The organism is Streptomyces changchenzhani, from assembly GCF_039766235.1.
GTDB lineage: Bacteria > Actinomycetota > Actinomycetes > Streptomycetales > Streptomycetaceae > Streptomyces.
Map to the genome: position 1 here is coordinate 1 of NZ_JBDHNH010000015.1, position 55,917 is coordinate 55,917.

Consider the following 55,917-nt stretch of genomic DNA (forward strand, 5'->3'; position numbering starts at 1 on the left):
TTCGCGGGTCCCAAACGTGAGGCCGAGGAGATCAAGGCGCGGATTCAATCGTTCCTGCGTGAAGAACTCAGGCTAGAACTTTCACAATCCAAGACCCTGATCACTCACGCAGCCAGCCAGGCTGCGAGATTCCTCGGATACGAAATCAAGGTCCTGCACGCCGATACTAAAATTACCTCTGGAAAGAGGTCTGCCAACGGCAGGGTCGGCCTGTTCGTACCCGGGACCGTAATCCGGAATCGATGTACGAGCTACACGCGCAAAGGGAAGCCCACTCATCGCGGCCTGTTGATGCACGATCAGGACTACACGATCGTCGCACGATACGGAGCCGAGTATCGCGGGTTTATCCAGTATTATCTGCTGGCCCAGAATGTTCACCGCCTGGGACGACTGCGACGGGTTATGGAGGTCTCCTTACTCAAAACCCTGGCTGCAAAGCACAAGTCGACCGTCAACAAGATGGCTCGTAAGTATAAAACGGTCATCGAAACCCCTGACGGTCCTCGAACGTGCTGTGAGGCCGTCGTGCAGCGCGACAACGGCAGAAAGCCACTGGTAGCCCGTTTCGGCGGGATTCCTCTCAAGCGCAAACGTACTGCCATCATCGCCGACATCAAGCCGACTATGGCGGTCACTAAACGCAACGAGCTGATCCATCGGCTCTTGGCTGGACAGTGCGAGATGTGCGAGGGACTGGAAGGACTGCAAGTTCATCACGTCCGCAAGCTCGCGGATCTAAACCGCCCGGGTCAGTCGGAACGGCCCGTATGGGTACGGATGATGGCCATGCGGAAGCGTAAGACCCTTGTGGTCTGCGAGCGTTGTCATCAGGATATTCATGCGGGACGTGCCACGGTTATTGAGCCGAAACTGATTGGTTGCCTGGTCGTTGGTCGGGTGTGATCGAGGGTGGGGACATGCGGCGGCTGTCGCCTGGGGCGCAGGAGGATCTGCGGCTGCGGGTGGTGGCCGCGTTGGAGTCGGGGCGGGTGGCGACGTACGGCCAGGCCGCGGAGGTGTTCGGTGTTGCCGAGCGGTCGGTGGGCACCTGGTGGCGGGCGTTCAAGTCCGGCGGCAGGCAGGCGTTGCTGGCACCCGAGCGTGAATCCAGGGCGGGCAGGGGCGAGTTGATCGACGACTCCGCTCGCGGTGCGGTGTTGCAGGCGATGCGTGACTACACCCCGGCCGATCTGGGGCAGAGCGGGGTGATGTGGACCCGCGCCTCGGTCCGGGTCTTGATCCGGCTGGTATGCGGGGTCTCGATGACGGAACAGGGGGTGGGCAAGTGGCTGCGCCGGCACGGCTTCACGCCACAGCGTCCCGCACGCCGTTCCTACCGGCAGCAGGACGAACAGGTACGGGCCTGGCTGGAGGACGAGTACCCGGCGATCGCCGCGCGGACCCGGAAGGAGAAGGCCGAGCTGGTCTGGGCCGACCAGTGCGGACTGCGCTCGGACACCGCCCCGCCCGGACGCTCCTGGGCCCCGGCCGGACACACCCCGCTGGTGCGGGTCAACGGCCGCCGCTTCAAGGTCAACATCATGTCGGCGGTCGCCTCACGGGGCGCCCTGTGGTTCACCGTCTTCCCGGAGAAGTTCACCGCGAAGGTGTTCTGTGCCTTCCTCGACCGCCTCGCCACGCAGGCCCGGCGCAAGGTCCACGTCATCGTCGACCGGCACCCTGAGGTTCCCCCGAGATGCGGAGGGCGATGACAGCGGGTCAGATGGTTCTCATGAGAGGAACTCTGACCATGGCCGCTCCGAGGAAATATCCGCTGGAGTTGCGTGAGCGTGCGGTGCGGATGTATCGCACCGCCGAGCCGAAGCCCCAGATCAAGCGCCTGGCCATTGAGCTGGGGGTCCACCCGGAGGCACTGCGCGGCTGGATCCGCCAGGCCGAGGCCGACCGCGGCGAGCGCGACGACCGGCTGACCACCGAGGAGAAGGACGAGCTGGGCCAGCTGCGGCGGGAGGTGAAGGAACTGCGCCGGGCGAACGAGATCCTGCGCACGGCCTCGGCTTTTTTCGCCCAGGAACTCGACACGACCCGGCGCAGGTACTGACGTTCCTCAGCGAACGCAGTGACCTCGGTGTCGAGCCCGTACTCCGGGAACTGCACGTCCCCTCGTCCACCTACTACCGCTGGCGCCGGCAGGAGAAGGAGCCGTGTGAACGCCGCCGCCGTGACGCGGAGTTGACGACCAAGATCGAGGAGATCCATGCCGACTCCGGCGGGATCTACGGCTCGCCCCGCGTGCATGCCGTGCTCAAGCGCGAGGGCGTGGCCATCGGCCGCAAGCGGGTCGAGCGATTGATGCGCGAGGCCGATCTGGCGGGCCTCAGCCCACGCCGCACGGGCAAGGGCTTCACCCGCCGCGACCCGACGGCCACGCTCGCCCCGGACCTGGTGCAGCGGGACTTCACCGCTCCCGTGCCGAACCGGCTGTGGGTCACCGACCTCACCATGATCCCCACGGGTGAGGGACCGCTGTGGGCTCTCCGCGATCCGCGACGCCTTCTCCCGCCGGGTGGTGGCCTGGGAGACCTCCGCCCGCGCGGACGCCGACCTGGTCCTGTCCTGCCTCGAGTACGCCCTGGCCAGCCGCGAGCCCGTGCCCGGCACCTTGATCCATCACGCCGACCACGGCTGTCAATACACGTCCATCAAGCTCACAACACGGCTGGTACGTGCGGGTATTGAGGGGTCGATGGGGTCCGTGGGCGACAGCTACGACAACGCCCTCGCGGAGAATCTGTGGATGCTGATCAAGACCGAGTGCGTGCGCGGACGCGTCTTCGTCACCCGGGCCGAGGCCAACCTCGCGCTGTTCGAGTACATCGACGGCTTCTACAACAGCCGACGCATCCAGAAACGCCTCGGCTACCTCAGTCCCATCGAGTTCGAGGAGAAGCACTACGCCAACCAGGCGACGACCGAACAAGCGAACCTGAAACCACGTCAACCCATCCTGACCAGCTGATCAGCACCTCCCGCACACCGGGGGAACCTCAGAGTGCGGACTGCCGCTTTGGTCTGCGCCTGGCTCAGGGCGGCGGGAGCGAGATGGATGGTGTGTGTCCGAGGCCCTGATCCGCATAGGCGCCCGGCAACCGGGGTGCTGGGCCACCGCCAACTGGCAGCGCGTCATCACCTGCACGAGCTTCAGCGACTCGGTCATCAGCTCGTCGAAGCGGTCGTGCAGCACACTACCGATCGTCTGGGCCACAGCAATCACCCCCCGGCGCGGACCGAAGGCCCGGCACCTTACCGAGCGCTGCTGCGGCGCTGGAGCGAAGGCGACGGTGCCGTCTCGGACCTGGTCTCCCGTCGTTCCAGCGGGGGCGTGGCTGCGAGTATCTGTCCGACGAGGTCGAGGCGGTGATCCGTGATCTCCTGCGGACCCGGTGCCTGAACATGGTCACGTGTTACTCCCGGACAGCGGAATCCTTCCACCGCGATCGCCAGCAGCTCATCGACTTCGGCATCCTTGAGCCGTTCCTCTCCGCTGCCCGCGAGCTCGGCCGCTTCCTGCTGTCCGTCGACAGTGGGACATCACCGTGGGCAGCATCTCGCAACCTCCGCATCGGGCCATGCCCTTCGGTCCGGCTCTCCAGGGGAACAGCCAGGGGCCGGTGAATCGCAGGCGGGGGACGCACACAGTGCGGTCCTCCAGCCGGCGTGGGGCGTCCCCATATCGGTGAGCAGGTGCCGCAAGTGGAAACCGCTGAGGCGTATGAGGCTGAACCATGGGTGAGGTACCCGTAGGAGAGCCAGAGGCGGCTCATTCCTGCCTTCATGCCAGGGGCATGAGCCCACCACGATGGGGCCTGCGTCTCCAAGACCACCTTCAGGTGAGTGGCCCCCGGAGCGCCCAAATCAAAAGGGGAACAAGCGTGTTAGTGCGTAAGTTCATGGTGATGATGACCGCGATTGTGGCACTGGTCGCGGGCCCGGTCCTGACCGGCAGCGCGTCGGCCGCGCCCGAGTCCCAGCCGTCGCCCTACACGGCGCAGGCGCTCGACGCGGGGCTGACCAGCCCGCAGGCGGCCCAGCTTCAGCAGCAAGTCGACAGCTACCTGGCCAAGCATTCGGAAGCACGCCAGGTTTCCGCGAACAAGCTCGCGATCGGCGGCGGCTCTCTGACCCTCGCCGCCCCGGGCCAGCAGCCGGCCCGCGACCTGGCCGCACCCTCGAACAGCGCACTCCTGCCGTGCGCCTCTGGCCACCTGTGCATCAGGGACGGCTACGGCAACAACTACGACTACTACTACTGTGGTTACTACAGCTTCGGTGGTGCCGGCGACGGCACGTTCAACAACAACCAGAGCTGGGGCACCCGGGCACGGTTCTACAACTCGAACGGCACCGAGCGCTGGTCGCACGTCGCCAAGGGCTCCGGCACCGCGTCGTGGACACCCGTGTACTACATCCGGCCCTGCTGACCTCGTAGATCAGCAGTGAACGGCGGTGTTCCCAGCACGCACCCTGGCTGGGAACACCGCCCTTCCACCATCGAACGACCGCGCGGGCGCCCATTCGAGGGATACCGCCGCCGGGCCGGGGGAGGACCTGCGGCCGGCGCACGGGAGCTGCTCCAGGCCGTCCCGGGCGGTGGACAAGGAGCAGCGGAGGAACACGCCCCGGCAGCCCCGCGTCGGGCCGCTTGAGGCCGTCCGGAGCCAGATCGCGACAAGTGTTGCGCCATCTGTTGCGGCAACGGGTGTGCCATCTGTTGCGCCTACGGTTGCGCCGCCTTGCAGGCCGCTTCCGGGTTCGTGCAGGTCACCACGCGGTTTGGGTGTGGTCGGGCCGCTGACATCCCCGTTGCGGACGCTTGCTCCCAGGTTTTGGCTGGAGTTGAGGAGCGGGGCGGGCTGGGCGGTGCGGCGGCGGCCGGGGATCGAGGCGCCGCTCAACGGGCGGCGCGCCGGCCGGGGCCGCCGCGCAGCCCAGCCCGTGTCAGCGCTGCGGCGTCAGGCGGGGGACGTCGACGGGGGAGAGGTCGGGGCGGGGCCGGTGCCAGCGTGCGGGGTGGTGCCAGTGGCCGGAGGCGTCGCGGGCGACGTCGACGCCGACTTCCACCACCAGCTCGGGGTCCACCAGCGTGACGGCCAGCTTCTCCCGGCTGCCCCACCCCGCGGAGAACGACCATCCTGTCCACGGATGACCGTGCCGCCTCACAGAAAGCCGGTCGGCGACCGCCACACCTGCCGTCTGGGCGAGGGTGGTGGTGCGGCCCACGTACTGGAGGCGGCCTTCGGCGTCGTATCTGCCGAGCAGCAGCGTGCGGGGAGCGGCCAGGGAGCCGGTGAACGCGCCGACGATCGCCTCGCTCGTCTCTTCCACGGGCGGGTGTCGCCGGCCTTGGAGGAGTAGTGGACCTTGCGGTTGAGGCTCTCGCGGCCGGACTGCTCGCCGTCGCCCAGCGGCCGGTTCTCCTCGCAGACCTGGAGGGTCTTGTTGCGCGGGCGCTGCCACACGGTGTGCTTCTCGCTGCCTTGTTCCACCGTGACCTTGCCGTACACGTCCGCGCACAGGTCGGTGTCGATCTTGCCCTGGATGTCGAAGAGCGTCAGCGTGCTCAAGTCCATCGTCCAGTCCACCGACGGCGCTGCGGCCGCCTGTGCGGGCGCCTCCTGGGCTCCCGCCGGTGCGCCGGCCAGCAGGACCGGGGCCAGCAGACCACAGGCCGCCACCCCGCAGACCTTGCCCGTACGGGACATCAACATGCTCATACGCCGTTCCCTTGCAAGAGAGGAATGAAGGAGGGAACCGGCTATCGCTGGACGACCAGCAGTCAGTCCCCGGATGGTCGGGCGTTCTTCCGGGTGATGACGGCACGCACCGGTGCCGAGTTCGCGGCAGGAGCCCGAACATGCGAGCACATCCTGGAGAGTCGGCCCGGACGCCATAAGCCAATACTGGACCGCGGCCTCCACTGTGGCTGTCGGCGGCCTCGCGTACGCGCTCTGCACGCGCAGGCGGCGCGAGTTGATGCGTGAGTGGGTGGTGCCGCTGCACCAGGCGCTCGCCGTGCCGCTGGGCATCTCGGAGCTGACCGACCCGCGCCGCTACCTCCACGTCCCGCGCAACTTCTCCGACGACGACGCCCAGATACGCATCGATGTTCCGAGGCACCTGCGGTTCAGCGAGGACCTGGTGGCCGACCTCATCGCCAAGAAACTCGCCCTGGAAAACGTCTCCTTCACCTGGCGCCGCGCGGGCAGGGACACGCACGTCATCGTCAAAAAGCGCCAGGCACCGCCGAAGATGCTGCGTCTGTCCGACCCCGGGGTGCGCGAGATTCTGGCAAAGATGCCTGAGTCCGCGCCGCTGATCGGGCTCGGAGCCGCGAAGAAGAAGGTCTCCGTCGACCTGGACGCCGACTCGCCGCACGTCCTGATCGCCGCGGGCAGCGGCGGCGGCAAGTCGACCATCCTGCGCTGCATCACCTGCCGGTTCATCCACAACGGAGCGCTCGCGTTCGTTCTGGACTTCAAGCGGATCTCCCACTCCTGGGCACGCGGCGTGCCCGGCGTCACCTACTGCCGGGACATCGCCGAGATCCACGACGCCCTGGTCGGCCTCGCTCTGGAAGGCCGGCACCGGATCCGCCTTGCTGAGCAGCTGGACGACGACGTCCTCGACAGGGAGCCCTGGCGCGTCGGACCCAGGGTGGTGATCCTCCTCGAAGAGGTCAACGCCACCATGACGCAGCTCAAGCGGTACTGGGCGAAGACCCGGGAGAGCGGCGACCCCAAGGAGTCCCCGGCCATCGACGCGCTCGCCGAGATCCTGTTCATGGGCCGCCAGGTCCGCCTGCACGTGCTCCTGGTCGCGCAGTCCGGCACCGCCCGCGCCATCGGCGGCCCGGAGATGCGCGAGAACTTCGCCACCCGGATCCTGGTCCGCTACACCCTCAACGCCTGGCGGATGCTGGTCCCCGAAGTCAGTCCCATCCCGATGCCGTCCGAGCACGACGGCCGTGTCCAAGTCGTCACCCGCGGCCGCGCCCGCGAGACGCAGGTGCTGAACTTGTCGAACGCGGAAGCCCGCGAGTGGGCGATGTCCGGCGTCCACTCAGGCGGCAAGACCGGCACCACCCTGCAGAAGGCGACCGCACCCGCCACGCCGCCCGTCGACGTCCTCACCGAAGCCTGGAGCAACACCACTCCGGCCGTCGCCTCCACGGCAGCCCCCGATACGACACCGGCCGCCGACGTCGACTTGCTCGCCGACGCCTGGAGCCTCACGCCCCCGGCTGCCGACCCGGGTGACAGCGCGGCCCGCGCCACTACGGCGACGCCGCCGGCGAACCCGCCCGTGGACGACGACCAGGCGGTGGGGCTCCGCCAGGCCCACGAACACCACCTGCCGGACATCACCCTCGCCGCGCTGCGCTTCGCCCGCGCCAACGACCCGGAATTCCCCGGCTCCACCGACAAGCGCGGCGCCGAACTCCTCTACCGCGTCGGCGACCTCAAGCGCTGGGCACGCAACCGGCCCCGCGCCGCTTCCGGCACCACCGACCTGGGCTGACCGGACCGTGCCGAACCTGACCGACGCCGAAGCCGCCGACTGGCTCACCGCCACGGCGCCCGGGGAGACTGCCCTGGTGGACGTAGGCGATGAGGGGGCGGCACGGGGCTGGTCTTTCATGACGCCGATCCGACCAGTCCCTCGGCCGGGCCGCAGCCCGGCTTGCTCCACTCGGCTCTCCGAGATCCCTGTCACGGTGCCGGCAAGCCCCAGATGGGCAGCGGACGCACGACTGATCGATCTTGCCGAGCCGGCGTCAGAGCCAGCCCAGGACCTCTGCTACGGCGCACTCCCGGCAGGTGCCCTCGCCCGGCCGGGAGAGGGGCGGGCAGGGGCTCGTCGGGTGGCGCCAGTACTGCCGCCGGGCCTGCCCGCGAGGTCAAGAGGCACGCCCGTAGCGGATGTTCCCGCTCCAGATCTGTTCCAGCCGTACGCGGGCACCCGGGCGGGGGGCGTGCCAGATCTTGTCGTCGCCGGCGTAGATGCCTACGTGTGTCATGGTCGACCCTTTGGGGAAAAACACCAGATCGCCGGGCGTGCGGTTTCGCCGGGAAATGTGCGAGGTGTGCTCGTATTGCTGCTTGGCGGTACGGGGAAGCCTTCTGCCGGCTTTCCGGAAGGAATAGAGCGTCAGGCCCGAACAGTCGAACCGTTTGGGTCCTGTCGCGCCGCGGGCGTAGGGGGCGCCCTCCTTGGAAGCGGCCACGGCCAACGCCCGGACGCCGTATGGCGCGGCCGCGTCGGCGGGCGACACGGGGCCGGCCGACGTGCCTACGGTCAGGAGGAAGAGGAGCAGGAAGGCGCGGGAGAGCCGGAATCTGGCGGCGCGGCGAACATGGCGCTGAGCCTGTTGGGCCTTACGGGAGCCGGTCCTTGAGACGGACATCGAAAAACCTCCGCGTTCGGATGCAGAGAGCAGTCGGTCGGATACCTGCGAAGTCCTGTTTTCATTGCCGTTGTTCGTGGCACGTAACAGCCGACCATATTTCTCCGATGCCGCCCGCAATTCACTTTCGGACACGGGTTGGGCTGTAACCGTTCTGCAACAGATCCGCGAAATTATGGAAAACATATCCTGTAGGAGTACCCGACTCGCCGTATTGATCCGAAACGGTTGTGATTCTGGGTCGTTGAGCTGTCTGTGAGTGAACTGGTGGGGGATGCGCGGCATTTGTTGACGTCGGCGCAGGAGGCGTTGCGGCTGCGGGCGGCGGCCGCGCTGAGGGCGGGCCGGGACCGTGGGGACGTGGCGGCGGTGTTCGGGGTGTCGTTGAAGGCGGTGGACAAGTGGCGGGCGAAGAGGTGGGCCGGGGGCCGGGAGGCGTTGCTGGCCCGGACGAAGGGCCGCCCAGTGGGGGTGCACCAGATGCTGCCGGAGGCCGGGCAGGCGGCGGTGCGGCAGGCGGTTCTCGATCACCGGCCGTGCGAGGTGGGACTGGTGGGGCAGTTGTGGACGCGGCGGCTGGTGGGTGAGCTGATCGCGAACCTGTGTGAGCGGGGGCGGGGGAGGTGGCGCCGACATTGGTGATGGCTAACTACGGCGCCAAGGCCCGTCAGCGGTCCTGCGGTTGGTGGGGCGGGTGGTGGGGGTGCGAACGGCGATGCGGGTGATGTCGTCGCTACCGGGCCTATTGAGCCGAAACTGATTGGTTGCCTGGTCGTTGGTCGGGTGTGATCGAGGGTGGGGACATGCGGCGGCTGTCGCCTGGGGCGCAGGAGGATCTGCGGCTGCGGGTGGTGGCCGCGTTGGAGTCGGGGCGGGTGGCGACGTACGGCCAGGCCGCGGAGGTGTTCGGTGTTGCCGAGCGGTCGGTGGGCACCTGGTGGCGGGCGTTCAAGTCCGGCGGCAGGCAGGCGTTGCTGGCACCCGAGCGTGAATCCAGGGCGGGCAGGGGCGAGTTGATCGACGACTCCGCTCGCGGTGCGGTGTTGCAGGCGATGCGTGACTACACCCCGGCCGATCTGGGGCAGAGCGGGGTGATGTGGACCCGCGCCTCGGTCCGGGTCTTGATCCGGCTGGTATGCGGGGTCTCGATGACGGAACAGGGGGTGGGCAAGTGGCTGCGCCGGCACGGCTTCACGCCACAGCGTCCCGCACGCCGTTCCTACCGGCAGCAGGACGAACAGGTACGGGCCTGGCTGGAGGACGAGTACCCGGCGATCGCCGCGCGGACCCGGAAGGAGAAGGCCGAGCTGGTCTGGGCCGACCAGTGCGGACTGCGCTCGGACACCGCCCCGCCCGGACGCTCCTGGGCCCCGGCCGGACACACCCCGCTGGTGCGGGTCAACGGCCGCCGCTTCAAGGTCAACATCATGTCGGCGGTCGCCTCACGGGGCGCCCTGTGGTTCACCGTCTTCCCGGAGAAGTTCACCGCGAAGGTGTTCTGTGCCTTCCTCGACCGCCTCGCCACGCAGGCCCGGCGCAAGGTCCACGTCATCGTCGACCGGCACCCCGTACACCGCAGCAAGGCCGTCAAACGGTGGCTCGCGGCGAACACCGACCGGATCGAACTGCACCTCATGCCGGGTTACAGCCCCGAACTCAACCCCGACGAGCTGCTGAACGCCGACCTGAAACACCACGTCCACGCCGCCCGCACCACCTCGACCGACGATCTCGCCCGCGAGACACGACGCTTCCTGCACCGCCGACAGCACCAACCCCACATCGTCTCCGGCTACTTCCACGCCCGGCACGTCCGCTACACGATTCAGTAGGCAACCCACCAGTTTCGGCTCAATAGCAGGTCAGCTCCGCAAGCGACCGAAGCCGTAGTAGGGGACCGGATACTATTTCGGCTGCAGGTCTTCTGGCAGATTGGCGCGCATTTCCTGCTGGAAGCTGCGCAATCTACTTTCCTCCTCCGGGTAGGCCGTCAGGAGATCGTAGGCGTACCCGGCCGCAGGTTTCGACCGTCCCGAGGTGATCTCTTCGTAGAGGATCCACGTGCTGCCTCGGATGACGTTCTGGCACTCCTCTGCGATGCTTTCCTGATCCCCGTACGCAAGGTTGTTGAGCACACCGAGGAGGTGCCACCGCCACTCCAAGGGGACGTCGGGATCCGCGAGTGCAGCGGTGACTACCGAGGCTGTGGCCACGGCCGTTTCCATCAAGTTGGACTGAACGTAGGCGTGGTTATCTGCCCAGCCCATTCCTGTGCGCGATGGTGGCGCCTCTTCTAAGGCTGCCAAAAAATCGTGCGGAATGTGATCGGCGTTTTTGCCGCAACCACATTCCGTTGTCCGCCAGCTATGGCGCGAGATCTCGATCTGGACGAGTTCCATTACCATTCCGGCAGCATTTCCGATTCGGGCACTGGTCGCTTGGCTGGTGCGGACACTTGGCCGGGGCAGCCCATGGGCGGGTGTTGAACTTTCAGCGCAGGTAGGTAGGGAGGTTCTCGCGGGCTGCTCTCTGGACGCTCTTGAGACGGTCAGCCTCGTCTTCGAGGAGATCAAGCAGTTCATATGCGTATGCCGCTGCCACGATGGATCGGCCGGAGACGATCTCTTCGTAGAGGATCCAGGTTCCTCCCTGGACGACCTTCAGGCATTCGTCTGCAATATCGTCCTGCTCGCCAGTGGAAAGTACCTGCAGTACGGCCAAGAGATGATGCCGGTGCTCCACTGGTGCGCCATCGGCGAGCGCCGCCATAGCGATTGACGCCGTGGCTACGGCAGGTTGCATGAGATTCGACTGTACGTATGCGTGACTGTCGGCCCAGCCGGCACCTGCGTCTTCCGGTGGCGGGCCTGCAAGCGCCGCCAGGAAGTCGTGCGGAATGTGCTCTGCCGTTCTGCGGCAGCCGCACCACATGCTGGCCCAGTCGTGTCGGGAAATCTCAATCTGAACCATGTTCATGTGCGCCGCCCGCTAGTAGTTCTGTGCGTCCCAGGGGCCGGGGCTGTCATGTTGGACGCCCGGCTGGAACTGGAATGGGCTAGGGTAATCGGCCTGGCAGTTGACGCAAACTGGCTTTTTCTTGACGATCAGATTCGCGCCCTCCCCTTTTTTAACGGTGTAGGCGTTGGTGAATCTAATCTTCGTCGCGTCTCCGCCCAGGGCGTAGCAGACGTTGCCTTCGGCGCAGTAAGAGACGCCCGGGAACTTGCCGCCGGAAGAGCCGATTGCTATCTCGCCGGTTTGGGTATTGTAGCCGCCTACGTACGTGCGGCCGGAGTGCTTCGAGCTGTAGTTCTTCAGGGCGTAGCCCTCCAGCATGCTCTCCGCCTGCTTGAGCTGACCTGCATGCGTCCAACCGGGCGGTGCCGTGCTTGTCTCCAAGACATTCGGCCCCTTCTTGGCGCTCGCTGGCCCCCGGACTGAGGGGCCGTATGGGGGGAAGTCCAGGGTCAGTCCACCGGGCCTGGCTGCACCAGGAGCACCAGCGAATAGCCCCTTGAGTCCGTTCCAGGCGGGGCCGATGAGGGTGCCCAGGCCGCCTCCGAGTCCGCCGAGTAGGAGGTCGAAGGGGGTGGTGGGTTGGCATTGGACGGTGTTGACGCCCCAGGTGTAGCCCATGCCGATGCCGGCGTTGACAGTGGCGGCGGTGGCCAGGGCGCGGCCGCCGGAGAGGCCGAGGGAGGCGGCGAATCCGCCGCCTACGGGGGCGAGGAGGCCGGCGCCGACGCCGATGAGTGCGCCTTTGCCGGTGGAGGCGGCGAAGTCGCCCCATTGGAAGTCGCCTTCGTGGGTGAGGGCGTAGGTGGCTCCGCCAATGATCCCGCCGAGGACGCCGCCGACTGCGGCGCTGATGCACAGCGGGCACAGGCCGGAGGGGTCGGAGAGGTTGACCGGGTCGTTGTCGGCGTAGTTGTAGGGCGCCTGATTGAGGTTGCCGGCCCCGGCGGGAATGGGGTCGGTGCTGGTGAAGCGGCCTTGCGCGGTGTCGTAGCTGCGGGCGCGCAGGAGTAGCCGGTCGGGGAGGCTGGGGTCGGTGCTCTGGCCGGTGAAGCCGAAGGGGCTGGTCTGTTTGGTGCCGGTGCCTGCGGTGCCGGTGGCTTTGCCCCAGGGGCTGTAGCTGTAGCGGTAGTTCTCGGTGCCGGTGGTGTCGTAGACGCCCTGGACGGAGCTTTGCTGGTCGTGGGTGAAGTAGAAGTCGGCGGTGGCCGAGCGGCCCATGGACTGCGGTGCGCCGTCCGGGCCGTACTGGTACTGGCCCAGGAGGGTGCCGGCGCCGTTGCTGTCCGCGGCGATCAGGGGCAACTGGTTGTTGCTGTCCCAACGGGTGGTGCGGTCCAGAGCACCGTTCTTCTTGGTGGTGGTGCGGTTGCCGTCGGCGTCGTTGAGGAAGGTGTAGGCGTTGGCGCCGATGGTGGCCGACTTGACCCGTCCGGCCGGGTCAAAGACGTAGGTGTCGCTGCCGTCCTTGGTCTGGTTGCCATCCGCGTCGTAGCCGAAGGCGGTGGTGGTGGTGCCGGTGACGCTCTGCTTGAGCTGGTCGGCAGCGTCGTAGGTGTTCGTGGTGGTGGTGGCGCCGGTGGCAGAGGTCTTGATATTGCCGACCGGGTCGTACTTGTAGGTGCTGCCGGTGGTGCCGGTCAGGCAGGAGGTCGCCGTCGTGTCGGTGCAGTTGCGGGCGACACGTCCGGCGTCGTCGTAGGCGTAGCGGGTGGGAAAGCCGCTGCCCTTCTTGTCCGCGATCACGCGGCCGTCGGCATCCAGCGTCAGGGCGTTGGTGCCCGAGGGGGTGGTGACCGAGGCCAGGCGTCCGGCGGTGTCGTAGGTGCGGCTCTCGCTGCGGGCCGTGGTGGTCGGCAGGGTCGTGCCGGTCGGGTTGCCGGCCGCATCGTAGCCGTAGGCGACGGTCTTGGAGTTGAACCGCTGGCTCGAGACCCGGCCGTTCTTGTCGTACTTATAGAAGACCGAGCCGCCCTGCGGGTCGTAGCGGTATTCCAGGCTGCCGTCGGTGTTGTAGTTGTACTTGAACGGCTTGGTGGCACCGGGCGAAGTGACCGTGGCGAGCTGGTTGTCGTCGTGGTAGTTCAGGGTCCGGGTGCCGGTCGCGTCGGTGGCTTCGACGGGGCGTGAGGCGTCGTCGTACTTCACGCTGGTGGCCGGCGTGCCGTCCGAGTAGGCGACCTTGGTGGGCAGGCCGCGGGCGTCGGTGGTGAGCGTGACGCTCTGCCCGCGCGCGTTGGTGACCTTGCCCTGGTGCCCCTCGGGGTCGTACTGCGAGGTGACCGTGCGCGCCAGCGGGTCCTTGGTGGAGGTCACTCTGCCTTCGGCGTCGTTCCCGTAGGTGGTGACGTTCTTGTTCGCATCGGTCTTGGTCGTCAGGTATCCGGCCGTGTCGTAGCCGTAGGCCGTGACGGCCCCGTCCGGACCGGTGACCTTGTTGACGCGGTCCAGCTCGTCGTAGCCGTAGAGGGTCTTCTTGCCGCGTGCGTCGGTGGAGGTGTCGGCGTTGCCCGCGGCGTCGTAGCCGGTGGTGCGCTTGTTGCCCAGCGGGTCGGTGACCGAGGTGGCGTGGCCGGCCTCGTTGTAGCCGTAGGTCCAGGTGTACTTGGCCGCATCCGCACCGGTGACGTTGCCGCGCGGATCGACCATGGAGGTGCGCAGGCCGTCGCCGTCGTATCCGAAGGTGGTGCGCTCGGTGAGCGGGGAGACCTGTGCGGTCAGGTTGCCGTCGTCGTCGTACTCGTAGGTGGTCTTGTAATTGTTCTGGCTGGCCGAGGAGATCAGCCGGCCGTTCTTGTCGTAGACCAGCTGCGCTGTGATCTGGTTCAGGCCGTCGTTGGCCTGGGTGACGTTGCCGTTGTCGTCGTAGGCGACGGTGCGGGTGTGGCCGAGCGGATTGGTCGTGGAGGTGGGGCGGTTGTCCGCGTCATAGCCGAACTTGCTGGTCTTGCCCAGCGGGTCGGTGACCGTCTTGGGGCTGCCGACCTTGTCGGGGACGGTCTTCCAGGTGTAGGCAGCCTTGGTGGCGCCGGGAGCGTTGCCGCGGGCGGTCACCGTCTCCACGCGGTTGCCGGCCTTGTCGTAGCCGTAGGTGGTCTTGGCCCCGGTCCGGTCGGTGACCGATGCGGTCCGGCCGGCCTTGTCGTAGCCGGTGACCATGGTCTTGCCCGCCGGGTCCGTCACCACGCTCAGACGTCCGGCGTCGTCGTAGTCGTAGCGGGTGATGCGGGTCTTGGCGTCGGTGACCTGGGCCAGGTTGCCCGCCAGGTCGTAGTCGTAGGTGGTGCTGTTGCCCCGCGCGTCCTTGACCGTCTTGGGCCGGTCGGCCGCGTCGTAGGTGAAGGCGGTGGTGAATTTCGCCGGGTCCGCACCGGCGGCGTTGCCGCGCGGCTCGGTGGCGGTCTTCACCTGCCCGGCGGCGTAGTGGGTGAAGGTGGTCTTCTTGCCTTCCGCCGTGGTGATCGACGTCTGGTTCCCGGCGGTGTCGTACCCATAACGGGTGGTCTTGCCCCCCGCCGAGGTGGCGCTCTCCAGCAGTCCCGTGTCCGGGAAGTAGCTGAAGATCGATGTCTTGCCCAGCGGGTCCTTGACCGAGGTCAGCTGATTCTTGGCGTTGTACCCGAGAATGGTCTTGTCCGACTCGCCGCCGGTGTGCGTGGCGACATTGCCCGCCGCGTCATACGTCCACGACTCGTCGGACGCACCGGTCTTGCGAGCGGTCAGCTGCCCGACAGCGTTGTAGTCCCACGTCGTCAGCCGCTTCTCCGCATCGAGCGCACCGGTGCGGTTGAACCGCTGGTCGTAGCGGTACGAGCTCGGGTTGCCGAACGGGTCGAGCTGGCTGAACTGAGGTTCCCCCGAGATGCGGAGGGCGATGACAGCGGGTCAGATGGTTCTCATGAGAGGAACTCTGACCATGGCCGCTCCGAGGAAATATCCGCTGGAGTTGCGTGAGCGTGCGGTGCGGATGTATCGCACCGCCGAGCCGAAGCCCCAGATCAAGCGCCTGGCCATTGAGCTGGGGGTCCACCCGGAGGCACTGCGCGGCTGGATCCGCCAGGCCGAGGCCGACCGCGGCGAGCGCGACGACCGGCTGACCACCGAGGAGAAGGACGAGCTGGGCCAGCTGCGGCGGGAGGTGAAGGAACTGCGCCGGGCGAACGAGATCCTGCGCACGGCCTCGGCTTTTTTCGCCCAGGAACTCGACACGACCCGGCGCAGGTACTGACGTTCCTCAGCGAACGCAGTGACCTCGGTGTCGAGCCCGTACTCCGGGAACTGCACGTCCCCTCGTCCACCTACTACCGCTGGCGCCGGCAGGAGAAGGAGCCGTGTGAACGCCGCCGCCGTGACGCGGAGTTGACGACCAAGATCGAGGAGATCCATGCCGACTCCGGCGGGATCTACGGCTCGCCCCGCGTGCATGCCGTGCTCAAGCGCGAGGGCGTGGCCATCGGCCGCAAGCGGGTCGAGCGATTGATGCGCGAGGCCGATCTGGCGGGCCTCAGCCCACGCCGCACGGGCAAGGGCTTCACCCGCCGCGACCCGACGGCCACGCTCGCCCCGGACCTGGTGCAGCGGGACTTCACCGCTCCCGTGCCGAACCGGCTGTGGGTCACCGACCTCACCATGATCCCCACGGGTGAGGGACCGCTGTGGCTCTCCGCGATCCGCGACGCCTTCTCCCGCCGGGTGGTGGCCTGGGAGACCTCCGCCCGCGCGGACGCCGACCTGGTCCTGTCCTGCCTCGAGTACGCCCTGGCCAGCCGCGAGCCCGTGCCCGGCACCTTGATCCATCACGCCGACCACGGCTGTCAATACACGTCCATCAAGCTCACAACACGGCTGGTACGTGCGGGTATTGAGGGGTCGATGGGGTCCGTGGGCGACAGCTACGACAACGCCCTCGCGGAGAATCTGTGGATGCTGATCAAGACCGAGTGCGTGCGCGGACGCGTCTTCGTCACCCGGGCCGAGGCCAACCTCGCGCTGTTCGAGTACATCGACGGCTTCTACAACAGCCGACGCATCCAGAAACGCCTCGGCTACCTCAGTCCCATCGAGTTCGAGGAGAAGCACTACGCCAACCAGGCGACGACCGAACAAGCGAACCTGAAACCACGTCAACCCATCCTGACCAGCTGATCAGCACCTCCCGCACACCGGGGGAACCTCAGAACAGGACATTCTTGTAATAGAGGTCCGTCCACACCCCACCGTCCGGAGCGGTGGCGTCAACCTGGTCGAACAGCCCGGTCGTGGTGTACGCGAACGTGGTCGTGTTGCCCAGCGCGTCGCTCTGGGACGTCACCCGCCCCTGGGCGTCGTACCCATTGGTCGCCTTGGGCTTGTCCCGGGCGTCGGTGACCTTCTCCAGCCGCCCGGCGGCATCGTACCCGTACTTCTCCTTGGCCCCGTCCACCGCGGTGACGGTGGTGAGCCGCCCGTCGGTGTAGTCGTAGCCGATGAACCGGCCGTCGGCCAGCGTCAGCTTGTCCAGCCGCTCCCCGGTGTAGGAGAGCGAGGCAGCACGCCCGGCGGCATCGGTGATCCCAGTGGGCCTGGAGTCGGTATAGGTGAAGGCCAGGCCCTGTCCCGTACGGTCCTTCAGCGACGTCAGCCGCCCCGAACCGTTGAACGCGTACACCCGGTGATCGGCCGTCGTGACGCGATACCCCGAGCCGTCGGCGGCCAGCTTCGAACGCGCCCAACCCGGCGTGACGAAGGAGCCGTCGCTCTTCTTCGTATAGGCGTGCTGCGCGCCCCCTTCACCGTGCAGCACCACATTGCCGCCCGGCTGGACAGCCAGGGCAACCTCCCACGGCAGGCGCCATCCCTTGCCCAGTGCCCCACTCTCCGCCAGGCCGGAGCTGTAGGTGCGCTTGACGTCCAAAGGCACGCCGGGGGCGGGCACCTGGGTGTCGGTGAAGCACTCGGTGAACGCCCCGGTAGCGGTGTTGACCGGATCGGCACGCATCACATCCGTACGCGGCGCCCCGCTCGCATCCCCGCAGTAGCCACCACCGGCCGGCCCCTCGGGCAGGCTCGGCACGATGACAAACGCGTTGTACGAACCGCACTTGCGGGTATCGGCCGGGTCGTCCACCACCTGCGTACAGGCGTAAACGAAGTACTTCGGCTCCGCCGCGGTGCACGTGGTGCTCGGCAGTGTGATCGTGGCATTGACGACCGGGAACTCACGGTTCGTGTTCAGCGTCGGAGCCGACACGGTCTGGCCGAAGTCCAAATCCTTGTCCGGCGCCCCGGCACAGTAATCATCAATCTGCCAGGTGACCTTGACCGGATGCACCTCATCATCGGCGCCCCCCGTCTGCCAGATCGCAGCCGACACCTGCAGCGGCTCACCCGGAACAGCAGGGCCGATGTAATTGCCCAACGTCTCCAGGAACCCGCCCTGCTGTGCCGCGACGCCGCCGAACGGGTCGTGCGTGACCTGCCACAGCGCGCCACTGGTATACGAGGCGGCAGCGCCCGCCGCCGCGCTCTTCAGCCCCGGACCGATCGCAAGTTTCTGCAGCCGGTTCTTCTCCAGCGCATCCAACTGCGCCCGCGTAGCCGGAGGGCTCGTCGTCGCGGGCAGACCGCGCGAGCGTGTCGCACCGGAGCCGGGCTTGGTCTGCTCCCGCCGCTCCTTGAGTGACATCGGGTCCTGGCGGGGCGCCGGCTGCGGTCCGTGGCCCCCTACGGCCTCGGCTGCTGTGGCTGTCTGAATGACCGGTACATCGGTCAACCAGCCACTGCCCGCGATTACGGACAACACCAGCAGGACAACCAGCACACGCACGCGCGCAGACACAGCCGACAGCACAATTCCCCCCACGCCGTGGTCACGGCACCCGCACAGCTCTCCCCGAGCATGAACACGATCATGATGACCGCGCTGAGGAATATATGTAGGCAGCGCGCAAGGAATCAAGAGGCTCTGTGAAGTGGCCGGCACAGAACGTGATCACATATCTGGGCAGTCCGCCCAAAGCGGCGGTTGGGAAGGTCTTTGCCCACCACCCGTATGCCGCAAAACACCGGCATACCGCAGGGATCACCAGACGTCACCACCCGAAGCCAACCCGAAAAGGTCAGTAGGCGGCCAGGGCGGCGCGGCCGGCCTCGGTGGGTTCGACCATGTCGCCGCGTTCCCCGTTGGCCGGGACGACGACGCGGACGAGGTCCCGCTGCCACAGCTCGACAGAGACGCTGTGCCATTCGATTTGGCGCAGGAGCCACTCTTCGTGGCTGGGATGGTGTTCGTTCATGCCGGGAGCCGGCGACTCAGCTCGTGGAAAAAGTCGGACATCACCTACCGGCTCGGGGGACTTGGTGATCAGTGTCAGCAGGGAGCGTTCATCGGTGCTCAAGGCCATGCGCTCAGGCTAGAGGCGGTCGCCGGTTACGCAGGACATGGCACGTAAACGACATAACCCCGCATAGCGGCGGGCCCGGGAGGCCGCCCGCCGGACTGCGGCCGCCGAGCGGATCGGTCCGCGTCCCAAGCGCACCCCGCGCAAGCCGGCGACGCTGTCGACCTCAACCCGCCCGGTACCTTCTACCGTGACTGGGCCCGGCCGACTGCGCCCCCAGGGTATGAACGGTGCCAGCCCGCTCGACTTGGTTGTGGCCTATCTCGGTCCCGAGTCCGGTGAGGCCGACATGATGAGGACTCTCCTCGCGTACGCAGAGATCTACGGCCAGCAGATCCCCGTGGGTGCGCCCGGCATCGGGAGTCGCTGGCGCGTCTGTCCGGCACGGCCGTCGAGGCGGCCGCTGCCCAGGAAATCAGCGAGGACGAAGCCGTTGAATCGCTGCACTCCCTGCACGCCCAGGGGCTGTTGCTCGTTGCTGATGACGGCTCGGTGTGGCTGACGGTCCCACCCGGCACCCTGTACTCAGCGCCCGACGGCGGGTGGGCTTTCGTGGAGAAGCGCATGGATGCGCCGAAGGAGGCTGTTGCCGCCCTGGACTCCCCCTGACGCTCACGTCACCGCAGTGGTGCCCGGCTCGAACCCGTGCTGACCTCGTCAGGACTGGGACGTGGCGGGCACCGCAACAGGTGGTCCCGGCATCGGGGCTCCCTCCGAGGAGGCTTTGTCCGCGTTCCACTGCATGAGGAAACGGGCGGGCAGCTCGCGGCGCTCAATGACGCATGCCGCCAAGGAGTTGACGCGCACGCCCCTGTCGCCGACCCATTCGACGAAGCCTCGGGCGGCCAGCCGGTCGACAGTCTCCAGCACTTCACCAGGCGCCAGGTAGTCGAGCACCCCGTCGTCGAGTTCATCGGGCTCGTGGCCGCCGCTGTCGCCGCGGCGGATCCGGGGTACCTCAACTCCATACAACGTTCCCGTCACACTGGCGTTGCTGAAACTTCCGACCGGCGCGCTCACTGCCCCGCTCGGGCTGCTCCTCATGCGCGGGGAGTTCATTCCCGGCCTGAGTGCTCTCGACTCGTCGGCCCAGATCATCGCCTGGGCTGTCATTTTCGGCTATGCCCAGCCACTCTTCACCAGATTCGTCGACAATCAGGCTCAGGCCGTACTGAATTCTGTTGGAGGGCCGAAATGCCGCGCCGGGTAGAACCAGCCGCGATCCACAAGCCCCGGCCGCGTGACACATGCACACGGCTCGACCAGCCGGAGCGTGGCACACCCCGGCCACACCCCCGACGGAACACCTTGCCGTGCGGCGTGTGCGGTCCTGTGCTTCTCTGAGAGGGCCAGAACGAGTGCCCGCGGCAACATGCCTTCGTCAACAGGCTCATGACCTGCCGCCGGGCGCTTCATTGCCATGCCGCGATCAAGTCCATCGTTGCATGACTGCGTTCACACAGGAAAGGAGCCTCGTGATGACCACCACGGGAAGTCAACAACCGTGCAACTTCACCACCAGCCGCCCGACGCTCAAACGTGGTTCGTCGGGGGAGGCGGTCAAGCAGGCGCAGTGCTACCTCAACCTGTCGATGCAAGGGGACAGGCTGCTCGAGGACGGATCCTTCGGTCCGGTCACCGACGCCGCGACTAAGAGATTCCAGAAGTGCGCCGCGATTACGGTCGACGGCATTGTCGGCGCGCAGACCTGGTCGTTCCTTACCTTCTGGGCAAACTCGCCTGACTTTGTCTGCTGAGAGCTTCTACGCGCCATGAAAGCGTGAGCAGACGGCGGCGATTGGGCCGCAACCGCCGCCGAAACTCTCGTCAGGCCGCCATCGGCGCCGACTTGGCGACGATCAGCTGCTGCCCGACCTTGATGGTGGTCAGATCGCGGTTGTGTCGGCGGAGCTTGAGCGTTTTGACCCTGTTCACGTGGCCTTCGACGACGCCTGAGCTCCAGGAGAGGGTGAGTCCGGCGGTGACGGCGTCGAGGTCGCGTCGGAGGAACCCGGCGAAGCCGCTCATGGGCTTGGGGGCGTCTTGTTCGGCCTGGCGGATCCAGTCGTGCAGCAGGTGCCCACGCTGGTTGCGGACCAGATCGGCGAAGGAACGCGCGAGGTCACAGGCCCGCGTGATGTCCGGGCAGGCGAGCCGGACTTCGAGCAGCCGCTCGTCCTGGCTGTCGGTGAGGGACTCGCGGGGCCGCATGATCCACGAGGTGATCTTGCGGGGGCTGGGGATGTCGGCCCGGATCGGTTCGGCGGTGCCCGCGCGCAAGGCGGTGAGATGCTTGCGGACTACCTGGCGGCTTCCCCGGTAGCCGCGTTCGTGAATCTCCAGGAACAGACGGCTCCCGCTGACCTGGCCCGATGCCTCGGTGAAGCGGGCGTTGAGATACGGCTTGAACGGCTCCAGCACGCCGGCCGGGCACCGTTCGCGGGCGGAAGCGAGCATCACGTCGAGGTCGGTATCGCGGAGCCGGCGCATGGTTCTGCGGTCCAGGTTCAGTCGCCGGCCGATGGCGCTGATGGTCCAGCCGGCATCGACGAGTCGGCGGACGTCTTCGTGCCGGTGACGGGTGCGTTCGATGATTTGGGTCGGGGGAAGGCTCGGTGGTGGCAGGTCCATCGGTGGTGGCTCCGGTGGCGCGGGCGCCTCATCTTCGATGTGTTTGCGCAGGCAGTCGCGGTGCTGGTGGCACGTCTTCTCGACCGCACGGACAGGTTCTGCAGCAGGTGCCAGCGATCGGCGATTTCCAGGGCGTGCGGGGCGGCCTCCTTGACCGCACGGGTGTAAGCGGTGGCCCGGTCGCGGCAGACGATCTCGACGCCGGGATGGGCACGGAGCCAGTCGGCGAACGTCTTTGACGTCCGGTCGGGCAGTACGTCTACGACTCGCCCGGCCTCGACGTCGACCAGGACCGTTCCGTAGGTGCAGCCCTTGCGGAAGGCGAACTCGTCGACGCCCAACACCCGCGGCGACCTGTCGGGCACGAGCGGTGCTTCGAGGAGTTCGAGCAGCTTGCTGCGGCCTGCCGGCAGAGACGTTCGCCGACCCGGCTTCCCAGTTCGACGGCGACCGCCCGCAGCCACTCCTTCGTGCCGAGACTGGATCGCCGATACCGTTCGCTCAGCCCGCTGACCTGCTCGACGAACGTCTTCCGCTCGCAGGAGGACTGGTCGCAGAAGAAACGTCGCACTCGGAGTCTGACCTGCAACTTAGTCCCGGTAAGGGGGCGTTCGGCCAGACCACGCTCATACGAGGAATGCACTCGACGGGCTCTTGACCGGCAGCCCGGACAACGAGGCGCGGGGCTGCACGCGGAGGCCGACACCACCAGCGCCTCCGCGGTGAACGCGACCCGCTCCAACCGCACATCGATCTTCGGGAACAGCACATCTTCCAGCGAGCAGACCCCCATGACCGACAGATCCCCTGCCGAATCGTTCCCGCAGTCCCTCGCTGACCTGGCGATTCACGGAACTCCGGTCAGAGCCCGAAATTTCCTCAATTTCGCTCTTCGTCCCAGTTGGTCCACGAAGTGGACCAACTGGGGAATGTGGGGAGCGGAAAGCAGAAGGACTCACCGATCACCTGTCGGTGAGTCCTTGAGTGCGGGGTGCGTCAGTGGGACGAGACGAACCCCGCTGACTGGTCGAGGTGGAAGGGCGAGCAGGGGCTCTCGGGCGTCCAGCCCTGGGTGAGAGCGGTGCGGATGGTGTCAGCCACCTGGGATGGCAGGGCTGGGCTGCTTCTGGGCGCCGCTCTATTCGCTCACAGGGACTGCGCTGTGGTGGTTCAAGCGGCGCGGCGCTACCGGACTCCTCCTGCGCCTGACCGGCTGGCCGCCCCGGCCCTGCAGGCTGGCTCCACACCGCCGGGCCAGCTGCCGCTCTCCTCACCGCGTCAGCTTCGCGCACCAGCCGCCGGATACCGGCTGCCGTCGCGTTGCCGACCTCAGCGTGGCTTCACGCTCCGTGGGGCTGGATGCCCTTACGGTGACGTTAAGTGATGTCTTCTCGGTGCCCGCGCCCCGTCCCAAGGGAGTCACCCCGCCATGCCGATGCTGCTGATCAAGGGCTCGTACGAAATCACCAACACTCAGCCGGACGGGGACACCGTCCACTTCCGACCCGATAACACCGACGAGTGGGATCTCGTGGGCGGTCCTCACAAGGTCAAGCGCAACGATGCAGGCCGCGCCAAGCTCCGCCTCGAGGCCATCGACACGCTGGAGACCCACTACTCCCAGACCGGCCCGGAGGTCCACCAGCCGCTGACCTTCGCGCATGCGGCCAGGGACGAGCTGCTGACCTGGCTCGGATTCACCAACATTGTGCGCCCGTCCAACGAGACGGTCACCGAGACCACTCCCGCGAGCGTGCCGGGCTGGATCCTGACCCGCAGCGCGGACATCGGCGGCCGGTGCATTGCCCTGGCAGGCCGGGGCACGCACCCAGGCACGAGCGGCACGCAGATCTTCGTGGACGCCCCCATGCTGCGGACCACGGTCAACCATCACCTGATCTCAACCGGTCTGGCCTATCCGCTGTACTACCGCACCCTCTTCTTCGACCTGCGCAACGAGCTGACCGCCGCGGTCCACGACGCCCAGGCAGCCCCCGGCAAGGGGCTGTGGCCCGATGACGTGACCATCAAGGGGGCGACCGTCACGGGCATGTCCTCCCTCACAGACAACGTGGTGATCTTCCCCAAGCTGTTCCGGCGGCTGGTGGACTATCTGAATCTCGGCTCCTCGAACCTGGCCGGGTTCCCGGCCTACCTCGCCCAGGAAGAGGACCGCTTCTTCGTTCTGTCCACCGGCCAGTTCACCACCGGCTTGGACGCGGTGGTCAAGGTCGTCGGCACCAAAGTGCGCATGACTCGCCCCTCCGAGGACCTCGTCTTCGAAGAGAACTGAGCAGGAGGCACCCGCCATGACCCACGTCGCAGACTTCCGCGCCCTCTCCGAGCTGCTCACCGGCGAGTTCCCGCTGGACCCGGCGACGGCCGGCGCGCACCGCGAGCGCCTGGCCCGCCACTTCCCCGCCGACCTGGACCGTCTCATCGACGCCTACCGCACGGCCGTCGGCCAGGCCGATCCCGGTGCGGCGCTTTTCGCCGCCGTCAACGCCGACCCGAAGCTCGCCAGGGCTGCCCGGGAGACGCTTGCCATCTGGTACACGGCGCAGTTCACCCGCCCCGACAACACGCAGGACGCGCCGGACACCCCCGCGCGCTACCGGGCCGGGCTGGTCTGGAAGGTCATCGACGCCCACCCCATCTCCGCAGCCCCGGTCCCGGGCGGCTACGGCTACTGGACCCAGCACCCCTGAGCCAAGGAGACCTGATGGACACCACCTATGACGTCGTCATCATCGGCGCCGGAGTCGCCGGGGCGCTGTGTGCCTGCCGGATCAAGGCGGCCAAGCCGCAGGCGCGGATCCTGCTCCTGGACGCCGGCGACAACGAGATCGACGACGACCAGCGTGAGGCGTTCGTCGACGCCTACCAGGTTTCGCCGAGCAAGAACGTGCCCTCCCCGTACGCTGCGTTGCCCAACAACAAGCTCGGCTACGCGCCCTCCTCGGACGGCACCGGTGATCCGGTCGCCATGAACCGGTACTACGTGGAGAGCGGCCCGGATCTGTTCAAGAGCGGCATCCAGCGGATGGTCGGCGGGAGCACCTGGGCCTGGCGGGGCAACACCCCCCGGTTCCTGCCCACCGACTTCGAGCTCAAGAGCCGATACGACATCGCCGTGGACTGGCCGTTCACTTACGCCGACCTGGAGCCGTACTACGCCCAGGCCGAGGCCGAACTCGGTGTGGCGGGAAACCGGTATGAGTGGGAGGCGCTCACCCCGCGCAGCACGGACTATCCGATGCCGGGCATCGCCGCCAGCTACGGCGACGAACTCGTACGCACAGCCCTTGCCGATATCGAGCCGATCGACGGCATCCCGGTCACCGTGCTCACCACCCCGCAGGCCCGCAACTCTCAGGAGTACCAGGGGCGCAGTGCTTGTCAGGGCAACTCCAGTTGCATCCCGATCTGCCCGTCCGGCGCGAAGTACGACGCCTCCGTCCATGTCCGTCGGGCCCGCGACGAACTCGACGTCCAGGTCCGTACCGGCTGCACTGTCACCCGCCTGGTGCCGCGGCCGGGCAATGCCTCGCCCACTGTCGTCTTTAGGGACTGGACCACCACCGAGCAGGCCGAGGAGCAGGTCAACGGCATGCATGTCGTGTTGGCCATGAACGCGATCGAGACCCCGAAGCTGTGGCTGATCTCGAAGCTGGAAAACCGCAGCGACCAGGTCGGCCGCAACCTCATGGACCATCTCGCCGAGGAGGTCGTCGGCTTGTTCGGGCAGCCCGTCTTCCCCTTCCGCGGCCCGCAGTCGACACTCAGTATCGAAACGTTCCGCGACGGGCCGTGGCGGCGCACCACCGGCGCGTTCCGCATGACGATCGGCAACGACGGATGGGGCCGTTTCGAATCCCCGGGCTCGGCAGTCGACAAGCTGATGTGGGACCCGGCCACCAAGAAGCTCAAGCACTACGGCACAGAGCTGCAGCACCAGCTCGCCGAGCGGGTCACCCGCATGCTGCGCATCGGCTACTCCACCGAACAGCTCCCCGACCCCGCCAACCGGGTAACCCTCTCGGACGAGAGGGACGGCCTCGACATCCCACGCCCCAAAATCGCCTACAAGATCGACGACTACTCCAAGCGTGCCCTCGCCTACGGCCACTCCGTCGCCCGCCGTATCTGGCAGCACATGGAGGACACCGCCGGCGCCGAGGAAATCGAACCCATGCAGCCGACGCTGAAGTACAACGGCGCCGGCCACCCCATGGGCACCACCCGCATGGGAACCGACCGGGCCACCTCCGTGGTCAACGCGGACGGACTCTCCCACGCCCACACCAACCTGTGGGTCGTCGGTCCATCCGTCTTCCCCACCGGCAGCACCGCCAACCCCACCCTCACCCTGGCCGCACTCACCCTGCGTACCGCCGACAAGCTCGCCGCCACCCTGCCGTGACGCAATCACCATGACCATCACCACGCGGCTGACCATCGCCCGCCACGGACAAGCCCGGTGCAACGTCGACGGCCGCGTCGGCGGCCCCAAGACCTGCACCGGGCTCACCGACCACGGACGCTGGCAGATCGAACTGCTGGCCGCCCGACTCGCCGACCAGCAGCGCGCCGGTCCCGCATTCGATGCCCTGCATTCCGGCCCCCGCCTTCGCCTGCAGGAGAGCGGCCAGATCCTCGCCGACGCCCTCGGCTTGCCCCTGGCCACCGACCCCGGGCTCGACGGCCCCCACCACGGCCAAGCCGACGGCATGCTCTGGCACGATGTCGAGGACGCCTTCCAAGGGGCCCCGCGAACTCATCCCGACCGGCCCTACGCGCCTGGATCAGACACCTGGAACAACTACCTCACCAGAGCGACCGGCCACCTGGCCACCCTCCTGCAACGCTACGAAGGCCGGCACGTTCTGCTCGCCGCCCACGGCGAAACCATCCACGCCGCCTACCACCTCCTCCTCCAGGTCCCCACCGAGACGAGTGCGCACACAGACCTCGGAACCCACCACGCCGGCCTGACCCTCTTCGAGCACCACCACGACCCGTACGGAAACCAGTACTGGGTCCTCGCCTACCTCAACGACACCGCCCACCTCAACGGCCCCGACCGTTCTGAAAGCGAGCGATAACCCAGCTAGTACTCCAGCAGTACTTCGTGGCTTGACCTGGGGAAACGTGGAGCGGTGGGATTGTAGCGGGCAGGGCGCTGTCATGGACGGCTTCTGCCCGCGGGCCCCTCGAAGGAGTGCCCACGGCGGCGGTAGTGGCAGCGGCGGGCCACCGCTTGGCGTCGGCGGCGCCAACGCGACCAACTCAGCGCGTGAATGCGGGCGCGGGGGTCTCGGGGTGCGTGAGCTGCCAGGAGTCGCCGCACTTCTGCCACAGTGAGCGCGATGACCTCGGCATCCTCACTGGTGGGTCCCCCTTTTCGGCTGCTTGCGCGCTCATCACGGCGAGGAAGGCGTGGGCGAGCATGGCGAGGGTGATGTGTCGGTACCAGCCGACGTAGCGGCGGACCTCGTACTCGTCCAGGCCGCATTCGTTCTTCGCCGCCTGGAAGCACTCCTCGATCGCCCACCGGGCACCGGCGACGCGCACCAGCTCGTCCGCTCCGACATCCAGCGGTGCGTAGCCGAGGTAGTAGGCGATCTCGTCCGGCCGGCTCACGCTGCGCCGTGCCAGCGCCCACCGTCGACGGATCAACACACCGTCCTGGTGGTCGTACTCGGCCACCGGGCGCAACTGGACGGCTGCCCAGTCGTACTCGCGCTGCCCCTTCGCGCCCGCCCCGCAGGAACGGCGTTCCCACGCCTGGTCGGGGGCCTGGTCGAAGACCATGTCGATGCGTGGGCCGGCCAGGGAGAACTGGGACTTGGGGACGGCCAGGACGTAGCCGACGCCGGATGCTTCCAGCATCCGGCGGAAGCGGTTGTCCTGTCCATAAGCGGCGTCCGCCGTCACCCAGGCGATCGGCAGCGGCGAGGACAGCGCCCTGCGGACGATCGTCGCCGCCAGGGTGTTCTTGGTGGCGAACTCCCGCTCTTCGGGGACCTTGGCCGCGCGGCAGCGGTCCGGTTCGTCGGTCCAGGACTTGGGCAGGTAGAGCTCCCGGTCCACCAAGGCGCGGCCGGCCGTGCTGGCGTAGGCGGCGAAGACGCCGATCTGGCAGTTCTCGGTGCGGCCGGAGGTGCCGGAGTATTGCCGCTGGACGCCGGCGGAGGTGGTGCCCTTTTTCAAGAATCCAGTGTCGTCGAGGATCAGTACTCCGTCGGGGCGGCCGAGGTGTTCGGCGACGTAGGTCTGCAGGTCATCGCGGATGTCGTCGGGGTTCCAGCGGGCGCGGGAGAGTAGGTGCTGCAGACCGTCGGGGGTGGAGTGGCCGGCGTGTTCGGCGAGCTGGTGAGGTCGGACCGGGGCGCCCGGCCGACGTTGCCGTCGGTGGGTTTCCCCGGCCCGCCTCCCGAACCGGACGTGCCCGATTTCCAGGCATCCGGCTCTCCACAAGCCCTCTCAGGCAACCGCTTCGCGCGCGGTCCCGCTGGGCCACGGTGAGGGGATCTTGGTTCCGCGATACAGGTAGCGGTTGGTCCGCACCTTCGCGGCCTTGAACAAGACCACCTCGCCATCGGCGGGCCACCATCGGCCCACACAGTAACGACGGCGCAAGGTCTTCCAGTTGGTCCGGCGGTATTTGCGCCGCAGCCATCCGAAGACCTGTCGCCAGGTGAAGGCCGACAGGTACTGGAAGGTCGCAGACGACACGCCGTGCCGGAAGTACGCCGTCCAGCCCCGCAGCACCGGGTTGAGCTGGTGCAGCACGACTGCCAACGGCAGGTTCGTGTCCTGTCTGCACAACGCCTTGACCTTCTCCTTCACGGCCTGGAGGGCCTTCTTGGAGGGGTAGAGATAGACGTAGTGCCTCTGGGTTCCCCGCTTGCGATGACGCTGGAGACGCCACCCGAGGAAGTCCAGACCCTCATCGATGTGGGTGATCGCTGTCTTCTCCACCGACAGGCGCAAGCCCATCGGCGCGAGGACCGCCGCCACCTCCGCACGCATCTTCTCAGCTGTCAACGGTCATTGAGATGCCCAGGTAGGTGGCCGTTGGAGGCCCAGGCTGGTGGCCATCAGAAACCCAGGCGTGTGGCCAGTGGTGTTCCTGGGGTGGGGGGTCAGTTCAAGGGGACCACTCCCTTCCCGGCGAGGGCCTCAGCGAGGCGATGTGAGTCGCCGGAGGTGGTCACGAGGTGAGCGTGATGCATGAGGCGATCGGTGCTCGCGCCCGCGAGAGTCTTCGGCATGATCGTGTCGAAGCCCGAGGGATGAATGTTGCTGGTCACCGCGATAGAACGGCGCTCATAGGCGGCATCGATGATCCGGTAGAACGCCTCGGCGGCGTCCTCGCCGACTGGAAGCAGGCCAATGTCATCAATGACAATCAAATCGGCCCGGCAGATCCGGGCGACGGTCCGTGCGGTGGACCCGTCGACCTTCGACTTGCCGATCGCGGTGCTCAGCGTCTCCAGGGTGAACCAGGACACCCGCATGTCCTTCTCGATCGCGGCCTGGGCCAGGCCCTCGGTGAAGTGGCTCTTGCCCGTCCCCGACGGGCCGGCGATCACCAAGTTCTCGGCGCGGCCGATCCATTCCAGGGTGGTGAGGGAATTCTGGGTGGGTTCGGGGATGGTGGAGTCCTCGGCCCGCCAGGAGCCCAGGGTCTTGCCGGTGGGGAAGTTCGCCGAGTGGCGCCGCAGGCGCCGGGTGGCCGCGTCGCGGCCGGTGACCTCCTCGGCTATCAGCAGCCGCAGCACCTCGGCAGGGTCCCAGCGTTGAGCTCGGGCGGTGGCCAGAACGTCCGGGGCCGCCTTGCGCATATAGGGCAGACGCATGCGGCGCATGAGCTTGTCGAGTTCCTCGGGGATCGCGGGCGGGTTGGGAAAGCTCATGGGGGTGCCGTTCTCTTATGAGACGTTCGGTCAGGATTCGCTGGTGGGTGATGTGTTGGGTCAGCGGCCCAGGGCCTGCCAGCCACTGGTTCCGTTCTGGACGGAGTGGGCTTCGTCCGCGCGGACGACCTCTCCGGCGGGCTTGCTGTCGGCGATGTGTCCCAGGATCGAGAGCAAGTCGTCGTCGGCGAAGCGCCCGGCTGTGGCCGCCAGCCCCAGGGCCTGGTCGACTCTGTCGTTGCCCAGGACGGCGGCCAGCTCGACCGCGCGGGCCATCTTGGCGCGGATGCGGGTGGCGCCGGCGGGTCCGGCTTCCTTGAGCCAGCGCCCGGCTCCGGGGCCGATGCCCACGAACGCGATCTCCGCTTCCGAGCGGGGCCGCAGCCTCGGCTGGTGGATGCTGCGTCCGTCGGGATGGTCGGGGTAGTGCTCGTCGATGATCTGCGGAACACCCGGGGTGGAGAGCTCGTGGCGCCAAATCTCCGAGAGATCACCGGAGTTGGTGCGGGCGGTGATGGACAGTTCCTCGCCGACCACCCGGCACCACACCCTCGCGCCGGTATATCCCGGCGGGGTCGAGTAGCGCACCGAGTTGAAGCTGATAGTGCGGTCCGAGCCGACCAGCCGTTCCTCGCCCAGCGCGAGCGCGAGCGGCTCGATGGGCAGGACGTGCAGCGTGGTGCGTTCGACGTCCAGACGGTCCGCAGGTATCTGCCCAGTCGCCCGGTGGCGGCGCGAGTTCACCGCATCGCACCAGGTCAGGCAGGCATCGGCGAGCTCGGAGAAGGTGTCGTAAGCGGCCAGCAGGTTCGCATCTGTGGGCACCAGGTCGGCTTTCGCGATACGAACCGTCGCTTCCGCGCCGCCCTTCGATTCGGGGTCGTAGGGCACGCAACTGACCACTTGGCAGCCGTAATGCCGGCCCGCGGCGACCATCTGCGGATGACGTACCGGGATCCCGGCGATGTGCTCGACGGTCACCGTCTTCGCGTTGTCGGTCAGCACGTAGGTCGGCGCCCCGCCGATCCGCCTGAGCGTGGTGTCCAGGCAGGCCACCAGCGTGCCCAACGTGCAGTCCCAGACCGGGATCACGACCCGAAACCGCGACCAGGACAGCCACGCGCAGAACAACCAGGTCCGACGGCCGTCGATGCGCGGACCCTCGCCCCAGTCGAACTGGAGCCACCGGCCCGGCTCGGGAATCCACGGCCGGTACGTGCGGCGCTTGCCCGCCTTCCACGCGCTCTTCGCCGCGTTCACCGCCCGCCGCGTCGAGCGTTCGCTGCCCCGGTAGCCCATCTTCACGAGCTTCTCGTGCACCACATCGGCTCGGATCGTCGCCTTCGACTGCTCGACCCACTCCTCGACCTTCTCCCCGAACGCGTCGATCATCTTCGGCCGCGGCTCTCGCTCATAGGGATTGCGCCCGCCGTTGCGGGCCTCGACATACCTCTTGACCGTCTTCGGGTCGTGCCCCGTCAAGGTCGCCGCCGACCAGACCGTCCCGGTCAGGTCGTACGCCTCAAGGATTTCCATAATCTCCGTGTCAGACTTCGTCACAGGACCTCTCCGGCCGGTAGCTGATGCGTGCAAACACCAGCAAACGGGCGGAGGGGTCTCCTCCAGTTAAGGAAGTGATCAGGAACACCACTGGTCAGACGGCCATCCACCTGGACTTCCGGTGGCCATCAGCCTGGACTCGGCTGGCCGCACATCTGGACTTTGCCACGGCCGCCGTCACCTGCGACAGCAAATAGGCCCGCACTGCCGGATCAGGGCACCGCTCCAGCTGGGACAGCGCCGCAAGCACTGCGGATCGCGCCTGCCGGTGGTGGCCCAGAGCCGTAGCCTGGGCACTGAGAGTGCGGTTCGCGCCGTGAGGCCCGATTCGCGATGAGGTCTGGGTGAGGTGCCCTGCTCGGTGGGGTGGGCGGGTGTTTCAGGGGCGGGGTTGGGCGAACAGGCCGGGCTCGGGCTCGGTGAGGATGCCGCGGGTGACCAGGCGTTTGAGTTTGGACCGGATGCCCTCGGTGTTCTTCGGCAGTATCGGCAGGTCGAGGGCCTCGCAGATGTCGCGGGCCCGCATCGGACCGCCGGCGTCGGCGAGGGCGGTGAGGATCTGCTGGTAGGCGGGGTGTTCCGGTACCTCTGCGTGGGGTGGATCGTCGACCGGTGCGGGTGCGGGGATGTTGAGGAGGGTCTTGCGAGTGATCTGCAGATTCTCGCTCTCGGTGTCGAACTCGCGTAGGTGGGCGGTGAGTTCGGCGATCTGGTCCCGGAGCCGTCCGGCCTGCTCGCAGACTTCGTTCTCGCGGGCCTCGACGTAGGCCAGTACGGCCTCGACCTGGGGGATGTCGCTCACGCGGTCCTCCAGGAGGGGAGGGTGATGCCGGTGAGGCGGCGGGCCATGACCGACGTCATCGCCCAGAAAACCCGCGAGCGGGAGGAGGCGAGCCGGTGTTCGTAGTCACGCACGAGACGGCGGTAGAACATCAAGATCCCGTTCGTCTGTTCCACGATCCACCGCTTGGCCTGCGGGACGAAGCCCTTCTGGGCCGGGTTGCGCTCGACGATCTCGACATCGATGCCGAGAGTCCTGCCGTGGTCGACGACGCTCTTCTTGAGCCCTGGCCGACCAGGGCCTTGACCACCGTGTCGGTCTGCGCGGCCACACCGTTCAGCAGGGCGATGCCGGCAGCGTTGTCGTGCGCGGACGCCGGCAGGACGGCAGCCTCAACGACCAGGCCCAACACGTCCACGGCCAGGCATCTCTTCCTGCCCGGCACCTTCTTCGCAGCGTCCTTGCCCGTCGTGTCGGCCGGGACGCCGACAGCCGCGTGGATGCTCTGGGTGTCCAGGACCACCAGACTCGGGTCGGCTAATCGCTTCCGGCTCTCGCGCAGCTGCCAGCGCAGGAGGTCGTGAACGCTCTGGTCGGTGCCGTCGTCACGCCAGGCGGCGAAGTAGTAGAACGTCGCACTCTTCGGCGGCAGATCGTGCGGCAGATACTCCCACTGACAGCCGGTGCGGTTCTGGTAGAGGATCGTGTTGACGATCTCCCGCATCGCGTATTCACCCTGATGGCCGGTGGCCGAGGGATGCTCGGCCTTCCAGGCGCTGATCACGGGCTCGATCAACTTCCACTGCTCGTCGGTGAGATCACTCGGGTACGGCTTGCGACCACTCATCCCACAACCCAAGCGAACCCCGAACGCCCGACCGGCGCCAATGCTCCAGCGTCACCCCATTGAGCGATACCAAAACCGGCATCCCAGCGCGAACCGCACTCTTACAGCCTGCCAGGGCTTCCCCGGAGGGGTTGGGACCATCCCCGCGAGCGCGGGGAGCACGTGGCCGAGGAGCAGCAGCGCCTGGCGGAGTTGGGACCATCCCCGCGAGCGCGGGGAGCATTTCGCACTGGCAGTGCCACTGCCTTCAGTGATGGGGTCATCCCCGCATGTGCGGGGAGCAGAGGCCGGGAGCTGCTGCGGATTTGCAATCAGCACACGGTTTCTGAGTACTTCCGCCGAGGGCGACAAAGGGACCATAAGGTTGAGGCCGCATTCTCGCGCTCGCCTAACGGCCAAGGCTAGCCGCGTACCGCGCGATGTGCGGACACTTGCCCGGTCGCCCCTTCCTGTGGGAGCCCAGTGGTATTTGCAGGCCTTGGCGCGCCCGGCGTTACGGGGCTTCGTGGGACCATCCCCGCGGGCGCAGGGAGCAGGAGACCGCGGTGCGGATGCTCACCGAAGCCGGGGGACCATCCCCGCGGGCGCGGGGAGCAGGAGCCGCGCGTCGCGGCGTAGACGTCGGCCTTGGGACCATCCCCGCGGGCGCGGGGAGCACGCCTTGAGCAGGGCGATGGCGCGGTAGACCCCGGGACCATCCCCGCGGGCGGGGGGAGCAGTGACTGGCATGGGGCCGACCGCCAACTTCGCCGCGGCCGGGGGTGGAAGCCATGCGGTTCGTGTGTCAGCGAGTCCACTCCTTGAGGGAGGCTGCGATCTCGCGCACATCGACTCGCCCGGCGGCGACCTGCGCGACGAGGTCAGTGGCCTCTTTGGTCGTCACGCTGACCTGATACCCGGAGGCGTGCAGGTAGGCGCCTGCGACCGTAGCGGCGAGCAGTTCGTTGGAGTGTTCCAACGCGGGCACGCGCACCAACTGCTGCAACAGTGCGGCGGCCCGGTGGTGGGCCTGGTCATACACGGGGGTGTCAAGCACACGGAAACCGTGCCGGGCCCGGGCAGCCTCGAGCGCGCCCCAGTCCACCACCTCGGGGTCCCCTGGGAGCTCCTGGTGCGCGATGTCGAGAAGCCAGGGCAGATCGATCTGGAGAAACATGGAGTGCGCGATCAGGCAGCGTCTGCGCTGTGGCCGGCTGGGCCGCCGAAGCGCTCAGCGAAGCCCTCGGCATGCTCGCTGACGAAGGACCGGGCGCCTTCCGCGAAGCGGATCCTGGTCAGGTCGGCGTCCAGGACCTGCCCGGCGTAGGCCTCCGCGGCCACATGCTTCGCCGCAGCGGCGCGCTGCAACTGCTCGAATGCCTCGTCGCTGATCTCAATACGAATTTCCCGGGCCATGCCCCCCACGGTAGCGGTCCGCCCCCGGGCACGGCAGAGGAATGGTCCACGGCAACCACGCACACGACCATGCCGTGGGACTGGCCCCGGCCTGCCGGGTATCGGCCACGGCGCGTACGTCCGGATCTCAGCACCACCCCGGTACTGCTCTGCTGGTGGTGCACGTTCACCTGTACGTCGGCAATCCCCACGCACGCGGGGAGCAGGCCTACGGTTCCCCAGTCCTCTGCGGTCGCCAGCGACCATCCCCGCGGGCGCGGGGAGCACAAGTCCTCGATGGCTGACAGCATCTGATCCACGGGACCATCCCCGCGGGCGCGGGGAGCACGGCCCTCCACTGTCGCGGAGGCTCGCACCCACGGGATCATCCCCGCGGGCGCGGGGAGCACAGCCCTGCCGAGGACATCGTGGCCGAGCTCGGGGGATCATCCCCGCGGGCGCGGGGAGCACGCCGACGCGCTTCGGCTCCTTCTTGCCGCGCTCGGGATCACCCCCGCGGGCGCGGGGAGCACTTGGCCAGCTCGTGCATCGCGGTCGCGTCGCCGGGATCACCCCCGCGGGCGCGGGGAGCACACCGTCGCGTCGCCCGCCCGGAGGCGCCGCTCGGGATCACCCCCGCGGGCGCGGGGAGCACTGAACGATGCGTTGGTATGGCTGCACGGACTGGGGATCACCCCCGCGGGCGCGGGGAGCACTCGGCGACGCGCTGCGCGCGGCGTTCGTCGCTGGGATCACCCCCGCGGGCGCGGGGAGCACAGCAGGTCAGTGTCGCCCGCGGCTTGTTCGACGGGATCACCCCCGCGGGCGCGGGGAGCACGCCTTTGCGGGGCTAGAGACAAGGTGATCGGCGGGATCACCCCCGCGGGCGCGGGGAGCACGGTGTGTTCTGTACTGCGCTTTGTACTGGCGTGGGATCACCCCCGCGGGCGCGGGGAGCACGTCCTACCTCCGGTCACCCCACGGACGCAACGGGGATCACCCCCGCGGGCGCGGGGAGCACAGCCTGGGCCGCTCGCGCGGCGTCGTCCTGTGGGGATCACCCCCGCGGGCGCGGGGAGCACCGTGGGGGAGCTGAGCCCGCAGCGCTTGCGCAGGGATCACCCCCGCGGGCGCGGGGAGCACTCACCCCGCCCCAAAACCCGGCCACCAGGACCGGGATCACCCCCGCGGGCGCGGGGAGCACAAGCCCAGGTGGAGATGCTGGACCGCTTCTCAGGGATCACCCCCGCGGGCGCGGGGAGCACGACCGTCCTCAATCCACAGGGTGGGCCGACGTGGGATCACCCCCGCGGGCGCGGGGAGCACCCGGGTGGCGGCGTCTGCAAGGGCACGACGATGGGATCACCCCCGCGGGCGCGGGGAGCACCACGAGACGGCCGTCGAGCCGGTCCGGCCGCAAGGATCACCCCCGCGGGCGCGGGGAGCACCGTACGAGACCCTTCCCCTGTCCCGCCACAGCGGGATCACCCCCGCGGGCGCGGGGAGCACCCACGCAAGGTCTGCTGTCGAGTGTAGGGGAGAGGATCACCCCCGCGGGCGCGGGGAGCACTCTTGGTACACGCGGACCGGCGCGGTGGACGCGGGATCACCCCCGCGGGCGCGGGGAGCACTGCGCTGCGCGCATGGCAGGGAATGCCCCCGCGGGATCACCCCCGCGGGCGCGGGGAGCACAGTCGCTCGATCGAGACGCTGCCGGGCAGGACGGGATCACCCCCGCGGGCGCGGGGAGCACTACACGCCGGAATCCATTGTCGATTTGACCTTGGGATCACCCCCGCGGGCGCGGGGAGCACATCTGGCGACCGCTCACGAAGCGGGCCACGGCGGGATCACCCCCGCGGGCGCGGGGAGCACAGGCCGACGACGAGCCCGGCCCCGGTGACTCCGGGATCACCCCCGCGGGCGCGGGGAGCACCCCCTTTGTGCCTGCCCCCTGTTCGATCACCTCGGATCACCCCCGCGGGCGCGGGGAGCACGCGACCCGAGGGAGGCAGAGCCGACCCGCACGGGGATCACCCCCGCGGGCGCGGGGAGCACACTTGCCGACCTGCGGGTTTCAGTCGGCGATGTAGCTTTTTCGAGTACTTCCTTTGAATCCGGCATTCGTCTCATAGGCCCCATTTTGATGTTCATCGATTGCCGAATCTCCGACGCTTCGACGCCTTGCTCCATCCCCGGGGCGGTTCTGCCGGTGCTTGGGCTGGTTTAGGGGCGGGGCGGTGGATGGAGGGTGAGGCCGTCATGGTCGATGGGGTCCCATTTGTGATCGTGGGTTCGGAAGGTGTAGCCCTGCTCGGTGTTGGTGGTGTGGGCGAGGAGTGCTCGGCCCTGGTCGGCATACTGGCGGACTTCGTCCCACAGGATGTCCCGGATGCGGGCGGACGGATCACCGATGAAGACGCCGGGGGAGATCTCCAGCAGCCAGCGGGTGAGGAAGCCTCTCAGCCCTGCCGGACAGTTGGTGAGAACGATGACGGTCACCAGCCGGTCTCGTCACCGTAGTTTGTACCGGAGGGCACCTGCTGGTCATGGTCGGACTGCAGAGTGACGTGGTCTATGTCGCTGTCCACGATGGCGGTTTCAGGGTCGGCGCCGGGCGGCAGCAGGAGTCCCTTGATGTCGGAGACGCAGCGGTCCAGGAGACCGAGCTGGTGGATGCGGTCGCGCAGGGCGCGGCGGGTGCGCGGGCCCGGGTCCTCGTCGGATTCCGCTGCAATGTCGAAGGCGAGAGGGATACCGATCTCCGTCTTGTAGAGGTCGGCGATGTCCAGGACGAAGGACAGTTCGTGGCCGGAGTGGACGAATCCGAGTGCCGGTGAGCAGCCGAGCGCGGCAACGACGGTGTGGGCGATGCCGTACATGCACTGGGCGGCCGCGGTGATGGCTTGGTTGACGGGGTCGCCGGAGGTGAAGTCGCCGGGTGCGTACTGGCGTTTTTTCCATTGGACCCCGGTGCGTGTGGACTGTGCGCGGTAGCAGTCCTTGACGCGGGTGCCCTCACGTCCGAGGAGTTCGTGGCGGGTCAGGCCGGCGGTGTCTTCGTCGGGGAAGCGCAGGCGGTACATCGCACGGGCCACGTCCAGGCGGGTGCGCCGGTTGGCCCAGGCGCTTGCCTGGGCCTCGGCCAGGGCGGAGGAACGGGTGAGGGCGCGGCCACTGGCGTAGAAGCGCACGGCGTGTTCTCCGACCCAGGCCACGGCGGCGCCGCATTCGCCGAGGACGCTCATGGCCTGATGCGTGATTCGGGTGCCGGGGCCCAGCAGGAGGGTGCCGATGGCGGCCGCGGGGATGTGGGTGGTGCCGTCGGCGTCCTGGGCGGTGATGGCGTTGGCGTCCCGGTGGACGGTGCAGCGTTCGAGGTAGGTGAAGGAGAAGCGGTCCGCGACGCGTGTCAGCTCGCGTGGACTGCTCGCCGCTCTGCGGCCGACGGTTTCCGTCATTGCTTACCCGAAAGGTGCTCGCCCGAGGGTGCGAGGGTCATAAGCCCGCACCCGTACGCCTTGGCCTTGCCCAAGCCTGCGGTGAGCAGCCGGCGCAGGGCGTGGGGGTCGGTGACTTCCAGGCGGCCGTCGTAGGTGACGGTCGTGATGGTCACTCGTCCCTTCTCGCCGCGCTTGGCGAAGTCGAGTGCCCGCTTGTCGCTGACCGTCACCTGGTGGGTGTCGCCGAATTCGGTGTGCTGCTTGTCGGCGGGTTTCTCGTGGATGCGGAATCCGCCGGCCTCCTGGCGCTGGAGGAGCCAGCCCAGTTGATGGCGTGGGGTGAGGTGGGCGGTGCGCTTGGTGGGGACGCCTTCCTGGTTGCGGATGCTGTGGACGGGGTTGGCCGTGAGGCGGAAGTTCCAGGTGCCACCTTTGTCGAGGCGGGCGAGGAACGGCGCGTAGTCGTAGGTGGTCCATCCCCGGGCCTGCTCGGTGGCCGCTGCGGGCCAGCCGGTCTGTTCGACGAGGTGGGTCAGGTCGGGGCGGGTGGGTGAGGCGACGAAGAGGTGTACTTGTGCGGTGGCGGCCCGGTCGAGACGCCACAGGACACGCGGGGTGTCGGTGGCGGTGGGCAGCAGGTCGGGGAAGGACGACATGACGGCGGCGTGCGTGGTTTGGGGTGAGGACAGCAGTCGGCGGGACTGTGCGCGTGCGGTGTTGACGCGGAAGCGGGTGAGGTACATCAGGCGCTTTCCAGGTGGCTGACGGGGTCGTGGGCGGGTCGCTCCCGGTGGGGCCGGGCGCAGGGGTTGGGCACGCTGACGGTGGAGGTGTGCACCGTGCGCAGGGCGTACCTGCGGTGGCGGGGGTCGAAGCTCAGCGGCTGGTCGCGCAGGGTGTCCGCGGCAGCGCCGCCTCCAATGGAGGAGGCTGTGGCTGTGGCGGTGGCGGTGGCGGGGGAGGGGGAGGGGGAGGGGGAGGGGGAGGGTTCGGTCAAGGTGGTGAGGGTGACCTTCGCGTCGTGCCGGCGCTGCTGGTACCAGTGGGAGGCCCGCCATGGCTCGGTGCGCAGGGCGTCTTCGAGTTCGGCTCCGTCGTGGACGGTGAGTTCGAGGGGCCGGGAGGGCGGGCAGGAGCGGCGTCCCAGGAAGGGCAGGTATGCGGGGGTGCGCAGGGCGGTGTGGAGTGCGGTGAGCAGGTGGTGGTCGCCGCTGACGGCGGCGACGAAGACGGCGTCGGCCAGGTAGTAGCGTTCCGACAGGGGCATGGCGGCGGTGGTGTCGCTGTGGTGGGCGGTGTGGAAGTCCCGCAGTTGGGTGCCGGGCTGGTCGATGCGTACGCCGAAGCGCAGGGCGGTCAGAGCGCTCAGGTCGGCGTTGCGCTCGAGGCCCTGGGCTGCGGCGAGCAGCCCGATGACGCCGCTTTTGGTGGGGGCGTTTTCGGTGGTGCGGCGGCTGGCGAAGCGGGATGAGGTGCCCCATGACTGCAGGGGGCCGGCCAGTTGCAGGGTGAGCACGCTCATCCGCGCTGCTCCAGGCGGGTGGCGACGGCGGCGCCGGCGGCTTCGACCAGCTGGGTCAGTTTGGTTACCTCGGTGCCGAGTCCGGAGAGTTTATGGGTGGCGGGGCCGACCTGTAGTACCCAGGTGTCGGTGGTGGTTTCGTCGCCGTAGGCCTCTTCGATGGCGGGGATGTAGTCGGCCAGGCGGGTGCAGGCGGCTTCCATGTGGCCGCCGTCGTTGTCCGCGGTTACGGGCTTTTCGAAGGCGGTGACGAAGCTGACGGGGCGTGAAGAGCGGAGCTTGACGATGACGGCGTCGGGGAGGGTGTGGTTGCCGAAGGTGTTGATTTTTCCTGTGGGCAGGGAGGAGATGAAACCGGAGAGGAACGCCTCCACTGCCCTGCGGACGGGAGTGGCCGGGCTCTGGTTCTCGTCGGGGCCTTTGCCGAGGTTGCGCTCGAGCAGGTCGACGTCGAGGGCGGCGTACCGGTAGAGGGTTGCGGAGTTGAAGTCGACCGTCCCGATCATTCCGGCGCCCGGTTCGGCGTCGGAGTTGTGGTCATCGACGGCTGTGAAGTAATCCGACTCGTTCTCCACGCGGTGCACGCTCAGCGCGTGGGCGACCTGCGCGGCGGCGTCGACGTTGATGTCCGCGGTGTCGGCGACCATCCGGCCGAAGAGTGCGATGTCGACGGAGTGCTTGGTGTTGGCGAGTTGCTTGGCCCGGGCCTTGTTGTCCTTGTTTTTGAAGAACGTCTCGTCGTCGGCGCCCTTGACCGCGAGTTCCGCCAGGGCGTCGAGCTGGCGCGCGCTGAGGAACATCAGGTAGGAGGATTCCGGTGCGGGGGCGGGCTCCCCGTTTTTCTTGGCCGCGACTGCTTTGCGCTGGGGCGGTTCGATCTTGGAGCCGGTGGCGTTGAACAGGACCTCGGCGGCCAGGGCCCATGCCTGGGGGCCGTCGATGGCCGGTGCGAGCGCGGTGATGCGCGGGGCGAGGAGTTCGGCCACGCGCTTGGTGCGCACTCCCAGTTCACTGGCGGGCAGCAGGTCCTGGAACGTCTGCCGGGTGGCGCGCTTCCACGCCTGGCTGGAGACCCGGGCCCGGACCGTCCCTCCGTAGACGGCCGTCTTGGGCGCCCCGGTGTCGTCGCGGTTGACATTGCTCGGCGGGACATTTTGCAGAGCGTGTACGTCGAGAATGATGCGGCTGGTCACGGGGCGTCCTTCGGGTCGGTCTGAGCGGGAGTGCGCGAGGAGTCGTCAGTGCTCTTGGGCGGGCGGTAGGCGTGGAAGGAGCGGCCCCACGCGCGGCGCACCTCGTCGCGGCCGCCGGGCCGCTGCCAGATGTAGAGCTGCTCGGCGAGCAGCGCGTAGTCGAGGCTGCGGTCCTGGCCGCGCAGCAGCGGGACGAGTTCGCGCAGCCGGGCGGCGAGGACGGGCAGGGTCGGTGCGCTGCCTGCCCGGACGAAGCGCTTGCGGACGGGCTCGTCGAATTCGCCGGGGGGCATCAGCCGCCGTACCGCCGTGCCGAGTTCGTCTCCGCCGGTGTGGTGCATGGCGGTGCCTCGTGACTGCTGGTGCAGGGCGTAGAGAGTCAGCGCGGTGAACACGGCTGCTTCGGCCTCGTCGTGCCGGACGCCTGGCGTCGCGTAGAGCAATCCGGTGTCGAGCAGGCCCCACAGGTCCGGGATCGTCGCGGCGTCCTTGCCGGCGCCGCGGCGCAGCCGTGCGAGGGCACCAATCGCGTCGGAGCGGTCGTTCAGGTACCCGTGCTGCAGGCGGCTGATCTCGGTGCGGACCACCTCGGTGACCGGGGCCGTGTGGGCTGTTCGTGGGGCAGGCACCGCGGATGTGCGGCGCCCGGTGGGTGCGGTGGTCATGCGGGCACCTTCGGAGATTCGGGACCGGGCAAGACATCGGTCGTCGGGGGCGGGGTGATTGCTGCCGTCTCGGAGGTCTCCGGCGTCTTGGTCCCCGACGGGCTGGGACCGGAGCCGTCGGCGGTCGCCGATTCGTATGCCAGGGGGAGGCACCGCTTGAGCCGGAAGCGGAACCACAGTTCCGCGGACGCCGTGTTCAGCCACGCCTGGCCCTTCGCCTGGTCGACGACCCGGCCTTCCCAGGCGGCTTCGCCGGCGCCGGCCAGCTGTTCCTCGGCGAGGCAGCTGCTCTCCCGCCGGGCGGTGCGCTGCCAGGCGACGCGCCGCTCGTGGGCGTTGACGCCGGGGTGCAGGGCCGCCAGCCAGTTCCGGTAGGGCCCGTCGAGCGCGGCGAACCCGCAGTGGCGGGCCGTGCTGCGCCCGGAATCGGATTCGCCACCGGCGGCGTGGGTGAGGTCGGTGGCGAGGTCGCCCAGCGCGGTCACCGCCCGCTCCGCGTCAGCGACCGCGTCGATCGCCTCCTGGGCCAGCCGCTGGTCGCTTTCACCGAGCAGCACGACCGCCATGGCGAGCGCGTCCTCGGTGATCTCATCGATGACGGACTGCTGGGTTCCGTAGACCGCTCCGCACGTCCGGAGGCGGATCAGGGTCTGCTTCGGCAGCACCCGCTCGGTGGTCAGCCGCGCCAGCCAGACGACGACTGCGGGCCGCACCGCCGACGGGGCGTCGCCGGCCGCAGCCGTGCTCTGGTCGCGCGGAGCGATCAGCGCTTCCAGGCCGCGCCAGGCCGAACGGGACGGGTCGTGCTCTCGGGGCATGTAGACCAGCGGCCGGCCCAGCTTCTTCTCCTGCGCGGCGCTGCGCCGCCAGCCCGTCATGGGCTCGCTCTCCTGCATGTTCTGCTGGGCGAGCGGGTCGCCGTAGGTGAGGACCACCCCGTGGACGGATGCCGCATCGTGGTGGAGGCGGATCCGGCGCGACTGCCAGGTGTACAGGTCCCGGACCCCGGCGGGCCGGCCGGCGGTGTCCGCGGCACCCGGTCCGCACGGGGGGCGCCGCCAGGCCGGCAGGTCGGCCCCCGGGCCGTCCGCACTCCGGCTGTCCGCGGCGATGAGGTTGAGCAGGAGCGTCTCGCGCAGATCGGCGCCTTCGGCGGTGATGCCGCCGAGGTTCCCGGCCCACCCCACGCCCTGGGGGTATGCCTTCCCGCCCTTGACCCGAGGGTCGCCTTGGACTCCGGTTTTGATGCCCGAGGTGTCGTAGGCGTGGGCGTGGACCACCCAGCGTGCGGCCTCCGCGAGCGACAGCTTCTCGACGCCGGGGAAGCGGGTGGTGAAGAACGGGTGGCCGTTGGGGACGTCGGCGACGATCCGGTTCAGCCCAAACACTTCGTCCTTGGCGGTGCGCAGATCGGCCACCTGGAAGAAGGGCTGCACGGGGTGGAGGAGGTCGAAGCGCTCCCGGTGCTGGTCGAGGTAGCCGGGCACCGTACTGAACGGCTCGTCCCCCTCCCACAGTTCAGCCCAGTCATCGAGGTCCCGCGGCCCGTCCAGGGCGTCGTGGAGGATCGCGAGGAGCAGGCGCAGCAGGGCGAAGTCCTGTGTGGGGACGTCGCCGGCGAGACGGCGGATCTCCCGGGCTTGCGCGAACACCTCGCGCAGGGATAACTCCGTCTCGGTGCCGTCCAGGAGCAGAACGGGCAGCCACGGCCGGTCGGTCAGATCGAAGGACGCCTCTTTCTCGGGGTGGTCCGTCGCCGGTGCAGGGTCATCCCTCACGCCGTACCTCGAGTCCCTCTTCGTAGCTGTACTGGATTGCGTAGCCTGCCAGTTGGGTCTGACAATCGGCCTGAACCGGGAGAATCAGCTCACCGGCGAGCCAGGGGCTCTCGTTGCTCTGCCAGGCGGGGACGCAGAACGCTTCGAGTTCGGCGATGACCTGGTCGATGATCCGTGGCTGCGACAGCTGCAGGGGCAGTCTCAGCCCGCAGGCGGCTGCGGCCTTCGCCGCGCGCGGTGCGGGCACCGCGTCCTGCGGCAGGGGCAGCCCGCCGCGCCCGCCGCCTACCCAGTCGACCGTCGTCAGCGTTCCGTCCGCGAGTCGCTGCACGACGATCACTTCCAGGCTCTCCTGGCTGTCGCGGACCTGCGCCCGTCCGGCGCGGGTGTCATCGGCGTCCCCTGCCCCGCCGCCCAGCCAGCCGATAAGAGAGCGCCCGGCTTTTCCCGCCGCGGCCAGGCGGAAGGTGTTTGCGCGCATCTCCTTGTCGGCCAGGGCCCGGTGGTGCGCTTCCCGGGCCTCGTCCCATTCCTGCGCCCAGCCCTGCGGGCTCTCGTCCGCGTCGCCGTAGGCCTGCTGGACGAGCGGGCTGATGTCCTGCGGAAGCCGCACGGCGGGCGCCTGTTTCGCCGGCGCTCCTGCCGCACAGACCGTGCCGGGTAGGTACGGTGCGAGGGCAGCAAGCGAGCGCAGCAACGGGTAGCGGCCGTAGACGAGTTCCGAGCCGCGTACCGGCTTCGGAGGCGACTCGCCCCTCCAGTCGACTCCCGTCAGCAGGCAACGCGCGGTACGCAGCCGCTCCGGCCGGTCGGCACGTGGATGGCGGTGGAGTCGGCCCATGCGCTGCAGGACGAGGTCGACGGGCGCCAGGTCGGTGATCAGCAGGTCGAAGTCGACGTCCAGTGACTGCTCGGCGACCTGGCTGGCCACCACGATGTGCCGGGCGGGCCTGGTAGCGGATGAGGGCCCGAAGCGGCGGATCAGGTCGGCGTCCTTCTTCGCCCGGTCCAGGTCGATGAACCGGGCATGTGCGACGGTGACATCCGTCGGGCCGAAACGCTCCCGCAGTGCTTTCGCCGTCTCAAGGACGCGGGCGACCGTGTTCCGGACGACCAGGGCGCACCCGCCGTCGACCAGTTCGCTCTCCAGCCGGTCGGCGAGCGCGCCCAGGTCGTCCTCCAGTGCTTCGAGGCGTACGAGGCAGCCGCGCCCGGACGCCAGGGGGGCCTCCTGGACCGGCGGGTGACCGGGGGAGACCGCGGTCAGCAGCGGGTAACCGTCCGCCTTCTCCACCGCGGCGAAGTCCGCGTCCCCGGGCCCGGACCCGGCGTAGGCGGCCGCCAGTTCCCGGCGCCGGCCGGCCGGCAGCGTCGCCGAGAGCACGACAACCGGCACCCGGTACTCCCCGAGCCAGGACAGCACCCGATCCAGGTAGGCGTTCATGTACGTGTCGTAGGCGTGCGCCTCGTCGATCACGACGACCTTGCCCGCCAGCGCCAGGTGCCGCAGGGCAAGGTGGCGGCTCTTCAGTCCGGCGAACAGCAGCTGGTCGATCGTCCCGACGACGAACGACGACAGCATGGCCTTCTTCCGCCCATCCAGCCACTGATGAGCGATCAGTTCCGCGGGGGAGGACCGTTCCCCGCCACCGGGCACCGGCATCTGGCCCTCACCGCCCTGGTCCACCGCGGTGGGGCGCCGCCAGGCGCCGGCTTTCAGCGCGGAGAAATCCTCGTTCAACGCCGCTTTGGAGTGCGCCAGCCGCACCGTCAGCCGCTCGCCCTCCTCGGCGGGAAGGCGGCCAAGCCAGTCACGGATCCGGGAGAACATCGCATTCCCGGTCGCCATGGTCGGCAGCGCGAAGAACACCCCGCCCGCTCCGGCGCGCGCGGCCAGGACCTCGGCCGCGGCGAGGGCGGCCTCCGTCTTCCCCTCGCCCATCGGCGCCTCGACGATCACCAGACCCGGAACGGCCATCTCCCGGGCCATACGCACGACCGCCTCCTGCACGGGACGCGGCCGCGCTCCGGCTGGCAGCGTGAACCGGGAGGCGAACAAGTCCTGCACTGACACCTGCGGCACCTCAGGGCACCACGGCTCCGGAAGATCGAGAGCGGCCCAGCCAGCCTCCACTCTCTCCTCCTCCGTACGGGAGACGTCGTCGGGGAAGTAGGGGAAGAAGTCCCTGTTGCTGGCGATCCAGTCAGCCATGATCACCAGCGCCGACAGCAGCACCTGCACGGTCTGCGGCAACTTCACCCCACACCAGTCGGCGAGCCGCTCACGCACACCGAAATCCTCGGCGCACGCCTCCAGCAGCTCCCGCTGCACCTGCTGCCACGCCTTCTCGGACGGCCCCTCGGTACGCAGGAAACCAGGATGCATATCGAGGTCATGAACCTGCGGATAGTCCGGCGGAGCCCCGTGATGCCCGCCCACGACGACCGCGAACTGCGAAGTCACCCGTCCCGGCCACCCGTGAGTCTCCTCGAGCCACTCCTGGAGCAGCAGTTGCCCGGCCAGAGCGTGCGGAGCCAGCCGGCGGTCCGGGCCCATCTGCCGCTGCGTCGCCATCTCAAGCCCAGCGCGGCGCATGCGGTCGGCGAGCGTATCGACCTGGCAGGCGAACGCCGGAGTCGCCTTTCCGATGTCGTGAACTCCCGCTAGCCACACCGCCAGACGCCGGCTGTCCTCGGTCCCACTGGGCAGCGGAGCGGAAACGATCTGCCGCACCCGGTCCGGCAGCCACCGGTCCCACAGCAGACCGGCGACGGCGGCACTGTCGGCCATATGCCGCCACAGCGGCAGCCAACCGTCATCCGCGCGCTCGTACTTGGCCCACACCGTTCGGGCAGTCGGCGACAATGCCTCGCTGGCGAGTCGCCGTCGACCTGCACACTCATTCATCACGTGAGCATCAAATTGCATCCCCTGAGCTCACGTCAGGCGATCGCCGGTTTCAGCCCGTAACCGCCGACCATGCGACCATCAAGCCACCAACGAATGAGAACCATGACGGCCCTGCCTGTGCCCACAGATCGACAACGCCTTCGATGCCCCCAGTCGCAGAAATGCGCCTTATGAAGGAAATGCCGGATTCAGTGAAGGTGCTCGAATGCACGGCACCGCCATCCAGAACCCGCAGGTCAGCAAGCCTGCTCCCCGCGCACGCGGGGATGGTCCCGCCCTGATCAGAGCAGCGTTCTCGTCCACCATCTGCTCCCCGCGCACGCGGGGATGGTCCCACACCCAGGCATTCCCAACACGTCGGACCGAGCTGCTCCCCGCGCACGCGGGGATGGTCCCTTCCACAGGTGGTTCAGGTAGTCCAGGCCGTTCTGCTCCCCGCGCACGCGGGGATGGTCCCGCGAAGGACTCGTACGGTCGGCTCACCGTCCACTGCTCCCCGCGCACGCGGGGATGGTCCCACGCGGGGGTACGCGGCACGCCCGACACGGGCCTGCTCCCCGCGCACGCGGGGATGGTCCCACGCGGGGGTACGCGGCACGCCCGACACGGGCCTGCTCCCCGCGCACGCGGGGATGGTCCCACGCGGGGGTACGCGGCACGCCCGACACGGGCCTGCTCCCCGCGCACGCGGGGATGGTCCCAAGGTGGCCACTCCGAAGAACCCTTGGGAGAACTGCTCCCCGCGCCACGTCACCTCCCGGTGCGTCATTTCACTCTCCCTGCTTCTGCCCACCGCTGGCCGCCCGTGCCCAGCAGCGCCAGGCTGATGAAGAGCCGACGGCTGCGATCCAGGCCCGGTGAAGCATGATCCGCCCCAGCCGCCCGCCGACGGACGGCTGGCCCCTCTGGCCGGTCGTACCGGTGGTGTTCGTCTACGGGGCGGGCTGGTACTCGACTGTTTCCTGGCCGCATCCCTGGGCGAGGGCCTGGAGGGCCTGCTGTTCGGCTGGGTCGATGGTCAGTTGCCAGCGGAGCTTGGTGGAGACCCAGTCGGTGGCGTACGTGCAGCGGGCGTCGGCGAGGGGCGGCAGCCACTGGGCCGGGTCCTGGTCGGCCTTGGACCGGTTGGTCCGGGCGGTGACGGCGACCAGGCTGCGTGCGGAGCCGAGGTCGTTGGCGTAGTCCTGCCGCCGCGCGGGTGACCACTGCGAGGCGCCGGAGTCCCAGGCTTCGGCGAGCGGCACCATGTGGTCGATGTCCAGCGTTTTGGGGTCGGTCAGGGTGAGGCCGTCGTAGTAGGAGAACCATGTCCCCGAGCTCACCTTGCACCCGGGTGCGATGGCTGGTGCGGTGCGGGATTCGTTGATGAGAAGCCGTAGTTCAATCGATCATGTGGCCTGGCGGTCGATCTGATGTTCCTCGCGTCGATCCCGGATAGGTGATCTTCATGGGGCGGGGCATGAAAGCAGGGCCTCTTGGAAGCGAGTGGTTGTCGAGATCACCGTTTCCAGGAGGCCCTGTTGTTCCAGTTCACCGCATCGATGGGGCCGGTGGCCAGTGGTTCGGCGCGGTCGTGTGACTGTCTCGCGCACGTGTACGGAAACGCGGCCGATCAGCCCGGCCGTGAGCGTCGGTACCCGACGGACATGACGGACGCGGAGTGGGCGCGGGTGCGCCCGTTGCTGCCGGTCCCGGCGTGGCTGGGCAAGCAGGCGGGCCGGCCGGAGTCTTATTGCCACCGGCAGATGGTCGACGCGGTGCGCTACGTCGTCGACAACGGTGTCAAGTGGCGGGCGATGCCCGCAGACTTCCCCTGCTGGGAGCGGGTGTACGCGTTCTTCCGCCGGTGGCGGGAGCAGGGGTTGATCGCGGAGTTCCACGACCGGCTGCGCGAGCAGGTGAGGGCGCGGGCGGGCAGGAACGTGGAGCCGAGCGCGGGAATCGTGGACTCACAGTCGGTGAAGGCCGCCGCCAACGTTCCGGCCGCCTCACGGGGTTACGACGGAAACAAGAAGATCAACGGGAGGCGTCGGCACATTGTGACCGACGTCCTGGGTCTGCTGCTGAGCGTCCACGTCGCCCCTGCTGACATCGGTGACCGTGACGCGTTCCAGGCCCTCCTGCCCTTCCTGAGCAAGAGATTTCACCGGCTCCGTCTCATCTGGGCCGACGGCGGCTATACCGGCCCTGTCCTCGCCGGTGCGGCGAAGGCGCTGAACATCGTGCTGGAGGTCGTCAAGCGCAGTGACGACACCAAGGGCTTCAAGATCCTTCCCCGCCGCTGGGTGGTGGAACGGTCTTTCGGCTGGCTGATGCGCTCGCGCCGTCTGGCCCGCGACTTCGAGACCACGACCGTCAGCGCCGAAGCGATGATCCTGTGGTCGATGACCATGGTCATGAGCCGTCGCCTCGCTGGCCGTCCGCGAGCGTGAACCGTCCCGCCCGCACCTCGGTCAGCCATCCACGGGCCACCATCTTCTTCGCCTTCGACCGCACCCCCTCCACCTTCGCCGGCACCAACTCCAGGCCCAGCCCACCGGCGATCTCCCTGCAGATCATCGACCGGTCACCATCCGCCCCGCCGGCCTCCCGGCCGACCAGAACACCGATGATGCGCTGATAGTCCGGCGGGAGCGCGGAGGCCGACAGGTCCGCCCGCCATTGCGGCACCATCGAACCCGACACCGTCACCGACGGGTCGGGCCGCGACTCCCCTCCCACCTCGACCGCCACGGACCCGTGGTCCACGCTCAAGGCGTCATCGAGCTCTTCCAACGCGACGACCTTCCGTTCCCAGAACGTCTCGGCCTCCCGCAGCGCGGCCAGGACCCGCTCGGCCTCCTCGCGCAGCAGTTCCACCCGCTGCCTCGCCGCACGTTCCCGCTCCTCGAACAGCCCTTTCACCGACGGCATCCCCGCACCTCCACGCTCGGACAATCATGACGCCCGAACCCTTCCGCGCTCAGCCCACTTCATACCTGACCAGCGGAAACGCAACCCTCAAGACCCTTTTAGCAACAGCTTCTGAGGACCTCGGAGCGGGTGGAGCACTGGTCCTTGTCGGCGTCGATCCAGTGCTTGAAGGCGTCGCGTGCGTAGCCGTTCCGGGATTCGGTGGCCTTTGCGAGGGCGTCGACGGCTTCTGTGAGGGGGAGGCGGATGTTCTCCGCCGCCTGAACAGGTGCGGCACCGATCATGGGAAGCAGGGCGAGTGCGGCGCCGGCCAGGGCGCGTCCTGTTGTCTTGAGCATGCGGCCTGGATAGCCGCAGTTGGGCCGGTATTTGTGGTGCAACGGCAGGTGGTCACCCGCCTGGGGGGATCAGTCGTACCGGGTAAACGGTCCCTCAACGCCGCGCTGGTCGGGTGGGCGTCGGATGTCCGCGTACACGCGGGCGCTGACGCCCGGTGTGCCGGGCTCGCGCCGCACGGGTGTGATGCCGGAGGTGGCCCACCACTGCTCCAGGCTCGCCATCACGGCGTGGGCGGTCGCCTCATCGGCGGCGGTGATGTCGAGCATCACCAGGCCGGGCTCGGAAACGTGTTGCTCGTCAGCGTGCTCCATGCGTTAAGTGACGTCGGCTCTCCCCGGGCCGGTTCGCCGGCGGCGCGACCACTACCCGCACGAGTGAATCCGGTGGTGAGGCCAGGACCCGGCCCCCGAAAGAAGCTGAGCGGGAGAGAGATCGAAGCGGCGCCGAGGCCGGCCGTGTCCAATGCCGTGCCACCCCTGCGTCGGCAGGGGCGCGTTGCGTCGACGGGGGAGCATGATGCGGGGTTTCCACCGCCGGAGACGTCGCGTCTCGCGGGCGTCGGCGGCGGCGGCGCGGCCGGTGTGCACATGTGTGGGGTGAATGCAGAGCGGCCGGGTGGATCTCACCCGTTCGAGCGGGGGGAGACGGCCCTGCCCCGCGGGTGACCAGAGGTGTTCACCAGGTCTTCGATTTTACGCAACTACCTTGTGATATCTATCACTTCAGAGGGTGAGGCTGTGAACTGATGTGTACGGCACCGGCGTTACCCCCGCTTGAGCTGTGCCTTTAGAAGCTTGTTCGAGTTTCAATATTACTTACAGTCCCCGCGCGTGATCACCCGGTGATTTTTTCTGGCCCCGGCGTGAGTGTGGGGACCTTGATCTCGGCATCGTGGGTCCTGAGAGCCGACCGGCTCCCCCCGCCAGGCACAGTGCTGTGCCTCTGAAGGAACAGGAACCCTCGATGAGCAGTGCACTTCGGCGGTCCGAGTGAACGACGACGACGTCCTCGGTGACGTCTCGCCTCAGCACAGCAGTCCGGTCGCCGCGCCGCTGATGCTGCCGCTGGACTACGAAGCCTTCTTTCTCGGGCACCAGGAGTTCTTCCACGCCTTCGCCGAGATCCACCTGGGTACCCGTCACGCGGCCGAGGACAGTGTCCACCGTGTCTTCCTGGAGATCCTCGCTGGCTGGGACCTGCTGCTCCAGGCCGGAGACCTGGAGCAGCAGGCACTGGCGGTCTGAGGTTCCCCCGAGATGCGGAGGGCGATGACAGCGGGTCAGATGGTTCTCATGAGAGGAACTCTGACCATGGCCGCTCCGAGGAAATATCCGCTGGAGTTGCGTGAGCGTGCGGTGCGGATGTATCGCACCGCCGAGCCGAAGCCCCAGATCAAGCGCCTGGCCATTGAGCTGGGGGTCCACCCGGAGGCACTGCGCGGCTGGATCCGCCAGGCCGAGGCCGACCGCGGCGAGCGCGACGACCGGCTGACCACCGAGGAGAAGGACGAGCTGGGCCAGCTGCGGCGGGAGGTGAAGGAACTGCGCCGGGCGAACGAGATCCTGCGCACGGCCTCGGCTTTTTTCGCCCAGGAACTCGACACGACCCGGCGCAGGTACTGACGTTCCTCAGCGAACGCAGTGACCTCGGTGTCGAGCCCGTACTCCGGGAACTGCACGTCCCCTCGTCCACCTACTACCGCTGGCGCCGGCAGGAGAAGGAGCCGTGTGAACGCCGCCGCCGTGACGCGGAGTTGACGACCAAGATCGAGGAGATCCATGCCGACTCCGGCGGGATCTACGGCTCGCCCCGCGTGCATGCCGTGCTCAAGCGCGAGGGCGTGGCCATCGGCCGCAAGCGGGTCGAGCGATTGATGCGCGAGGCCGATCTGGCGGGCCTCAGCCCACGCCGCACGGGCAAGGGCTTCACCCGCCGCGACCCGACGGCCACGCTCGCCCCGGACCTGGTGCAGCGGGACTTCACCGCTCCCGTGCCGAACCGGCTGTGGGTCACCGACCTCACCATGATCCCCACGGGTGAGGGACCGCTGTGGCTCTCCGCGATCCGCGACGCCTTCTCCCGCCGGGTGGTGGCCTGGGAGACCTCCGCCCGCGCGGACGCCGACCTGGTCCTGTCCTGCCTCGAGTACGCCCTGGCCAGCCGCGAGCCCGTGCCCGGCACCTTGATCCATCACGCCGACCACGGCTGTCAATACACGTCCATCAAGCTCACAACACGGCTGGTACGTGCGGGTATTGAGGGGTCGATGGGGTCCGTGGGCGACAGCTACGACAACGCCCTCGCGGAGAATCTGTGGATGCTGATCAAGACCGAGTGCGTGCGCGGACGCGTCTTCGTCACCCGGGCCGAGGCCAACCTCGCGCTGTTCGAGTACATCGACGGCTTCTACAACAGCCGACGCATCCAGAAACGCCTCGGCTACCTCAGTCCCATCGAGTTCGAGGAGAAGCACTACGCCAACCAGGCGACGACCGAACAAGCGAACCTGAAACCACGTCAACCCATCCTGACCAGCTGATCAGCACCTCCCGCACACCGGGGGAACCTCAGTCCTGCACCGCCATGTCACCGGGCGGCTGAAGGCAGAGGCCCGCGAGCCCTCCTTCGTCATCAACGGTCCGATAGCCCGGACCCTGCGCGCGATCAGGACCGAACTGGAGATCGCGGAGAGCACCACCGGCCTGTACGAGGCGATCACCCAGCTGCCGACCCGGCAGTTCCACGTGATCGTGCTGCGCCACCTCATGGGCTACGAGACCAAACACATCGCCCGGTTCATGGGCCTGGACGTCCGCACGGTCGACTACCACGGGCGCAAGGGCAAGGAGCGGCTGCGCGTACAGCTGGGACTGCCCTCCAATGCGAGCAGGACCAAGAACAAGAAGGGGGCAAGGCAGTGACCTCAACCATCGACGACCTTCTAGCCGACGCAGCCGTACCCACCGCCTCCGCAACCGCCTTCGACGTCGGGGACGCGCTGCGCCGGCTGGCGGCCGACGCAGCGCAGAGCGCACCGCCCCGCGACGTCGCCCGCGCCGCCCAAGCCTGCGAGCGCCTCACCCTGGTCTCCCGGTGGATCCTCAACGGCCCCGGCGCCGCCGCGCACGTCGACCGGATCGCCAACGACCCGGCCGCGGCCCCGCCGGTCACCGAGGAGCAGCTCGACGAAGAAGGCGCCGCCGTCTTCGCGTGCCTGCTCTACCTGACCGAACACCGGGAGAGCGCACAGTTCTGGTGGCAGCTCGCCGCCGGCGCCGGCCACCGCCTCGCCGCGTACTGCCTGCACCTGCACCACCTCGCCCTGGGCGAGAACAAAGAAGCCCAGCACTGGCGCCACCAGGTCACCCACCCAACACCCCACAGCGAAGGCGAAACAGCCCCGCCCGACGAAGCGTTCCTCATCGGCCTGGAAGCGTTCGCCCGCTACGCACGCGACTGCGGATGCTCACCGGCCGGGCCACCCACCGGCAGTCTGGCCAGGGAGGTCGACCGCCTGGCGGAGCAGGGCGAGCCCTGCATCATCGTCAGCCGCCCCGACCGGCGCCTGGCCGACCTGCTCCACAACGTCACCCGCCGCTGACCCCCGAGAAAAAGAAGCAAGGAGCCCTGCCCCGACCCCGGTTCCTAGGCCACCAGTCGGAAGGACTCCTCACACAACGCCCCCTAGAGAAGAGGACATCCACCATGCACCATAACTCCGCCCACCGCCGCCGGCGCAAGACCACCGCCTCGTCCATCGGCCGCCTGCTGCGCTGGGCTTCCGCCCGCCGACGCGCCGCCAGCGGACTCATGCTGCGCGGCGCCTGCTACGGCGCCGGTACTACTGCCGTCAGCCTCATCGCCGTATGGGCCGAACGGCACATCTGACTGGAGTCCGTACCCGAATCGGATACGCGTGGAGGCCGCGACGCTCGCCTCAATGGCGGCGATCGTCTCGGGGGAGAGGTGCCGGTCGCGGCCGGCACCGGCCAGCTCCGCCCCGGCCGGGCGGTCGTTGACGAGTTTGGCGTCAACGGCTGCGAGGGCGTGCGGTGGTGCGCTGGACCCGGGGATAACGGGGGCTGTTGGGCGTCAGACCCGGGCGATGCGCGAGCTCAGCCGGAGGGCGTTCCCAAAGCCGGAGGCTGCTGTCGAGGATGCGCCGGCCCCGATCGATGCCGCCCGCGTCCAGCACCGCCGCGAAGCCGCCGCCACCGAGGCGGCCGCCCTGCGCCGGGCCCGCACGGAACGTGCCTCCCGGCAGGCCGGAACGGCTGCCCTGGTCCCGCCACCGTCGATCCCGCTGCGCACCACGGCTTAACCCGCACGTGACGGCCGATCAACATCACCAGCCGTAAGTGGTTCCTGCGGCGTAGCGTGACGGGTACACGCCTGGTACACCGTGCGTCGCGGTGCGTACCGAGAAGGGGGAGTCGTGCAGGAAGGGACCGTGCTGGACGGCCGCTACCGGCTGATCGAACCAATCGGTGCGGGCGGGTTCGGGCGAGTCTGGAAGGCGCACGACCCCAAGGTCGACCGGCAGGTGGCGGTCAAGATCCTCACTGGCGACGGCAACGCCGACAGCGACCGGCAGGTGGCCCGGTTCGCCCGCGAGGCCGCAGTGGCCGGCGGTCTGTCCCATCCGCGCATCGTCACCGTGCACGACTTCGGATCCGCGCTGCACGACGGGCAGTTGTACGCCTACCTGGTGATGCGGCTGCTTCCCGGCAAGTCCTTGAGCGCCGTCCTGGAAGCCGGACGACTGCCCTTGCCGATGGCCTTGTACACAGCGGCCTGTGTCGCCGACGCCCTGGACGCCGCACATGAGGCGGGCCTGACCCACCGGGACATCAAGCCGTCCAACATTGTCGTGCGGTCCAGTGGTGCAGCGTCGGTGGTCGACTTCGGCATCACCAAGGGCAGCGACGCCCGGCACGACATCACCACCACCGGCATCCTGATCGGTACCCCGGCCTACATGGCGCCCGAGGCACTGTCCGGCACCTTCGACCACCGCTCCGACCTGTACTCGCTCGGCTGCGTGCTCTACGAGATGGTCACCGGACAGCGACCCTTCACCGGCACGTCCTGGCACCTGGTCAACCAGCACCTCAATGAGCAACCCGCGCCGCTGCGCACCCTGCGCCCGGACGCCCCAATGGAGCTGGAACAGCTGGTCAGCTGCCTCCTCGCCAAGGACCCGGCACATCGGCCGACCAGTGCCGAAGAGGTCTACGACCTCCTGAAAGAGACCAGCGACCGTCACTTCGGAGACGCACCGCCCAGCCGCGGCCCGGACATCGCTTCCGAAGTCTGCCTTCGTCCGTACGAAGCCACCGACGGCGCGATCATTCCGATCCGCCTCACCACCCACAAGGCATGCCCCGCCTGCGCTACCAGGGAAGAGAAGAACGCGGCGCGGGCCTGCACAGCATGCACAGGAGAGGGCCGAGTCGTCCGCGAGCAGCACACCTACCAAGTCCGCATCCCCGCGGGCGTCAAGGACGGACAGAAGATCCGGATCCGAGAGCTCGGTGGTCCAGGGAAGCACGGCGGCGCGCCCGGAAACTTGTACGTGACCGTGCACATCGCTGACTGGTAGTCCGGCCGCGCGGCGCGGGATTCGGCCAGGCCTGATGGCTTTGTGCCATTCACGGGCAACCCGCCTCCCACATCACTGACGCCCGGCTACACAAGAAGGCTGCGGGTAGCGCACTGCCTACCCCGCGTGGTGATGGCCGGTTGTGGGGGAGGTCTGAGGGTTGCTGACCATCAACGTGGCGGTGCTGCTCGCAGTCATCGTCGTCTTGCGTCTACGCCGGCGCACCCATTCCCGCAGCCGTTTCGACGAGAAGATGACCGTGGTCATCGTCCTGGCGCTGGGGGTCCTACTCGCTCCCACGCCGGTGGGCCAGGGAATCCTGAACGTCTTGGGACAGCTCGCGGGCGGCGTCACGCAGGCCAACCGATGAGCCCCCACGCCCGCAAACGGCGGGCGCCGACCAGGCGCCCGCCAGTGCGTCGACGTACCCGAAGGCCGGGCAAACGGCGACAGCGTGCGGATGACCGGCTGATCGGGATCCTCGTGGCTGGGGCCCTGGCCGTCGTCCTGGCGGTGGCTGTCGTCAACTGGCTGCTGGCCCACTGGCCTCCAGTCCACCGCCTCTTCGCTACGGACAGCCACTACGTCCGGACTCCGCGCCGAGTCTCCCTGACTCCGCTATCACGGCTCTTATTGCACACTATGCGCAAGTGCACTTCATTGGCATTGACGGGTGCCATGGGCGCTGCCGTGGCAACGAGAGGTGGTGCCCATGGCGACAGGGGAGACCTGGCTCGGCGTCGAGTTCGCCGGCGATGGGAGCAGTCCGGGCCTGGCGGGCCAACGCCGTACGGACTGCCCGAGGGTGCCCGAGATCCGCCGGGTGGCCGGCCCCGGCCTGCTGGAGCATCACCTCGGGCTAAGTGGTCGGCTCCGGAAGTCCTTCGGGGGTTGATCAGGCTGCCAGGGCGACGGAGGATTCTTCTTGTCGGTCGGCGGGTGTGTGTCGGTCGAGCCGGGCCAGCAGATCGTCCAGGTCGGAGGTGGTGAACCTCCAGTGGAATGGCTGTGCCGTGGCGTTGTAGCGGTCTTCGAATGCTCGGAGCCGGTCCCGGACCTGGGTCAGGTCCGTGAAGTCGTTGGGTGAGACGACCTTGCGCTGGACGATGGAGAAGACGATCTCGATCTGGTTGGTCCAAGAGGCGTGGACGGGGGTGTGAACCATGATCGCGTTCGGAAACGCCTCGGTGAGACGGTCGATGGCCTTCTTCCCCCGGTGGGAGGAGCCGTTGTCGAGTCCGGATCGCGGGAGGTCTTCCAGGTCTTCAGGCGTTGAAAGGAGACGCTTTCCTCGCGGAGCAGGATGCGCAGGCCCTCGTGGCTGATGTCGTCGACCACCCCCTCGGCGACGAGGAAGTCCGCCAGCTTGGTCAGGCTCCAGGTCGAGAACGGCAGGTCGTGCTCGGTCGGCCTGGACTTGGCGATCTTCTTGATCTCACGCCGCTCGGGCAGCGTGAACGTCTTCGGCCGGCCACCGGAGTACTTCGGATACAGCGATTCGAAGCCGTCGGCGTTGAAGTTGTGGATCACGTCCCGGACCCGGTCGTCGCTGGTGAACGACACCTCGGCGATCCTCACCACCGGCATGCCCTGCGCGGACAACAGGACCATCTG

Annotated in this window: 56 protein-coding genes, 5 pseudogenes and 2 CRISPR repeat arrays (1 of these 63 only partly in view); of the genes and pseudogenes, 27 read left to right on the forward strand and 34 right to left on the reverse strand. The window is 68.3% G+C overall.

Features of this window, described 5'->3' with window-relative positions; all coding sequences use genetic code 11:
• The 6 genes and pseudogenes from ABCR94_RS33900 to ABCR94_RS33920 all read left to right on the forward strand — a co-directional run.
• Window positions 1-906: group II intron reverse transcriptase/maturase (locus ABCR94_RS33900; protein WP_347124780.1), on the forward strand; the 906-nt coding region annotated here is incomplete at its 5' end.
• A gap of 14 nt (window positions 907-920) precedes the next feature.
• Complete coding sequence (locus tag ABCR94_RS33905; protein WP_347124781.1) at window positions 921-1,715, forward strand: IS630 family transposase; 795 nt, start codon at window positions 921-923, stop codon at window positions 1,713-1,715.
• A gap of 20 nt (window positions 1,716-1,735) precedes the next feature.
• The gene (locus ABCR94_RS33910; RefSeq protein ID WP_347116874.1) at window positions 1,736-2,065 is read left to right on the forward strand and encodes a transposase; all 330 of its coding nucleotides are present in this window, start codon (window positions 1,736-1,738) and stop codon (window positions 2,063-2,065) included.
• 131 nt (window positions 2,066-2,196) lie between these two features.
• Window positions 2,197-2,343: pseudogene (locus tag ABCR94_RS39300) on the forward strand (IS3 family transposase); the annotation flags it as partial.
• 136 nt (window positions 2,344-2,479) lie between these two features.
• Window positions 2,480-2,983, forward strand: coding sequence for an IS3 family transposase (locus ABCR94_RS33915; RefSeq protein ID WP_347124783.1), 504 nt, complete (start codon window positions 2,480-2,482; stop codon window positions 2,981-2,983).
• A 913-nt stretch (window positions 2,984-3,896) separates the two neighbouring features.
• Window positions 3,897-4,445, forward strand: a complete 549-nt coding sequence (locus ABCR94_RS33920; RefSeq protein ID WP_347124785.1) for a hypothetical protein — start codon at window positions 3,897-3,899, stop codon at window positions 4,443-4,445.
• A gap of 517 nt (window positions 4,446-4,962) precedes the next feature.
• Here the strand turns inward: ABCR94_RS33920 and ABCR94_RS33925 are convergent.
• The gene (locus tag ABCR94_RS33925) at window positions 4,963-5,184 is read right to left on the reverse strand and encodes a hypothetical protein (RefSeq protein WP_347124786.1); all 222 of its coding nucleotides are present in this window, start codon (window positions 5,182-5,184) and stop codon (window positions 4,963-4,965) included.
• Complete coding sequence (locus tag ABCR94_RS33930; protein WP_347124787.1) at window positions 5,181-5,738, reverse strand: hypothetical protein; 558 nt, start codon at window positions 5,736-5,738, stop codon at window positions 5,181-5,183. The genes ABCR94_RS33925 and ABCR94_RS33930 overlap by 4 nt, the downstream gene beginning before the upstream one ends.
• Before the next feature lie 205 nt (window positions 5,739-5,943).
• Between ABCR94_RS33930 and ABCR94_RS33935 the strand changes: the two genes are divergently transcribed.
• Complete coding sequence (locus tag ABCR94_RS33935; protein WP_347124788.1) at window positions 5,944-7,542, forward strand: pRL2-11; 1,599 nt, start codon at window positions 5,944-5,946, stop codon at window positions 7,540-7,542.
• Window positions 7,543-7,921: 379 nt separating this feature from the next.
• On the opposite strand, the gene ABCR94_RS33940 is transcribed toward ABCR94_RS33935, so the two are convergent.
• Window positions 7,922-8,428, reverse strand: coding sequence for a C40 family peptidase (locus tag ABCR94_RS33940; protein WP_347124986.1), 507 nt, complete (start codon window positions 8,426-8,428; stop codon window positions 7,922-7,924).
• A gap of 255 nt (window positions 8,429-8,683) precedes the next feature.
• Between ABCR94_RS33940 and ABCR94_RS33945 the strand changes: the two genes are divergently transcribed.
• A complete protein-coding gene (locus tag ABCR94_RS33945; protein ID WP_347122527.1) occupies window positions 8,684-9,070 on the forward strand; it encodes a helix-turn-helix domain-containing protein in 387 nt (128 codons plus the stop codon).
• 161 nt (window positions 9,071-9,231) lie between these two features.
• The gene (locus ABCR94_RS33950) at window positions 9,232-10,260 is read left to right on the forward strand and encodes an IS630 family transposase (RefSeq protein ID WP_347122526.1); all 1,029 of its coding nucleotides are present in this window, start codon (window positions 9,232-9,234) and stop codon (window positions 10,258-10,260) included.
• Window positions 10,261-10,332: 72 nt separating this feature from the next.
• Here the strand turns inward: ABCR94_RS33950 and ABCR94_RS33955 are convergent, their stop codons facing one another.
• The 3 genes from ABCR94_RS33955 to ABCR94_RS33965 all read right to left on the reverse strand — a co-directional run bounded on the left by ABCR94_RS33955 (window position 10,333) and on the right by ABCR94_RS33965 (window position 14,851).
• On the reverse strand, window positions 10,333-10,827 hold the full coding sequence (locus ABCR94_RS33955; protein ID WP_347124789.1) for a hypothetical protein: 495 nt from the start codon (window positions 10,825-10,827) through the stop codon (window positions 10,333-10,335).
• A 91-nt stretch (window positions 10,828-10,918) separates the two neighbouring features.
• Complete coding sequence (locus ABCR94_RS33960) at window positions 10,919-11,404, reverse strand: hypothetical protein (RefSeq protein WP_347124791.1); 486 nt, start codon at window positions 11,402-11,404, stop codon at window positions 10,919-10,921.
• Between the two features lie 12 nt (window positions 11,405-11,416).
• On the reverse strand, window positions 11,417-14,851 hold the full coding sequence (locus ABCR94_RS33965) for an RHS repeat-associated core domain-containing protein (protein WP_521978437.1): 3,435 nt from the start codon (window positions 14,849-14,851) through the stop codon (window positions 11,417-11,419).
• Window positions 14,852-15,341: 490 nt separating this feature from the next.
• Here ABCR94_RS33965 and ABCR94_RS33970 point away from each other — a divergent pair, with 490 nt between their 5' ends.
• Window positions 15,342-15,671, forward strand: a complete 330-nt coding sequence (locus ABCR94_RS33970) for a transposase (protein WP_347116874.1) — start codon at window positions 15,342-15,344, stop codon at window positions 15,669-15,671.
• A gap of 50 nt (window positions 15,672-15,721) precedes the next feature.
• Window positions 15,722-16,588 carry an IS3 family transposase gene (locus ABCR94_RS33975; RefSeq protein WP_347118397.1) on the forward strand — a complete coding sequence of 289 codons (867 nt, stop codon included), beginning with the start codon at window positions 15,722-15,724 and terminating at the stop codon, window positions 16,586-16,588.
• A 28-nt stretch (window positions 16,589-16,616) separates the two neighbouring features.
• Here the strand turns inward: ABCR94_RS33975 and ABCR94_RS33980 are convergent, their stop codons facing one another.
• The 3 genes from ABCR94_RS33980 to ABCR94_RS33990 form a co-directional block, all read right to left on the reverse strand.
• Window positions 16,617-18,248, reverse strand: a complete 1,632-nt coding sequence (locus ABCR94_RS33980; RefSeq protein ID WP_347124792.1) for a DUF6531 domain-containing protein — start codon at window positions 18,246-18,248, stop codon at window positions 16,617-16,619.
• A 292-nt stretch (window positions 18,249-18,540) separates the two neighbouring features.
• The gene (locus ABCR94_RS33985; protein WP_347124793.1) at window positions 18,541-18,825 is read right to left on the reverse strand and encodes a hypothetical protein; all 285 of its coding nucleotides are present in this window, start codon (window positions 18,823-18,825) and stop codon (window positions 18,541-18,543) included.
• Between the two features lie 654 nt (window positions 18,826-19,479).
• Window positions 19,480-19,806: a hypothetical protein gene (locus ABCR94_RS33990; RefSeq protein WP_347124795.1), complete on the reverse strand. Its 327-nt coding sequence runs from the start codon at window positions 19,804-19,806 to the stop codon at window positions 19,480-19,482.
• Window positions 19,807-20,300: 494 nt separating this feature from the next.
• Between ABCR94_RS33990 and ABCR94_RS33995 the strand changes: the two genes are divergently transcribed.
• Entirely contained in the window at window positions 20,301-20,579 is a 279-nt protein-coding gene (locus ABCR94_RS33995) for a peptidoglycan-binding domain-containing protein (RefSeq protein ID WP_347124797.1), read from the forward strand.
• Between the two features lie 70 nt (window positions 20,580-20,649).
• Here the strand turns inward: ABCR94_RS33995 and ABCR94_RS34000 are convergent, their stop codons facing one another.
• Genes ABCR94_RS34000 through ABCR94_RS39305 form a run of 3 tightly spaced genes read right to left on the reverse strand, consistent with a single transcriptional unit; the run spans window position 20,650 to window position 22,246 of the window.
• On the reverse strand, window positions 20,650-21,312 hold the full coding sequence (locus ABCR94_RS34000; protein ID WP_347124798.1) for a transposase: 663 nt from the start codon (window positions 21,310-21,312) through the stop codon (window positions 20,650-20,652).
• Window positions 21,313-21,329: 17 nt separating this feature from the next.
• Window positions 21,330-21,818, reverse strand: coding sequence for a transposase (locus ABCR94_RS34005; RefSeq protein WP_347124800.1), 489 nt, complete (start codon window positions 21,816-21,818; stop codon window positions 21,330-21,332).
• Complete coding sequence (locus tag ABCR94_RS39305; RefSeq protein WP_521978442.1) at window positions 21,713-22,246, reverse strand: transposase family protein; 534 nt, start codon at window positions 22,244-22,246, stop codon at window positions 21,713-21,715. The genes ABCR94_RS34005 and ABCR94_RS39305 overlap by 106 nt, the downstream gene beginning before the upstream one ends.
• A gap of 636 nt (window positions 22,247-22,882) precedes the next feature.
• Here ABCR94_RS39305 and ABCR94_RS34010 point away from each other — a divergent pair.
• The 4 genes from ABCR94_RS34010 to ABCR94_RS34025 are packed head-to-tail and all read left to right on the forward strand — an operon-like array spanning window position 22,883 to window position 26,558.
• Complete coding sequence (locus tag ABCR94_RS34010) at window positions 22,883-23,746, forward strand: nuclease (RefSeq protein ID WP_347124802.1); 864 nt, start codon at window positions 22,883-22,885, stop codon at window positions 23,744-23,746.
• A 16-nt stretch (window positions 23,747-23,762) separates the two neighbouring features.
• Complete coding sequence (locus ABCR94_RS34015; RefSeq protein WP_347124804.1) at window positions 23,763-24,161, forward strand: sugar dehydrogenase complex small subunit; 399 nt, start codon at window positions 23,763-23,765, stop codon at window positions 24,159-24,161.
• A gap of 14 nt (window positions 24,162-24,175) precedes the next feature.
• Window positions 24,176-25,876, forward strand: coding sequence for a GMC family oxidoreductase (locus tag ABCR94_RS34020; protein ID WP_347124806.1), 1,701 nt, complete (start codon window positions 24,176-24,178; stop codon window positions 25,874-25,876).
• A 10-nt stretch (window positions 25,877-25,886) separates the two neighbouring features.
• Entirely contained in the window at window positions 25,887-26,558 is a 672-nt protein-coding gene (locus tag ABCR94_RS34025; protein WP_347124807.1) for a histidine phosphatase family protein, read from the forward strand.
• Between the two features lie 184 nt (window positions 26,559-26,742).
• On the opposite strand, the gene ABCR94_RS34030 is transcribed toward ABCR94_RS34025, so the two are convergent.
• The 17 genes and pseudogenes from ABCR94_RS34030 to ABCR94_RS34110 all read right to left on the reverse strand — a co-directional run.
• Window positions 26,743-27,933: an IS701 family transposase gene (locus tag ABCR94_RS34030; RefSeq protein ID WP_347124808.1), complete on the reverse strand. Its 1,191-nt coding sequence runs from the start codon at window positions 27,931-27,933 to the stop codon at window positions 26,743-26,745.
• Window positions 27,934-27,939: 6 nt separating this feature from the next.
• Complete coding sequence (locus ABCR94_RS34035) at window positions 27,940-28,503, reverse strand: group II intron maturase-specific domain-containing protein (RefSeq protein WP_347124809.1); 564 nt, start codon at window positions 28,501-28,503, stop codon at window positions 27,940-27,942.
• Window positions 28,504-28,601: 98 nt separating this feature from the next.
• Window positions 28,602-29,375: an IS21-like element helper ATPase IstB gene (gene istB / locus ABCR94_RS34040; protein WP_347116964.1), complete on the reverse strand. Its 774-nt coding sequence runs from the start codon at window positions 29,373-29,375 to the stop codon at window positions 28,602-28,604.
• Between the two features lie 60 nt (window positions 29,376-29,435).
• Entirely contained in the window at window positions 29,436-30,911 is a 1,476-nt protein-coding gene (gene istA, locus ABCR94_RS34045) for an IS21 family transposase (protein WP_521976416.1), read from the reverse strand.
• Between the two features lie 403 nt (window positions 30,912-31,314).
• Window positions 31,315-31,737 (reverse strand): hypothetical protein, encoded by a 423-nt coding sequence (locus ABCR94_RS34050; RefSeq protein WP_347124811.1) that lies wholly within the window; start codon window positions 31,735-31,737, stop codon window positions 31,315-31,317.
• A pseudogene (locus tag ABCR94_RS34055) lies at window positions 31,734-32,563 on the reverse strand (IS5 family transposase). Before ABCR94_RS34055 ends, ABCR94_RS34050 begins: the two are co-directional and overlap by 4 nt.
• A 784-nt stretch (window positions 32,564-33,347) precedes the next feature.
• On the reverse strand, window positions 33,348-33,719 hold the full coding sequence (locus tag ABCR94_RS34060; protein WP_347124812.1) for a fic family toxin-antitoxin system, toxin component: 372 nt from the start codon (window positions 33,717-33,719) through the stop codon (window positions 33,348-33,350).
• Window positions 33,720-33,730: 11 nt separating this feature from the next.
• Window positions 33,731-33,958, reverse strand: coding sequence for a hypothetical protein (locus ABCR94_RS34065; protein ID WP_347124814.1), 228 nt, complete (start codon window positions 33,956-33,958; stop codon window positions 33,731-33,733).
• A 238-nt stretch (window positions 33,959-34,196) separates the two neighbouring features.
• Window positions 34,197-35,995: direct repeats of the CRISPR family, unit length 29 nt; unit sequence GGGATCACCCCCGCGGGCGCGGGGAGCAC.
• A gap of 92 nt (window positions 35,996-36,087) precedes the next feature.
• Window positions 36,088-36,439, reverse strand: a pseudogene (gene cas2e / locus ABCR94_RS34070) (type I-E CRISPR-associated endoribonuclease Cas2e).
• Window positions 36,436-37,398, reverse strand: coding sequence for a type I-E CRISPR-associated endonuclease Cas1e (gene cas1e / locus ABCR94_RS34075; RefSeq protein ID WP_347124816.1), 963 nt, complete (start codon window positions 37,396-37,398; stop codon window positions 36,436-36,438). Before cas1e ends, cas2e begins: the two are co-directional and overlap by 4 nt.
• On the reverse strand, window positions 37,395-38,123 hold the full coding sequence (gene cas6e, locus ABCR94_RS34080; protein WP_347124818.1) for a type I-E CRISPR-associated protein Cas6/Cse3/CasE: 729 nt from the start codon (window positions 38,121-38,123) through the stop codon (window positions 37,395-37,397). The genes cas1e and cas6e overlap by 4 nt, the downstream gene beginning before the upstream one ends.
• A complete protein-coding gene (gene cas5e, locus ABCR94_RS34085; RefSeq protein ID WP_347124820.1) occupies window positions 38,123-38,902 on the reverse strand; it encodes a type I-E CRISPR-associated protein Cas5/CasD in 780 nt (259 codons plus the stop codon). Before cas5e ends, cas6e begins: the two co-directional genes overlap by 1 nt.
• Window positions 38,899-40,095 (reverse strand): type I-E CRISPR-associated protein Cas7/Cse4/CasC, encoded by a 1,197-nt coding sequence (cas7e, locus tag ABCR94_RS34090; protein ID WP_347124821.1) that lies wholly within the window; start codon window positions 40,093-40,095, stop codon window positions 38,899-38,901. Before cas7e ends, cas5e begins: the two co-directional genes overlap by 4 nt.
• Window positions 40,092-40,760 (reverse strand): type I-E CRISPR-associated protein Cse2/CasB, encoded by a 669-nt coding sequence (casB, locus tag ABCR94_RS34095; RefSeq protein WP_347124822.1) that lies wholly within the window; start codon window positions 40,758-40,760, stop codon window positions 40,092-40,094. Before casB ends, cas7e begins: the two co-directional genes overlap by 4 nt.
• A complete protein-coding gene (gene casA / locus ABCR94_RS34100) occupies window positions 40,757-42,538 on the reverse strand; it encodes a type I-E CRISPR-associated protein Cse1/CasA (protein ID WP_347124823.1) in 1,782 nt (593 codons plus the stop codon). Before casA ends, casB begins: the two co-directional genes overlap by 4 nt.
• Window positions 42,528-45,383 (reverse strand): CRISPR-associated helicase Cas3', encoded by a 2,856-nt coding sequence (gene cas3, locus ABCR94_RS34105; protein ID WP_521978449.1) that lies wholly within the window; start codon window positions 45,381-45,383, stop codon window positions 42,528-42,530. Before cas3 ends, casA begins: the two co-directional genes overlap by 11 nt.
• A gap of 311 nt (window positions 45,384-45,694) precedes the next feature.
• A CRISPR array of direct repeats spans window positions 45,695-46,150; the repeat unit is 29 nt; unit sequence CTGCTCCCCGCGCACGCGGGGATGGTCCC.
• A gap of 231 nt (window positions 46,151-46,381) precedes the next feature.
• Window positions 46,382-46,822 (reverse strand): annotated as a pseudogene (locus ABCR94_RS34110) (HNH endonuclease family protein); the annotation flags it as partial.
• A gap of 273 nt (window positions 46,823-47,095) precedes the next feature.
• Between ABCR94_RS34110 and ABCR94_RS34115 the strand changes: the two are divergent.
• A complete protein-coding gene (locus ABCR94_RS34115) occupies window positions 47,096-47,881 on the forward strand; it encodes an IS5 family transposase (RefSeq protein ID WP_347117076.1) in 786 nt (261 codons plus the stop codon).
• Here the strand turns inward: ABCR94_RS34115 and ABCR94_RS34120 are convergent.
• The 3 genes from ABCR94_RS34120 to ABCR94_RS34130 all read right to left on the reverse strand — a co-directional run bounded on the left by ABCR94_RS34120 (window position 47,844) and on the right by ABCR94_RS34130 (window position 49,012).
• Window positions 47,844-48,362 (reverse strand): zinc ribbon domain-containing protein, encoded by a 519-nt coding sequence (locus ABCR94_RS34120; RefSeq protein ID WP_347117077.1) that lies wholly within the window; start codon window positions 48,360-48,362, stop codon window positions 47,844-47,846. The genes ABCR94_RS34115 and ABCR94_RS34120 overlap by 38 nt on opposite strands.
• A 98-nt stretch (window positions 48,363-48,460) precedes the next feature.
• Window positions 48,461-48,700 (reverse strand): hypothetical protein, encoded by a 240-nt coding sequence (locus ABCR94_RS34125; RefSeq protein WP_347124824.1) that lies wholly within the window; start codon window positions 48,698-48,700, stop codon window positions 48,461-48,463.
• Between the two features lie 69 nt (window positions 48,701-48,769).
• Window positions 48,770-49,012, reverse strand: coding sequence for a DUF6207 family protein (locus ABCR94_RS34130; RefSeq protein WP_347124825.1), 243 nt, complete (start codon window positions 49,010-49,012; stop codon window positions 48,770-48,772).
• 678 nt (window positions 49,013-49,690) lie between these two features.
• On the opposite strand from ABCR94_RS34130, the gene ABCR94_RS34135 reads away from it, so the two are divergent.
• The 10 genes from ABCR94_RS34135 (at window position 49,691) to ABCR94_RS34180 (ending at window position 55,198) form a co-directional block, all read left to right on the forward strand.
• A complete protein-coding gene (locus ABCR94_RS34135; protein WP_347124827.1) occupies window positions 49,691-49,945 on the forward strand; it encodes a hypothetical protein in 255 nt (84 codons plus the stop codon).
• Between the two features lie 48 nt (window positions 49,946-49,993).
• Window positions 49,994-50,323 carry a transposase gene (locus ABCR94_RS34140; RefSeq protein ID WP_347116874.1) on the forward strand — a complete coding sequence of 110 codons (330 nt, stop codon included), beginning with the start codon at window positions 49,994-49,996 and terminating at the stop codon, window positions 50,321-50,323.
• Between the two features lie 50 nt (window positions 50,324-50,373).
• The gene (locus ABCR94_RS34145) at window positions 50,374-51,240 is read left to right on the forward strand and encodes an IS3 family transposase (RefSeq protein WP_347118397.1); all 867 of its coding nucleotides are present in this window, start codon (window positions 50,374-50,376) and stop codon (window positions 51,238-51,240) included.
• Between the two features lie 175 nt (window positions 51,241-51,415).
• Window positions 51,416-51,622: a sigma factor-like helix-turn-helix DNA-binding protein gene (locus ABCR94_RS34150; RefSeq protein WP_347124992.1), complete on the forward strand. Its 207-nt coding sequence runs from the start codon at window positions 51,416-51,418 to the stop codon at window positions 51,620-51,622.
• A complete protein-coding gene (locus ABCR94_RS34155; RefSeq protein ID WP_347124829.1) occupies window positions 51,619-52,302 on the forward strand; it encodes a hypothetical protein in 684 nt (227 codons plus the stop codon). Before ABCR94_RS34150 ends, ABCR94_RS34155 begins: the two co-directional genes overlap by 4 nt.
• 104 nt (window positions 52,303-52,406) lie before the next feature.
• Window positions 52,407-52,589 (forward strand): hypothetical protein, encoded by a 183-nt coding sequence (locus ABCR94_RS34160; protein ID WP_347124830.1) that lies wholly within the window; start codon window positions 52,407-52,409, stop codon window positions 52,587-52,589.
• Between the two features lie 217 nt (window positions 52,590-52,806).
• Window positions 52,807-53,022, forward strand: a complete 216-nt coding sequence (locus ABCR94_RS34165) for a hypothetical protein (protein ID WP_521978453.1) — start codon at window positions 52,807-52,809, stop codon at window positions 53,020-53,022.
• Between the two features lie 114 nt (window positions 53,023-53,136).
• On the forward strand, window positions 53,137-54,303 hold the full coding sequence (locus ABCR94_RS34170; protein WP_347124832.1) for a protein kinase domain-containing protein: 1,167 nt from the start codon (window positions 53,137-53,139) through the stop codon (window positions 54,301-54,303).
• 160 nt (window positions 54,304-54,463) lie between these two features.
• A complete protein-coding gene (locus ABCR94_RS34175; protein WP_347124834.1) occupies window positions 54,464-54,673 on the forward strand; it encodes a hypothetical protein in 210 nt (69 codons plus the stop codon).
• Window positions 54,674-55,015: 342 nt separating this feature from the next.
• Window positions 55,016-55,198, forward strand: coding sequence for a hypothetical protein (locus tag ABCR94_RS34180; RefSeq protein WP_347124836.1), 183 nt, complete (start codon window positions 55,016-55,018; stop codon window positions 55,196-55,198).
• Here the strand turns inward: ABCR94_RS34180 and ABCR94_RS34185 are convergent, their stop codons facing one another.
• On the reverse strand, window positions 55,199-55,468 hold the full coding sequence (locus ABCR94_RS34185; RefSeq protein WP_307128724.1) for a hypothetical protein: 270 nt from the start codon (window positions 55,466-55,468) through the stop codon (window positions 55,199-55,201).
• 71 nt (window positions 55,469-55,539) lie between these two features.
• Window positions 55,540-55,917, reverse strand: a pseudogene (locus ABCR94_RS34190) (helix-turn-helix domain-containing protein) (its annotated part continues 111 nt past the right edge of the window); the annotation flags it as partial.

Coding starts and splice junctions, on each gene's coding strand:
- ABCR94_RS34015 (WP_347124804.1), top strand. CDS start 23,763: ATGACCCACGTCGCAGACTTCCGCGCCCTCTCCGAGCTGCTCACCGGC.
- ABCR94_RS33985 (WP_347124793.1), bottom strand. CDS start 18,825: ATGGCCTTGAGCACCGATGAACGCTCCCTGCTGACACTGATCACCAAG.
- ABCR94_RS34000 (WP_347124798.1), bottom strand. CDS start 21,312: ATGCGCCGGCTCCGCGATACCGACCTCGACGTGATGCTCGCTTCCGCC.
- cas6e (WP_347124818.1), bottom strand. CDS start 38,123: ATGTACCTCACCCGCTTCCGCGTCAACACCGCACGCGCACAGTCCCGC.
- ABCR94_RS34165 (WP_521978453.1), top strand. CDS start 52,807: ATGCGCGAGCTCAGCCGGAGGGCGTTCCCAAAGCCGGAGGCTGCTGTC.
- ABCR94_RS34020 (WP_347124806.1), top strand. CDS start 24,176: ATGGACACCACCTATGACGTCGTCATCATCGGCGCCGGAGTCGCCGGG.
- ABCR94_RS34140 (WP_347116874.1), top strand. CDS start 49,994: ATGAGAGGAACTCTGACCATGGCCGCTCCGAGGAAATATCCGCTGGAG.
- ABCR94_RS33930 (WP_347124787.1), bottom strand. CDS start 5,738: ATGAGCATGTTGATGTCCCGTACGGGCAAGGTCTGCGGGGTGGCGGCC.
- ABCR94_RS33960 (WP_347124791.1), bottom strand. CDS start 11,404: ATGAACATGGTTCAGATTGAGATTTCCCGACACGACTGGGCCAGCATG.
- ABCR94_RS34180 (WP_347124836.1), top strand. CDS start 55,016: ATGGCGACAGGGGAGACCTGGCTCGGCGTCGAGTTCGCCGGCGATGGG.
- ABCR94_RS33940 (WP_347124986.1), bottom strand. CDS start 8,428: ATGTCCGTCTCAAGGACCGGCTCCCGTAAGGCCCAACAGGCTCAGCGC.
- ABCR94_RS34115 (WP_347117076.1), top strand. CDS start 47,096: ATGACGGACGCGGAGTGGGCGCGGGTGCGCCCGTTGCTGCCGGTCCCG.
- ABCR94_RS33950 (WP_347122526.1), top strand. CDS start 9,232: ATGCGGCGGCTGTCGCCTGGGGCGCAGGAGGATCTGCGGCTGCGGGTG.
- ABCR94_RS33995 (WP_347124797.1), top strand. CDS start 20,301: ATGACCACCACGGGAAGTCAACAACCGTGCAACTTCACCACCAGCCGC.
- cas1e (WP_347124816.1), bottom strand. CDS start 37,398: ATGACGGAAACCGTCGGCCGCAGAGCGGCGAGCAGTCCACGCGAGCTG.
- ABCR94_RS34025 (WP_347124807.1), top strand. CDS start 25,887: ATGACCATCACCACGCGGCTGACCATCGCCCGCCACGGACAAGCCCGG.
- ABCR94_RS34185 (WP_307128724.1), bottom strand. CDS start 55,468: ATGGTTCACACCCCCGTCCACGCCTCTTGGACCAACCAGATCGAGATC.
- ABCR94_RS34010 (WP_347124802.1), top strand. CDS start 22,883: ATGCCGATGCTGCTGATCAAGGGCTCGTACGAAATCACCAACACTCAG.
- ABCR94_RS34160 (WP_347124830.1), top strand. CDS start 52,407: ATGCACCATAACTCCGCCCACCGCCGCCGGCGCAAGACCACCGCCTCG.
- cas5e (WP_347124820.1), bottom strand. CDS start 38,902: ATGAGCGTGCTCACCCTGCAACTGGCCGGCCCCCTGCAGTCATGGGGC.
- ABCR94_RS34120 (WP_347117077.1), bottom strand. CDS start 48,362: ATGCCGTCGGTGAAAGGGCTGTTCGAGGAGCGGGAACGTGCGGCGAGG.
- casB (WP_347124822.1), bottom strand. CDS start 40,760: ATGACCACCGCACCCACCGGGCGCCGCACATCCGCGGTGCCTGCCCCA.
- ABCR94_RS33910 (WP_347116874.1), top strand. CDS start 1,736: ATGAGAGGAACTCTGACCATGGCCGCTCCGAGGAAATATCCGCTGGAG.
- ABCR94_RS39305 (WP_521978442.1), bottom strand. CDS start 22,246: ATGGGGGTCTGCTCGCTGGAAGATGTGCTGTTCCCGAAGATCGATGTG.
- ABCR94_RS33970 (WP_347116874.1), top strand. CDS start 15,342: ATGAGAGGAACTCTGACCATGGCCGCTCCGAGGAAATATCCGCTGGAG.
- ABCR94_RS33905 (WP_347124781.1), top strand. CDS start 921: ATGCGGCGGCTGTCGCCTGGGGCGCAGGAGGATCTGCGGCTGCGGGTG.
- ABCR94_RS34130 (WP_347124825.1), bottom strand. CDS start 49,012: ATGGAGCACGCTGACGAGCAACACGTTTCCGAGCCCGGCCTGGTGATG.
- ABCR94_RS34065 (WP_347124814.1), bottom strand. CDS start 33,958: ATGGCCCGGGAAATTCGTATTGAGATCAGCGACGAGGCATTCGAGCAG.
- istA (WP_521976416.1), bottom strand. CDS start 30,911: ATGGAAATCCTTGAGGCGTACGACCTGACCGGGACGGTCTGGTCGGCG.
- ABCR94_RS34060 (WP_347124812.1), bottom strand. CDS start 33,719: ATGTTTCTCCAGATCGATCTGCCCTGGCTTCTCGACATCGCGCACCAG.
- ABCR94_RS34125 (WP_347124824.1), bottom strand. CDS start 48,700: ATGCTCAAGACAACAGGACGCGCCCTGGCCGGCGCCGCACTCGCCCTG.
- istB (WP_347116964.1), bottom strand. CDS start 29,375: ATGAGCTTTCCCAACCCGCCCGCGATCCCCGAGGAACTCGACAAGCTC.
- ABCR94_RS33955 (WP_347124789.1), bottom strand. CDS start 10,827: ATGGAACTCGTCCAGATCGAGATCTCGCGCCATAGCTGGCGGACAACG.